Here is a 57671-nt window from a genome sequence, read left to right as displayed (position 1 = left end):
AGCGTGATGGTAAACGAAGTTCCATTCACCGTGTAAGCGACTATTGCTCCCGGCGTTCCCGTAAAATTAACAGTTGCGGAATCTCCCGTACAGATAATCTGGTCGCTTGAAATCGAGGCGACCGGCAATGGCAGGACGGTTATGGTAACTGAATCCGTGAGCGGAACGGTACAATCTGTATTGCTGACTTCGGTCAATGCAACCACAGTGGTTTCGGTAACCAGAAGTGAAATTGTTGTTGTCCCAGATGCTCCAATGTTAATACTAAGTGGAGTTCCACCATTAATGGTATACGTGACAGTTGAGTTAGGCGTAGCCGTAATGGTAAGCGTAACAGATGTATTCGGACATACTGTCTGACTCGCCTCTATATCCGCGACCGGCGGGGTCAATATGCTGATCACGACAGTTCCTGTAAGGTTCTGCGTACAACCGGAAATGGAAGCACTGACCAAGGTATATGTTGTCGTAGCCGTATATGTCTGTGTCAATGATGCATTTCCGGATGCATCAAGCGTAATGGCCTGGGTTCCGCCCGGAGTCGCCGTAAAAGTGACGGTCGCATTTGGCGTTCCGGTGAAATTTATGGTCGCCGATTCGTTCTGGCAGATCGTCTGGCTTGCGGAAAAACTTGCCGTAGGCAAATCGATAACCGTAATCACCACCGATCCCGTAACCGGAATTGTGCAAATATTGCCCGGAGCCGTTACGCTGATCAGATTTATTGTTGTCGTAACCGTATAGGCATTGGTGAAAGATGCCGTTCCCGAGGCATTCAACGTAATGGTCTGGTTCGGACCGCTGCCGATGTTATAAGTCACGATCGCACCAGGCGTTCCTGTAAAAGTAACCGTTGCCTGTTCCCCTGAACAAATGGTTTGACTTGAAGCGATGGTAACTACCGGCGCCGGAGTAACGGTTATCACGATTTGTCCGCTCAATGGCTGGTTACAACTCGGTGGCCCGACAGAAGTGACGCTGACCAGGACATATGTTGTCGTAGCCGTATAAACCTGAGTCAAGGTCGCAGTTCCCGAAGCATCAAGCACAATAGATGCAGACGAACCGTTTGACGTATAATTCACGGTCGCTCCGGGCGTTCCGGTAAATGTCACCGTAGCAGATTCTCCCGAACAAATATTCTGGCTCGAAGCGATTGTAGCTGTTGGTGGCGTTGCAATGGTTATTACCACGGAACCTGTAAGCGGATTGAAACAGGTTGGCGTACCTGCTGTAACGATACTCACCAGCGTTATGGTGGTTGTCGCAGAATATGTTCCGGTGATAGTTCCCACTCCAGATGCATCGAGCGTTACGGTTTGATTGCTTCCGCCATTTACCGTGTATGTAACCGTAGCATTCGGGGTTCCGGTGAGGGTAACTGTCGCAGATTGTCCTACGCAAATCGTTTGATCTGATGCAATTGTCGCGGTCGGAATCGGAAGTACCGTAACCGTTGCCGTTCCGCTGATCGGAGCAATACAGCTAGGCGTGGTTCCAACGGTGACACTGACTAAAGTATAAACAGTGGTAACCGAATAATTCTGTGTAATGGTCGCCGTTCCCGATGCATTGAGCGCAATGGTCTGATTTCCTCCACCATTAATTGTGTATGTTACGATAGCATTCGGTGTCCCGGTAAATGTAATAGTCGCCGATCCGTTTGTACAAACCGTAACATCGGCAGCGATTGTGGCTACAGGTGTAGGAGTTACCGTTATGGTTACAGATCCCGCAAGCGCTCTTGAACAAGCCGGCGTTCCGGAAGTAGTCGCCGAAACAAGTGTATAAGTCGTTGTTGTGTTGAATGTAGCCGTAATGGAAGCATTCCCGCTTGCATCAAGCACAATGGACTGGTTTGCACCGCCAGTATTATAAACCACAGTTGCATTCGGCGTTCCGGTAAAGGTTATGGTTGCTTGTTGTCCCTGGCAGATGGTCTGGCTTGATGCGATGGTTGCCGTAGGAAGCTGTATGACCGTAATCACTACAGATCCCGAAGCAACAGCGGTACAACTATCTACACCTGTCGTACTTACACTGACAAGGTTGAAGGTTGTGGTGGCATTGTATGTATTGGTCACAGATGCCGTTCCGGATGCATTGAGCGTTATGGTTTGATTACTGCCTCCGTTGATGTTATAGGTAACAACAGCATTCGGCGTTCCGGTAAATGTCACTGTCGCCCCTTCACCGGAACAAATGGTCTGGTTCGATGCAATAGTTACCACAGGAAGCGGCAAAACAGTCACTGAAACCGTAGAAGTATCGGGCGGACATAAAGTCGATGTCACGGTATATGTAAACACATACGGACTTCCGGCAATCGTCATTGCAGTCAAATCGACAGAGCCCAGGTTTCCGTTCGATGTTGGAAAAGGCCCGGTCCATGTTCCGGTAGTATCTGGTGAACCACCTAAATAGCTGAAAAGATTCGCCGGCGATTCAGATGCCAATTCATTGATACACACATTTAGAGTACCATCGTTACCTGCATCATTCGGAACAACCAAATCGACGAATACCTCAAGGCGGCCTGTAGATTGACAAGGTCCGTTCACTGAAGCGGCATAATAGGATTCACCATCGATAAGCGGCGTATTCACCGGCAAAGGTACAGATGACGAACTCGTAGCATACCAACGATAACCGCTTCCGCTTGGCTGAAGATCGCCGACAACAGGAATATCGGCCGGATCGTTACAGAATTGCTGTGACGGATTGCCTGTAGGAATCGGAGTGATAAAAATACTGGCAACTACCGTCAAAGGCGAGGTCTGACAACCGGTTATGGGATTCGTCTGGGTGGCATAATAGGTAGCTCCGTTGACCAATAGATCGGTCGGATTGAGCAAATTTCCTCCACTTGGCGCATCGTACCATTGAACATTGTTACCTGTAGCCTGTAAATCTGAAACAGTCGCATCTGCAGGCGTATCGGCACAAACACCCTGCACGACAGGTCCCGTAGGCGGTCCGTAAATGGAAACAGTGACACTCTGGCGCGGACAGGTTCCGGCTGCGTTAGATACCCAATATGTATTTCCGTTAACGAGTCCCGACGATGGATTCAAAGGAGTCGTAGAAACAGCTGTGGCGAACCAGGAAACAGTCGGGCTTCCGTTGGCATTGGCCTGGAGAGAAGAAACCGTAGGACTTTGGCTGTCACAAAAAGACTGGTTCGGCTGTGTTACGGTAGGACATTGAGAAAAAGCAACAAAGGTTCCGGCCATAAAACACAGCCAAAAATAAAGTACGGTTTTTCTCGATAAAGTAATTTTCCTCATACAACAATTCGGCAAAACTGCCAATTCCCTTCAAGCAGACAATGCCTTTAATAAAATATTCAGGCACATCTATATCGACCAAAACCGGCTTTGAGACCGGCTATAATATTCAGGTTAATATTACTCAAAATTGCTATGGGCATTTTTTTGGCCCTTCAATCTTATGAACAAAATCATTAACAGAAGTTTATAGGGAAAAATCTTGTAGATTTCGTAAAATGAACGTTTATAAATAATTATTTTATCTCAATGTCTTTATCCGGATAATTTATGATATTGTAAACCACTGCCGCATTTTTCTGGTTGATATATAACTGTTTCCGGTTGTTCTGCTTTTTACGTGTAATGATTGAAATGGTAAACGGCATGCCGTCATCATCGGTACAACTGAATGGGTAAATCAAATCATCTTCCGTCTCTTCCTCCTTTTCATAATTCAAAATGGCATACACCTGGATTTCCTGAGAATACACTATGATTCGATCTTTTTTTGTATCCAATACAACAGTAATTTTCGCGGGTTGCAAATCAGACCATTTGCCCCAATTCCCTTTTGCATCACGTTCCATGACGCTGAATTCAGTAGCCAGGAACTTATATTGCTGAGCGGTGGTTTTACCTGTAAAAGCGATAACTGCCAAACAAACCAATAGCCATTTAAAACACTTCATCTTATACTTATAAATTGATCAATTCATTTTTTGCCGAACGGAATTCAGACATCATATTTTCAACTATTTGAGCAGCCGGAAGCACCTCGTGTATCAACCCTGCAATTTGTCCGATTTCAAGTTCTCCTTCTTCCATATCTCCCTCAAACATACCACGTTTGGCACGTGCGCGCCCTAATAATTGCCTGATATCTTCCACTTTAGGAGCGGTTGAATACAACGCTACCACATCTTCAAAAAACTTATTCCGGATCAGCCTGACCGGAGCCAGTTCCTTGAGTGTCAAATGCGTATCACCTTCTTTGACTTCGACTATTTTTTGTTTGAACGATTCGTGTGCCGATGATTCCACCGATGCTGCAAAACGACTTCCGACCTGAACGCCATCCGCACCTAAAACCATTGCCGCCAACATGCCGCGACCGGTCGCTATTCCGCCAGCCGCAATCAACGGTATTTGGATTTTTTCGCGCACCATCGGAATCAAAGCAAAAGTAGTGGTTTCTTCCCTGCCATTATGACCGCCGGCCTCAAAACCTTCGGCGACTATGGCATCGACACCCGCCTGCTCCGCCTTGAGCGCAAATTTGGAGCTGCTGACCACGTGAACTACGGTCATTCCTTTATCCTTCAAAAAAGATGTCCATGTAGTTGGGTTTCCGGCAGATGTGAATACGATTTTGACACCTTCTTCCACAATGACGTCCATGATTTTTTCAATCTCGGGATACAGCATCGGAACATTGACGCCGAATGGCTTTGGTGTAGCCGATTTGCACTTCCGGATGTGTTCGCGCAAAACTTCCGGATACATCGAACCCGCACCGATAATACCGAGTCCGCCTGCATTGCTCACGGCCGAAGCCAGTTTCCAGCCGCTGTTCCAGATCATTCCGGCCTGTATGATGGGATATTCGATATTGAAAAGTCGACAGATACGATTCATTTTACTGCTTTATGAGTTTGCCGTTGATTCGTTGATCTGAAGTCTGCAGCTGATAGAAATACATTGCGGATGAAAGCCCTGAAACATCGATTGGATTGTTGCTGACTTCTTTCTCAAACACCAGCTGACCCAAATTATTGTACAGTTTAAGATGTCCGGATGCATTGGCGGGCAAATCAAAATAAAACGAAGTCGAAACAGGATTTGGATACGGATGAATCCGGGAAGCCAAAATCTGATTGACCGAAAGCGCCAAAGCCTGCCCAAAATCCGGAATCCCATAGCCTTTGAGATAATCCGGTGACGCGAACTGGTCGCACGATTGTTTGACAAGGTCGACGATTTCCTGATTCGTTTTATCAGGTGCGGCCTGCCAGAAACAGGTAATCATTCCGGCGAGTATTGGAGCTGCAAAAGAAGTTCCGTTCAATGTAAAGATAGTCCCATCGGTGCCACTTACCGTGGATGCCTGACCCTGAGCGGCCATATCAGGCTTGATTCGTCCGTCTGCGCTTGGTCCGGTGGAACTGAACCCGGCATAATTTTCAGTTGCATCAACAGCCCCGATTGACAGCACATGTTCGGCATCTGAAGGCGCCCAGATATGCGGATCGTCACTGCCTCCGGAATTTCCGGCAGATACTACAACGATCATCCCGCGCGTGAATGCAATTTCGGCAGCCCGTGAAATAAAAGTCGTCTGTCCGTCCATGTCAGCATACGTATAACTGTAAGCAGGATTGTCAAACGGACGATAGCCGAGAGACGTAGTGATGACATCGACACCGAGCGAATCAGCCATTTCCGCAGCCTCAGCCCAATACGATTCCTCGACCGGATTCTCACTGCTGACGTCTTCTGAAACCAACAAATAGTAAGATGCATCAGGAGCCGTTCCTACCAATTGGTTTTCGGCATATCCGCCAAGGGTCGAGAGTACATAAGTCCCGTGATTTCCACCGACATAAAAATCAGTACTGTTATTTACGAAGTTGTAACCGCCCAGAATCAGGTTGTTATCGTGCAACCGCTGGAAAGGAGCCGCAGAATCAACTCCTGGAAAACCCGCATCGATAACCGCAATCTGCATTCCGCTTCCGGTAAAATCCTGTTGATGTAGCAACTGCCCGTTGAGCATCTGGATCTGGTTAGCTGAACCTCCGTAGGGAAAATCGGCCTGAGTTTGCTGTACTTGTTGGGTTCGCTGGCTGTGTGGGATTTGGGGCCTGACACGGTTGCTTGCATCCAACGAATTATCGGCAAAATCCACAGCAGAAACATAGGTTAAAGAAGCCAAAGCGGAAATATCGGCCACTTCACCTCGCACATGGGCCGCATTGAGCCATTTTGAAACGGCCATGACCGTAATTCCGGGTGATTGGGTCAAACCGGTTACATATTCCGGATGAACGGGAACGTCTTTTTCGTCGAGTGGGATATTTTGTACCGAACGTCTGTCAAGTGAGCGCTGGCTCAGCATTTGGAGTGGATTGGCGAAGTAAAAATCTACATCTGGTTTATCTGAAAAATACACCCAGGCATCTTGCTGGGAATAACCGGAAAACTGAAAAAGCAGCAGTAAAAAAAACAGCGGTTTGATTTTCATGGCAGGTCGGATAAAAATCCAGAATCAAAGATAACCAAATAGCTTTTCCGATTCGACCGTGAATGTTACGGAAAACCGCAAATGTTTAATTAATGTTAAATTTAGAATGCTATGCATTTGATTTTCAAAATAATAAAAAATAAAAATAAAAATAAACAATCAACCCATTAGGTTTTTAAAATTCTATCGCCATATATTTGCGGCACGTTCTACGAAAAATTATTCTTATCAAGAAAGACTGAGGGATTTGACCCGATGACGTCTTGGCAACCTGTCGGAAGATAAGGTGCCAAATTCAACCCGAAAGGGACAGATAAGTAAGAAACAGCAAGTACATCACTTCGATATATATGCTCTTCTGACTTGTCGGGAGAGCATTTTTTTTTGCTTCGACCCGATACTGATAAGAAAGTTTTTTAAGGATTTAACCCATTAACAACTTAAAAAAACTTTTGACATGCAAGAATCAACAGCAATCCTGAACTACATTCCCGTAGATGAATTAACCGGATCCGTGTCGGTGCCTATTTACCAGACTTCAACATTTGTGCAGGACGCACCGGGCGTACACAAAGGTTTCGATTATGCCAGGAGCAACAACCCGACACGTAAAGTACTTGAAGATTTAGCCGCAAAACTGGAAAACGGAACCAACGGTTATGCTTTCGCCAGCGGACTCGCAGCTATCGATGCGGTCGTGAAACTCCTCAAGGCCGGGGATGAAATCATTGCCGTGGATGACATTTACGGAGGTGCTTTCCGATTGTTCACCCACGTTTACGAGAAATTCGGGATTACGGTAAAATATACAGATTCGACAGATGCACAGAATGTAGCCGATGCCGTAACAGACAAGACTGCCCTGATCTGGATCGAATCTCCAACCAACCCTACTTTAAAGATTTCTGATATCCGGGCGATTGCCAGAACCGCGAAACAACACAACATACTGCTTTGCGTGGACAACACTTTTGCATCGCCCGTATCACAGAAACCGATTGATTTTGGTGCCGATATAGTAGTCCACAGTGCCACTAAATACATTTCCGGACACAGCGACCTGATTGCCGGTTTGGTCATAACGGCTACGGAAGAACTTGGAGCTAAAATCAAGTTTATCCAGAATGCTTCAGGAGCGATTCTTGGACCATTCGATTCGTGGCTGGTCATCCGCGGAATCGAGACGTTGACACTACGGATTAAGCAACATGCCGAAAACGCACAGAAAATCGCCGAATATCTCGAAAGTGAATCGCTTATCAAAAACGTGTATTACCCAGGACTGAAGTCGCACAAAAATCATGAGATCGCGAAATCACAGCAGAAATATTTCGGAGGCGTGGTAGCTTTTGACCTGGCGATTGACGACAAAGAACTCGCTATAAAAATTGTATCGAACACCAAACTGTTCAAACTCGCGGAATCTCTCGGAGGCGTGAAGTCACTGCTCTGTTTGCCGTGTGAAATGACACATAAATCAATCCCGGCAGAAAAACGCTACCAAAGCGGCGTAACCGATTCACTCATCAGATTGTCCGTCGGATTGGAAGATGCCGATGATTTGATCGCCGATTTGAAACAGGCATTCGCTTTTGCAACGACAGGTGAATTCGTTCCGGCGTGGAAAGAGAATGTGGAAGTGACCTCTGAAGTAATCTAAAAAATTAATTACCACCAACTTTATTTGGAGAAACGGGAGCCGGAGACGAAAACTACGTAATTACCATACGGCTCCCAAATTTCCCCGAATGTGCGGCCTTGATACAAGTGCACCCGAGGCCAAAGGCCGAACTGTACGAAGTAAAAGCTTGCCGAAGTACAGAACCAGATTTTGCCGCAGTTGCAGAGCGACTAAAAGAAGCTCCTGCAACAAGTACAAAAACGGTTTTGGACAAGGCAACTTGAAACGGGCCAGCAGGAACTTGCCGCCATCATAATTATTAATTATTCATTGTTACTTATTAATTAAATTTTGTCACGAAAAACCCTAAATATTGGATTGTTCGGCTTTGGCTGCGTTGGTTTCGGCCTGTATGAAGTATTGCAGAAAACGCCTGGCCTCAAAGCCAACATCAAGAATATCTGCGTCAAGAACCCGGATAAAAAACGCGAAATAGGTTCGGAAAACTTTACGTTCAATGCGGACGATTTGCTAAACAATCCGGAAATAAACGTAATCGTTGAATTGATCGACGATGCCGATGCCGCTTTCGAAATCACGAAACGCGCATTAAAAAGCGGCAAAGCTGTCGTATCTGCCAACAAAAAAATGGTGGCCGAACATTTCGGGGAATTGCTGCAATTGCAACGCGAAAACAATGTGCCTTTGCTTTACGAAGCGGCTTGTTGTGCGAGTATGCCGATTATCCGGAACCTTGAGGAATATTACGACAACGATTTGCTCGATTCGATCCAGGGAATCGTTAATGGTTCGACGAATTACATTTTAACCAAGACTTCACGTGATAATATTTCGTACGATGAAGCTTTGAAACAAGCTCAGGATGCGGGTTATGCCGAAAGCAACCCAATTCTCGACACCGGCGGTTTCGACGCCAAATACAAATTGCTCATCCTTCTTGCCCACTCTTTTGGATATATTGCCAAACCTGATGATTTGCTGAACATCGGCATCAACAACCTGGGCGGCGTCGAACTGAAGTACGCCCGGGAAAAAGGTTTGAAGATCAAATTGGTCGCCCAGGCTTTCAAGCAGAATGACGGAACTGTGGGTGCTTTTGTACTGCCGAAATTCGTTTCGCCTGAAGACCGACTGTATAATGTGGACGATGTGTTCAACGGAGTCGTGACCAAAACGAGTTTTGCCGACGAACAGTTTTTTGTGGGACGTGGCGCCGGAGCTCATCCTACGGCGAGTGCAGTGTTGAGTGATATTTCTGCGTTGACCTATGACTATAGATATGAGTATAAGAAAATCAGCCGCGGAGAATCTGTTTCCTTATCTGACAATCTCGACCTGACTATTTTCCTGCGTCACGAAAAGAAAGATGCGGAATTACTCAAAGCTTATTTTTCTGATGTGACGGAATCGTGGCAGAACCATGAATCTGGTTACATAACAGGGAATATCAGTTTTGGAAATTTGAAGAAATTGAGTTCGGACGATACGACTGTAAAATCTGTTGTATTGTTTGATGTGAATAGGAACTAGTCGTGAGAAGTGAGAAGTGAGCAATATGTTGTATGGTATGTATTTCCAACTGCTAAGGACTCAAGGCTCAAGATTAAAATTTTATTGGTTGAACGAAGTTGCTTCTGCAACGGCAACCCCGTCGGTTATTGGGTAACGGCGGGGTTTTGTTTTTGCTACCAGGCATGAAGAAGGATTCGATATATTTGTGGAAACCTGGAAACTTTGATGAGAAGATTATTTCTTTTTATTGCTTTTGCTTTTGCGGTGACGGCTTCCTGTCAATGCAAAAAACTTCCCGTTCCGGATAAGGCATTTCTCAAAAGCACCGAAAATTCAAATCAGGTCGAAATCGATTATTTTACCAAATATATCGGCTCGGCTTCCAAACTCAAAGTCATCCGGAATTCATATGGTGATACCACAAAACCCTGTGAAATGGAGCAGCGTTTCAAAAACGGGATCGTGTATCATGAAACCTGTTCTGATTCGGGATCCGATGTTAAAATCACTTTTCCGAGTTATTGCAAAGAAGAAATCGTGAAATTCGTAGATTGGTTCTTTTTGAACGAGTTCAGTATCTGGAACAAATCAAAAACAACCTATTCACCAATAGAAGACGGGGACGCTGGATGCTATCTCGAAATCAAACAGGATAAATCGAAGCACTATTTTCTCGAATATTACTGCGGATGCTAATTCACAATCGATATGCTCGAATCTAAATTCACCAACAAAATATATTTCCTTTTTATTCCATTGGTTCTTTTTCCGATCAACACCTTCGTTTTGATTTGGGCTGCCACCCAGAACCCGGATGGCCTGGATTGGCTGTTAATCCTGATGGCCATTGGCATGTGGCTGCCTTTATTTTTAGCCTATCAGGTAATAAAGAATCAAATCGCCCAAATTTCCATAGGCAACGGACACATCAGGCGGAAAACGTTTTTTGCCAATGAAGAAGATTTCCGCATAGCCGAATTCCAATGTTTCAGGACGATAAAGATCAGAACCAAACACGGGCTTTTCGAACACCTGCATATCATCCGGAATGGAAAGCGGATCATCACCATTTCCGAATCCATGCATGCCAATTATTCCCAACTCAAACAGGAAATCGCCAAACATCTGGAATACGGAGGCGAAATCAAATTCAGCTTATTTAAGGAAATCAGGGAATTTTTCAGGAAAGAAGAACCTCAATCTAGTCTCCGGATGAAATAGATCATCAGGAAATAACGCCGGATCCGATCAATTCCTCACCAATATACCAGGCAGCGAATTGTCCTTCGGTAATAGCCGATTGTGCTTCTTCAAACGAAATATACAAACCGCTGTCGAATTGGTGCAATCTTGCTTTCTGCAACGCCTGACGGTATCTGATGCGAACCATGACATCGAGTGTTTCGTTATTCCCGATGGCCAAATCTTTACGCACCCAATGCACTTCATCGTTAGCTATCTGCAAAGCCTTACGATACAATCCCGGATGCGAATGCCCCATTCCGGTATAAATGGCGTTCGATTCCACATCGGTCGAAATGATGAACAGTGGTTCTTTGGTTCCGCCCACGTTCAATCCTTTGCGTTGTCCGATGGTGTAATAATGTGCGCCTTGATGTTTGCCGACGACTTTTCCCATTTGCGGCTGATACGAAACCGGCTTTGCCATGTGGTCTAACAATTCCATTTCGGTAGCGAATTCAGGAACTTCCGATTGATAGAAATCTGCCGATTCGTCGATTTGGTAAATCAGTCCGTCTTTTGGTTTTAGTTGTTGCTGAAGGAATTCAGGCAAACGGACTTTTCCGATAAAACACAATCCCTGCGAATCTTTTTTCTCGGCTGTGACCAAATCCATCTGGGCTGCTATCTCACGTACTTCCGGCTTGGTCAGTTCGCCGATCGGAAACAACGCTTTTGACAATTGCTCCTGTGTTAACTGACATAAAAAGTACGATTGGTCTTTGTTCTTATCGACTCCGGACAATAATCGGTAAACCGGTTTTCCATCGACTTCAATCTCATCGCGCCGGCAGTAATGGCCTGTCGCCACATAATCGGCTCCGAGCGACAACGCAATCTTCATGAACACATCGAACTTGATTTCGCGATTGCACAGCACATCCGGATTCGGCGTGCGCCCTTTTTCATATTCCGAGAACATATAATCTACAATGCGCTCGCGGTATTGTTCCGATAAATCGACGGTCTGGAAAGGGATTCCGAGCTTTTGTGCGACCAAAAGTGCGTCGTTCGAATCTTCAAGCCACGGACATTCCGCAGAAATAGTAACCGATTCATCGTGCCAGTTTTTCATGAACAGGCCAATGACTTCATACCCTTGCTGTTGCAACAAATAGGCTGCAACACTCGAATCTACACCGCCGGAAAGGCCTACTACTACTCTTTTCATATGAACAGTTAACAAGTAACGGTTAACGGTTAGGTTTTGCAAAGGTACGGCAGAAAAACGGTTGTGCCAATAACTAAAAGGTTACTTCCAAACGGTAGGAAATCACTTGGTTGTAGTCACGGCTTTGGTTGGTTTGATACCAGATGCCTTCCTCTGAAACGGTATTTTTCGTCAGTATGAGATAAGGCGTTTCCTTGACGGCCTGTACTTTCTGGAAAGCCGGGGACGAACGGAAGCCGAGGTTTTTATAATAGTCTGTATCAAAGGCAGACAGGACAATGAAGAATCCGCTATCGGTTATGGTCAGCGGTTCATCGAAATGGACGGTCGCAAACGTCTCGTTCCCGGACAAAGCAACGGTTAGCTCTTTTTCCAGCAATGGTTTGTCGGGAATTCCATATTCAGGGTTTGTGCTGTAAATGGTAAGCTTGAACGGAGCATACTTCTGGTTCTTTTGTTTCGCGGTTTCTTTGCCGGATTCGAGATTGACTATCGTATAATCTGTCGGTTCTACCGCTACGGATCGCAGCTGATAATCGTGCCCGGTCTGGTTCGGAATAAAAACGGCGAATAATTCATTCTCGTCTAAAGGCGCACCACCGTCACCAAAATTCCTCGGGTTGAGATTTCCGATCGATTTTTTAGGCCGCAGTATTTGTATGGTTTTCTGACGGACGACAACTTCATCCAGACCGGAAACAGATTTTTCAAGATAAACCGTATCGGGTAAATCCGCAGCATCCATTACCATTGTATAATATCCGACATAAGAAATGGCAACCTGTTCCGAATCTTTGGAACGAAAAGTCACTGTTCCTTTTGCATCGGGCTTGACGAATGTATCGGAACCGACGCAAACATTTGCTACTTCAAGCGACCGCTTCGTTTCGGAATCTACAATTTTGAACGTTCGTTTCTGGCCGATAGCCGAAATACCTAACAGAACGAATACCAATACGGAAAGTATGCGTTTCATCTTTGCCCAATCCGTTTCAAGGCATTTTCCAAAGCGGCATCGTTATCAAAATACATGTCGCGAAGTGCGTTGAAAGCCTTTTGGTTGTTGATGGTCTTTTTGAACGTTTCCAAAAGGAAATCGTAATCGGTGAAACGGGTTTTGGCTTTGAGCAGTTGGTTCAGCCATTTCCACATGAGTTCATGCCCGATTTCAAGTTCGATGGCCGTAAAAACGAGTGGTGCGAAATAGTACACATACAGTTCGCGGTCTTTATAATCGGACCGCGATTTTACTTTTGAAAACGGTATCGGTTTAAAATCCTTGAGCGACTCCATTTTGTCGGCGAGCTTTTTATTGTAGACGTCCGGGCCAATGAGGTTCTGAGTGACCTTTAGCGACAGGAATTCAGAAAAGCCTTCGCTCATCATATCGCCCAATTCAGAATTGAATACTTTGTAGGTGCCAAAATAATAATGTCCCAGTTCATGTGCGATGAATGGCCTGTACCAATTTTGTATCTTCGGATTGAACAGGCTTTGCAACCCGTTTTCTCCCCAACCGATGCTAAAAATCGTCGGATAGGACACAAACAGCCAACCATTCTTCTTTGACGTTGGTGTCGTCTCGACAAAAGTGACCGGCTGATTATAAGGCAACCGGAGTCTATCTGACAAAAATGCTTTATACGAATTGGTCAGCGCGCAGAATTCGGTGATCTGTTCTTCCGAAAGATCCGGGTTAAGAATATATGTATCGTTATTATTCGTGAAGTCGAAATTTCCACAGAATAGTGTCATTTCGCGTGGCACTTCGCTCTGGAAAACAGTTTTCTGCGACTTGACCGGTTTATTGCCGTTGATGTAAAGTGTCTGGCAATCGGCGCATTCTATTTCAATGTCATACCTTACTTCGCTGTAAAGCCTGTCTTCGGCAACATCATAAAGCACCGGATACCAACAGGTCTGAAACCCATCTGTACGGACTGATTTTCCATTGAATGCAATATTTCCTTTCCAGTCCTCACGGGTGTAATTTTCAATCGTGTCCGTTGCGACAGGAAATTTCCCAACGTAACGAAGTTGTATTTCTTCCGGAAGGAATTTGCTTTTACGTGAATTATCCGGAAAATAATAGGCAATGGATTCGCCGGTTGACGTAGAATCAGCTGTCGATTTGTCAAAGCCAAGAACAAAATCATTTGGTTTTTTACTTCGGAAATGAAGGATGTTCATCCCTGAATTGAGACGGATGTAGTAATCCTTGAGAGGCGGGAATTCACTCAATGTCAGGTCACAATCAAACGTCCCTTCTGCAATGGAAATCTTTACTTTTCCTTTGATAAGCGGTGCTTTTTCCTGTGCAAAAACAGCCGTTCCGACAAACAATAACAGCAACAGGCGTAACCAATTTCTCATGTATCAGATTTAAAATTCGTGTTTAAAGACTAGTCTGAATTTCCATCTGTCACACTTCGGCTTCTTTGCAGGATTAGTTTCCCAATACATCACTTTCATTCGCCCTTGGAGTTTTTATAAACTTCTTATTCAGCGGATATTTCTCTTTCTTGAACAGTTTCCCGTCGCGGTAAAATTCCCAGGTTCCCTTTTTTTCCCCGTTTACATATTTGCCTTTTGAGGCGATGGTTCCGTCGGGATTATAATAGACGGCATCGCCTTCTACCTGACCGTTTAAATAAGTAACCTCTTCAAGCGGCGTACTGTCTTTGTCTTCGGCGAACTTACGGTATGGGCCGTTGCGTTTTCCGTCTTTGTATTCGGCTGTTTCGGCTACTTTTCCGCTTTTGTAGTAGACAGTGCGGATGCCGTTGAGCTTTCCACTCTTGTATTTCTCAAGCGTCATGACATCTTTTGACGCTTCATGATAGTATTTCCAGTCGCCTTCGTATAGTTTATTGACGAGCAAACCTTCGCTGACTTTGTTCCCTTTCTGGTCGAAAAAAATATTATAGGCCGAACCATCCGGGCGGAATTCACGTGTTGCTACCACTTTTCCTTCTTTGGTATCGTCAAAATATTTGAATGTACCGGTTTCTTTTCCATGATCGAAAGTGCCTTCGTACCGCGGACGGTTCGATCCTTCATAAATACCTTTCCAAAGCCCGTGTTTCTTACCGTTGGCATCGGTCTGGTTGGTTTGTGCCGATGTCAGCAGCGTACACAACAATAAAGTCAGGTGGAAAAAGATGCTTTTCATAAGTTTCGATTAGGATCCGAGTTCTCTGGCGCGTTGGTTTGCGGCGTTTATGGCTTTTGAAACGATTTCCGTAACCGATGCATTGTCCATCACTGCCAGCGCCCGTTCTGTCGTGCCACCTTTCGATGCGACTTTGGCAATCAGTTCGCGTCCGTTTAAAGAACTTCCGTTTTGTAAATTTATTGCGCCCATGAACGTCTGTCCTACCAAAGTTTCGGCTTCAGATTCCGTAAAACCGAGTTTTTGGGCGGCCTGCATCATGGCTTCCATAAAGTAAAAGACGTAAGCCGGCCCGCTTCCTGAGACCGCGGTGGCTGCATCTATTTTGTCTTCGTCGGAAACATAAAGCGATTTTCCGGTGGTATTTAGCAGATTCTGGACAATCATAAGATTTTCCATGCCGATGTTCCCCGATGCCGAAAAAACCGTCATTCCCATTCCAATCTGCGAAGCGACGTTCGGCATGCTGCGGACGATTTTAGATGCGCCCGTCGATAATGCAATCGAGGCCATCTTCACTCCCGCCATAACAGATAATACAAGCTGATTATCATTGAATTTCCCGCTGATGCTTTTCGCGAGTTCCGGAAAATCCTGTGGTTTGACAGATAAGATAATCACATCTGCATTTGGAATAACTTCCGATGAATTCGTCGAAAAATTCTCGAACGGAATGGTGTTATTGATAATTAGCGGTGGACGTTTGCACAACACAAAAACGTCGGCAGGTTTGACCACCCCGGAGTTGATGAAACTCTGGGCATAGGTTTTTCCCATATTGCCGTAACCGAGGATGGCGATTTTCATAATTTGAAAATTTGGAAATGAAAATGTGAATCAAAATCAATTCTTAATTTGAGAACTCTGCCGCCGAATATAAAAATAGAAAGTACTTTAATCAAGCTTCAAAGACATCTTCAAATCTTCAAATTTTCAAATTATCCAATTTTCAAATTTACTTTTTAAGTTTCTTCTGCGCCTCCGCCTGCTCCATCATCTCCTGCATCTTCTTCTGGAATTTACCCTGAGGTTTTTCCTTTTTCTTGTTCTCCTGAATCTGGGCATGGATTTTCTGTTCATCGACTACATAGCGCTTGATGACGAACATGATTCCAATGGTGACTAAGTTCGAAATGAAGTTGTACAGCGAAAGACCTGAACCGTAATTGTTGAAAAACAACAACATCATAAGCGGCGACAGGTAAATCATGATTTTCATTACCTTACTCATATCCGGCATGCCTTCCTGGGTCGGCTGTGACATAGCCTGGTCGCCTGAAGTCATTTTCATGTAGAAGAAAATCGCGATGGCGGCCAATATCGGGAACAAGCTTACGTGGTCGCCGTAAACCGGAATACGGAACGGCAATTTGGCCACTTCGTCAAAAGACGAAAGGTCGTCTGCCCAAAGGAAACTTTTCTGTCTCAACTCTATAGCCGACGGGAAAAACTGGAACGACGCATATACGAACGGCAACTGAATCAAAGCCGGAATACAACCTGCAAGCGGATTAACTCCTGCTTTATTGTACAAGGCCATAGTCGCCTGCTGACGTTTCACCGCATCTTTTTCCTTGGCGTTGATTTCCTGTATTTCCGGACGAAGCACTTTCATCTTGGCCTGTGACAGGAACGAGCGATAGGTAATTGGCGACATCACCAGTTTGATGATAAGCGTAAACAAAATAATCGCAATTCCGTAGGCTATGAAAGAGCTCAAAAAGCCGAACAACGGCACAAAAATCAGCTTGTTGATCCAGCCGAAAATTCCCCAGCCAAGCGGAATGATATCTTCAATGTTACGGTCGTATTTTTTAAGCAACTTGTAATCGGCCGGACCGTAATACCAGTTCATTTTGTAGTCAATCTCGCCTGCATTGTTGAACGCGAGCGGAATCTTCGACCCGAAAGCCTTGGTAAAAACCGTGTCTTTCTTTTCGTCGTCGACTAAATTTTTAGAGGTAAAATCAACCGTCTTGAACGGTGTTTTCGTCAAAAGTATCGATGCGAAGAAATGTTGCTTATATGCAATGAAAGCGACATCTTCGGCTGTTTCTTTGGCATCTTTGCCTTGTCCGACGTACGTGTGTTTCCCGTCTTCATAATCATAACGGATCTCGGCATAACGGTTTTCGTAAGAGATACTTTTCTCATTGCGGAACGCCTTCAAATCCCAGTTCATGTCAACCGGTTTGGCATTGTTCAAAACACCGGCAAGTCCTTGGGAACGAACGTCGAAATCGAGCATATAATCGTCCGCTTTGAGCACATACCGATATTCGAGGAATTTATCCGGTCCGGCATGAAGACGCATGGTTACGACCTGGCTGTCGCCTATTTTGGTCACGACCGGTTCAAAGAACAAATCGCGTGTCTGCAACACATGGTTGTCACGTGTGTTCAGGCTCAGGTTCAGGCTGGCATTGTTCTTATTGACAAGCTCGACCAATTCACCTGAGTTCTTTTTGAACCTTTCGAATTTTTTGAGGGTAGCTTCCTTGATGTAGCCACCTTTGTTGGAAATGGTAAGCTTGACCAAATCATTTTCAAGAACGGTGACGCCTTCTTTTGCAGTCGGCATTGTTGCAGAATAAGCAAAATCGCCCAATTTTCCACGAAGGGCTTTGAGTTGGGATGTGTCGCCAGGCGCTGCAATTTCAACCGCTTCGGTTTTGGCCGCCTTTAAAACGTTTTGCTGTTTGGCTTTTTCAGCCTGTTCTTTCTTTGCTTTTTCAGCGGCAAGCTCCTCTTTGCTCGGTTGGTTCTGGATCATCATCCAGGCGACGATTCCGAAAATCAGCACAAAACCGATAATCGTACTTAAGTCTAATTTCTTTTGTTCCATTAGTGATGCACTTTTGTGCGGTTTATTTTTGTTTGGCCTTCACGGTCGCTTCCACGAAACTCACGAACAGCGGGTGCGGATTGGCCACAGTACTCTTATATTCCGGATGGTATTGTACGCCGATGAAAAACGGATGATTCTCCAACTCGACAATCTCAACCAAACCTGTATCCGGATTCACGCCAGATGATTTCAGACCCGCTTCCTGCAACGCTTTTGCATATTCACCATTGTATTCATAACGGTGGCGATGACGTTCCATGATGGATTCTGAATTGTATATTTTATGGGCAAGCGTTCCTTTTTTGATGTCGCATTTCCAGGCACCGAGACGCATCGTTCCTCCTTTTTCGGTAATGGTTTTTTGCTCTTCCATCAGGTCGATCACCGGATTGGAAGTACCTTCGTTCATTTCTGTCGAATTCGCATCCTTAAGCCCGAGCACATTTCTCGAATATTCGATTACCGACATCTGCATCCCGAGGCAAATCCCAAAGAATGGCACCTTGTTTTCACGGCAATGACGCACGGCTTCTATTTTTCCTTCTATGCCTCTTTCCCCGAATCCCGGAGCAACAAGAACGCCGTCGAGGTCTTTGAGTTTATCGGCAACATTATTCCGGTCAATATATTCCGAATGGACCGAAACCACGTTTACTTTAGTTTCATTGGCAGCACCGGCATGTATGAATGCCTCGAGAATCGATTTATACGAATCCTGCAATTCCACATATTTCCCAATCAACCCAATGTTCACCACGTGTTTCGGGTTTTTGAGATGTTGCAGGAACAAATTCCAATTTTTAAGGTCCGGCGTATTCTTTTTGGGCAATGCCAGTTTTTTGAGAGCGACCACGTCAAGGCCTTCTTCAAGCATCAGGTTCGGGACTTCGTAAATGGTCGACGCATCGATCGACTGTATTACCGCTTCACGTTTTACGTTACAGAACGAGGCCATTTTCTGGCGCAGTTCGTTCGATAACTCATGTTCGGTACGGCAAACCAGAATATCGGCTTTGATTCCGCTTTCCATCAATGTCTTGACCGAGTGCTGTGTAGGTTTCGTCTTCAATTCACCGGCAGCGGCAAGGTACGGAACCAACGTCAGGTGAACCACGATGCTGTTGTTCTCACCCAAATCCCAAATCAGCTGGCGCACCGATTCGATGTACGGAAGCGACTCGATGTCACCCACCGTTCCGCCAATCTCCGTAATCACGATGTCGTAATTGCCCGAATCGCCAAGTAACTGCATGCGCTCCTTGATCTCGTTGGTGATATGAGGGACGACCTGGACCGTTTTACCAAGGAATTCACCGCGTCTTTCCTTCTCGATAACCGAAAGATACACACGTCCGGTAGTCACATTATTCGCCTGAGACGTAGGAACATTGAGGAAACGCTCATAGTGGCCAAGGTCAAGATCCGTTTCGGCTCCGTCATCGGTCACATAACATTCGCCGTGTTCGTACGGATTCAGTGTTCCGGGATCGACGTTGATATACGGGTCAAATTTCTGGATTGTGGTGCGGTAGCCGCGGGCCTGTAATAGTTTTGCCAATGATGCGGCAATGATTCCTTTCCCTAGGGAAGATGTTACACCGCCGGTAACAAAAATATACTTGGTCTGATTCATCGTATGCTTTGGAAGTTGTGTTGTTGTTTTAAAAACGCGGCAAAAATACGATTATAAATCGAGGTAAATAATAGATTTTTGATTTTTAAGGAGCTATTCCCGCTGCCCGCTTTTAGTTGCCTTTTGAACGTCTGGTTTTACATGCGCCGGCAGGAACTTCCGTTGGTCGTTCTGCCAACACGGCAAAACCTTGGACGTCCAATGCGGCAAGCTAACCGCTCCCATCGGGGCTATTGACAACCGGCCTCTGTTTTACCGGCGGGGGTTCTTCAAGATGCTCCAAATCTTTACAGGAAGCACTCAGGACTGCTTTTTTCAATTCATCACTCCAGTCTTTGGCTAACTTTTGCGGAAAGATCGCGTTGAAAATGTATGTGTTATCATTATCCCCAATCAAAACCATGTGTTGCAGATAGGTAACTCCGCCAGATTCCTGGGATAAATAGAAATACATAGCCTGATCTGAATCTTTCACCTTTTCCTTCTTTATCAAGGTCATTCCGGAAGCTTTTAAAACCTTGGCATCAATGGCGTGGCTAAGTCCATAAAAAGCACCTCGCTGCTTGCTGACTTTTATGGCAACACCAGCTGTAGGATGCTGGAAACCAAAAAATGCCTTTACTTCCTTTAATCCGTCCGGAACATACATTTCGCATTTGCATCCGGGGACAGTCCTGATTTCTCCCTTGGGTGAACACGAAAATAGTGTCAGGATTGAGATGGCAGACAATAACAGAAAACGCATTTGCATCAGGGCTTTTGGGGATATTGCTTTTTTACATTCCGGATCAAATCTTCGAGCCCGTTCAACTTTAATTCGTAAACCAGTTGCAACTGCTCCCCGAGTTTCCCTTTCGGAAAACCCGTCCTGTGATACCAAACAACATAATATTCAGGCAAATCAATAAGAAAACGCCCTTCGTATTTCCCGAAAGGCATTTTGGCATGAGCCAGTTTTATAAGCTCCTGATGATTCTGACCGATGTCTTTCAATTAAGTTAATATTCGCCTTGGCGATTTCAGAATAAACAATAAAAATATCAATAAATAATAATCAGCCCCAGGTAAACGTAACATCCTTCTCCAAATCCGGATGCAAACTGTAATGCACCGGACACGTATGTGCAACGCGCTCCAGAACCAAACGCGTGCGTTCGTCTGCGGCCGGCATTTGTATGCGGACTTCGATTTTTGAAATACGTCTTGGATCGGCGGCCATGGTTTTGGTCACTTCAGCCGATGCGCCTTCCATATTAAATTCCAGTTGGTTCGCCTTAATAGCCATTGTGGTCAGTATGCAACTTCCGAGTGCATTCGCAACTGTATCTGTCGGAGAAAAAGCCTCGCCTTTACCGTGGTTGTCGATTGGCGCATCGGAAAGAATCTCGCTTCCCGAAGCCTGATGGATGGAAGATGTCCTGAGTTCTCCCAGGTAAGTCACTTTTGAAGTCATTATTCAGCGGGTTTGACCGAAAGGTCGTCGTTGTATTGTAGTATATAAATGCCCTGGTTCACAAAACCGTCACCGTTTTTGACATAGTCGAATTTGCTTTCGGCCTGTTGGGTTTTATCTGCCAACGCAGAATCGGCATACGTTTTTCCCGAAGCCAGCCGCATCATGGCGTCAAACGTCACATCGAATCCACGCGTGGCATACATGCTTGGGAAAACCTTGTTCTTTTCTTTGTACGCATTCCTGAAAATCACAGCAGCGGCTTCATCATTATCGCGTGTCATAGAGGGATAGACGAGTTTGAGCACTGTGAGCCTTTTCATCGAAATTTCCTCGAAATCAAGCGTATCGTTCGGTTCGATGATAACGAGTTGTATCGGGAAATTCGCGACTTCTGTCAATACAGCATTGGTCGCAGAAAGTATCATTCCCGTGCGTTCCGTATCCAGTATAATGTAATTGGTGACACCTTTTTTGAGCATGGCTTTGACCTTATCGGCATTCACCGAACCCGAAGCGTCGACTTCCACAAACCGGAAAGCCGGATAATTGGCCGTAATGAATTCACGGTTGCTCGCGCGTTTCGGATCGTTAACCACAATAACGTTCGCATTCTTTGAATTCAGGAAATCAAGCATTACCTTTTTGGTTACTTGCTCCGACGGCATCGCCTGGAACAAATTCGGCAGCATCTTTCCCGATTCTTTTGACAATGGCGAAATCACGGCCGTAGTCGGAAGCGCTTCCGCAAGTTTCTCGGCGTGTTGCTGGTAGAACGGCCCTATTACCGCATCGGCATTCTTCAAATCGTCGGTCTTTGCCAGGTTCAAAACACTCGAGCCGGATTTGCTTTCCTCCGAATCCAGAATCCGCACATCAAGGTTCATCCCAAGCGCCTTAGCCGAATCGATAGCCATCAGGGCACCGGCGTAAAAATCAAGCGTCAGGTTCAGGAAACTGTCTTTCTTTAAACGCGAAGCCGTATTGTTAGTGGTATCTGCCGTAATCCGAGACGCATTGAACGGCAACAGAAGTACCAATTTTTTACGCGTCATATTTTTATAACTCGAAACCGGTGCCGCAAATTCACGTTCCTGGGTTATGTTGATCGAGCCTTTACCGGGAACTTTAAGGATCATTCCAGTCCGTACACCGTCTTTGAGGTTTGGATTCAAAGCAATCAGTTCATCTTGGGTAATTCCGAACATCTGTGAAAGGCTGAACAAGGTTTCCTGAGGTTTTACCTCGTAATTGGCATACCCCTGTTTTTTGATGCTTTTGGAGACTTCGTTGGTTTCAGATACGGGAGTTTCGGCAATAGTTGTAGTGACCGCTTTCGGTTTTTCAGCTACTGTTTCATTCCTGGTTTCAGGTTTGGTTTCTGATACCACATGCAACGTATAGCCTGCAGGCAGGCCTGGCTTGATTGCCGGGTTTTGTTTTTCCAGTTCGGCTACGGAAATGCCGTATCGTTTTGCGATGGAAAACTTGGTCTCCCCGGGCTGGACAATATGTGTCTGGGAATTCGATGATTTTGCAGCAACCGGTTTTTCTGCCTTGACAACAGGTGCCGCTGGCGTAGCAGTAGTCGCTTTAGCCGAAGCAAGTCCTGGAATCTTAAGTGTCTGGCCGGTTTTGAGTCCGTCGTTTACAATAGGGTTTGCTTTTTTGAGGGCATCGACGGAAACACTGTATTTTCGGGCGATACTGAATAAAGTCTCGCCTTGTTTTACTAGATGTGTTCCAGGTTCTTGTGCTGACCCGGATTCCGACACTGCAGTCGCGGCAGGTTTCTCGGTTTGTACCGATGGCGTTTCGGCAATTTGGGAAGAGGATGGAATCAAAAGCACCTGATTTTCTTTCAGGCCATTGTAAGCATCCGGATTGAGCCTGTAGATGGCCGCTGGCGTAACGTGATATTTCTGGGCGACCTGATTGACCGTTTCCGATTTCTGGACCTTGTGCTTGACGTATTGGTCGTTTTGGGCCGATACTACAAAAAAACAAAGGGTCGTCACAAACGATACTAAACACTTCATACGTCAACAGGATTTCTTAACCCAAAGATAAACGATATTATACAGGTAATCCGTCCAAACTTTTTGAATAATCCAAAAAATGTTAACAGGTTTTAGTCAGCCCTGACTTTTATGGTTTCACCCGCGCGAAGTCCCCGTTTGGCAACTTTTGGATTCAGGCCTTTGATAGCATCGGCACTGGTTCCGAACTTTAGTGCAAGCCCGGATAACGTATCGCCAGATTCCACTTTATAGTCGCTTGGAGAATCTGAAATACCCATAGACGCACCTTCATTCGAAGGAATCAATCCTTCTGAAGATGGTATTACAAGTGTTTCGTCTGCGTGGAGCTTTCTGTCTGCTGCCTGCGGATTGGCCGCTTTAAGAGCATCGACTGTGATGCCGTAATTTCGGGCTACGGAAGCCAAAGTCTCACCCGGGCTTACCGTATGATGTACTTCATTCGTACCTGAATCCGCAACCGGACTTTCTGTATTTGTAACGTTTTTACTGCCAGATTTATGCGAATTCGGAACCGGAATCTGAAGTACCATGCCTTCTGAAACCCCGTCTACGGCAGCTTTATTAAGTTTATAAATGGCAAGCGGCGTGACCAGATATTTCTTGGAAATAAGCTTTACTGTTTCCCCCATCTTAACGGTATGGCTTACCACAGTGACATCTTTTTCTATGTCTTTATCCACATCTGCAGGACTCGTGCTCCTGATTTGGGAAGAAAGTAATTGAGCGCTAATTAAAAAAATCAATGTTACCAGTACCTTCTTCATAGACTATGGTGTTTAGGGTTACTCCCATTCTATCGTGGCCGGCGGTTTGGAACTGATGTCATACACCACGCGGTTCACTCCTTTTACTTTATTGATGATCTCATTCGAAATCTTCATTAAGAAATCATATGGCAAATGAACCCAGTCGGCGGTCATTCCATCTGTCGATTCAACGGCTCGCAACGCCACTACTTTTTCGTATGTACGTTCATCGCCCATTACACCAACAGAGTTTACCGGAAGCAGGATTGCTCCCGCTTGCCAAACCTTATCGTATAAGCCCCATGATTTCAAACCGTCGATGAAGATTGCATCGACATCCTGCAATATACGAACTTTTTCTTTTGTTATATCACCTAAAATCCTGATTGACAATCCCGGCCCCGGAAATGGATGTCTTCCTAACAGTTCCGGATCGATCCCAAGCGTCGCTCCAACACGACGTACCTCATCTTTAAAAAGCATGCGAAGCGGCTCTACAACCTGAAGCTTCATGAAGTCTGGAAGCCCGCCCACGTTGTGGTGCGATTTGATGGTAGCCGATGGCCCCTTGACTGAAACGGATTCGATAACATCCGGATATATAGTGCCTTGCGCCAGAAATTTAACATCGGTAAGCAAGTGTGCTTCGTCATCAAAAACCTCGATAAATACCCGTCCGATGGTTTTTCTTTTGGTTTCCGGATCGTCTATTCCGGCGAGTTGAGAGAGGAATCTGTCCGATGCATCGACACCTTTTACATTCAATCCCATGTCTTTATATTGGTGCAGGACGCTCTCGAATTCGTTCTTGCGCAACAGGCCATTATTAACGAAAATACAATATAGGTTCTTGCCAATCGCCTTGTTTAGTAACACCGCAGCAACGGTAGAATCGACTCCGCCGGACAATCCGAGCACTACTTTATCGTCCCCGATCTTCTGCTGAAGCTCTGAAACGATCTCTTCCACAAATGCATTCGGAGTAAAATTTTGGGGAACTTCTGCAATGTTGACCAGGAAATTCTCAAGCATCTGTTTTCCATCTGTCGAATGATAAACCTCCGGATGGAACTGGATCGCGTAAGTCGTTTCACCTTCGATTTTATAGGCCGCATTTTCTACATCATGCGTGCTGGCGAGCCTGATACCGCCTGTAGGAAGCTTTTTGATCGTATCTGAATGCGACATCCAAACCTGTGAATTGGCCGGAACGTTTGCAAAGAAAGGTTCGCCATCTTTTATGAAAGACAAATTGGCCCTGCCGTATTCGCGCGTACTCGAAGCACCTACTTCCCCACCGTCGAAATGTGCCAGGTATTGCGCTCCGTAACAAACGGCAAGCAAAGGCATTTTTCCGCGAATCTGTGATAAATCAGGGTGAGGCGCATCGTCGGCACGTGTGGAAAACGGACTGCCCGAAAGGATCACGGCTTTGAAAGACGAAAGGTCCTGTGGAAAATTGTTGTAAGGGAAGATTTCGCAAAAGATGTTCAACTCGCGAACGCGGCGCGCAATAAGTTGTGTGTATTGCGAACCGAAATCAAGGATAAGGACGTTGTGTTGCATGCGCAAAATTAGTCTTAATTTTCGTTTGGCAAAAATGAGTTTGGGAGAATTGACAATAAAATCATAAAAAATTGATTTACAGAATCTTATAACATTTATCAAAATCTCACAAAGTCACTCAAATCATTTTCATTTAAAGAAATCCAATCAAAAATTTGTCGATAATGTCCCATTTCCAAAATCTGTTGCCGCAAGACGGAGCCGCGTTTTACATTCCGAATGCCATTCCGGAACCAGAGGCCGATACTTTTTTGAAAACCCTCACTAACGAAATCCCATGGCAAAACGACAGCGTCACCATTTTTGGCAAGACACACATTACGCGGCGCGAAACAGCTTGGTTCGGTGATTCTGACTTTGCATACACCTATTCCGGATCGACCAAAGTGGCATTGCCATGGACAGACGATTTATTGAAACTGAAACAGATTGCCGAAGAACGTTCAGGCGAGTCGTTCAATTCCTGCCTGCTCAATTTTTATCACGACGGAAACGACGGCATGGGCTGGCATTCCGATAATGAAAAGACGCTTTCGGCAGATTCGTCGATTGTTTCGTTGAGCCTTGGAGCCGGACGCAATTTTTCATTCCGGCATAAAACCAGCAAAGAGACTGTTTCATTGCATCTTCAAAACGGCAGTCTGTTGCTCATGAAACCGCCGACCCAGCAGTTCTGGCATCATTCGTTACCCAAAACAAAAAAAGTAGTTGAGCCACGAATCAACCTTACGTTCCGGAAGTTCATTTTTTGAAGCCTTGATTTGAGATTTCAGCTATTTTCCGGCTTCCGTTTTGAATCTGAAAAAACTATCTTTGCCGCTCAACTACACAACATGAGTGATTCGTCCAAAAGATATGCGCAACGCGGTGTCTCTGCTGAAAAACAGGAAGTCCACGCGGCCATCAAAAACATCGACAAAGGCCTTTTCCCAAAAGCATTCTGCAAAATCGTCCCAGATTATTTGACTGGCGATGAAAACTTCTGTCTGGTCATGCACGCAGACGGAGCCGGAACCAAGTCATCCCTGGCTTATGCCTATTGGAAAGAAACCGGAGATATTTCGGTCTGGAAAGGCATTGCCCAGGATGCGCTTATTATGAACATAGACGATTTGCTGTGTGTCGGGGCTACCGATAACATTATGCTGTCTTCTACCATCGGACGCAACAAAAACCTGATTCCGGGTGAAGTGCTTTCGGCCATCATCAATGGAACCGAAGAACTCATTGCCGAACTCAAAGAATTCGGGGTTACGATTCATTCCACAGGAGGCGAAACTGCCGATGTGGGTGATTTGGTTCGGACGATCATAGTCGATTCTACCGTAACGGCACGAATGAAACGCAGCAATGTAATCGACAATGCCAGAATCAGACCGGGTGATGTAATCGTCGGGCTTTCTTCCTACGGTCAGGCGCATTATGAAAAAGGATATAACGGTGGCATGGGAAGCAACGGACTGACTTCGGCACGTCACGATGTATTTTCAAAAGAATTGGCCGAAAAATATCCGGAAACTTTTGACGCGGCCGTTCCTTCAGATTTGGTCTATTCGGGACAGATCAAACTGACCGATTCCGTAGAAGGATCAACAATCGATGCCGGAAAACTGGTGCTTTCGCCAACCCGGACATATGCACCTATCATCAAAAAAATACTTTCCAAATTCTACCCGGAAGATATCCACGGCATGGTGCATTGCAGCGGCGGCGGACAAACCAAAGTACTTCATTTTGTAGAAAATGTCCATGTCATAAAAGACAATTTGTTCGATGTACCGCCTTTGTTCAAACTGATCCAGGAACAGTCCAAAACAGATTGGCGCGAAATGTACCAAGTGTTCAACTGCGGACATAGAATGGAGATTTATGTTCCGGAAGCCGTGGCTCAAGACATCATTTCGATTTCTGAATCGTTTGGTGTGGAAGCCAAAATCGTTGGCCGTATCGAAGCGTACGAAGGCAAAAAGCTGACTATAAAAAGCGCTTTCGGGGAATTCAATTATTGATTTCTTTCTGCTATTCCCAGACTATTGGTTTGTATATTTTTTATTTTTAAAACCAGATAACTAAATCGTAAATTATGGAACAGATTGGAGCAATGGAGTGGATCATAATTTTTGCCGTCAGCGCAGGTCCGGTCCTAGCCGGGCTATTTATGGCTGGATACATTCTCGGAAAAAGAAAAGGCTTTAAAGAAGCAGCTGGATTTCCGAACCCAAATAAAGGGCTATAAATCATAATCAGACAAAAAAACAGCCCGGGCCAATTCAATGACCTCGGGCTGTCCTGCATTACAGATAAACTATTTTTGGAAAATACGTATGGCTTTATCCTGAATCATGGTATTTGTATTTTTTTATACGATATATGCCCGAACTTGGTTTGTGGCATAGGGCCAAAAGATAGCTACATAACATCAACTTTTTATTTTTTAATTTCCCTCATAAATTTTCAACCCAACTATTAATGGAATTACTGGTCAAAAAAGGAATAGGCGATTTGCGTTTTGGAATGATACGAACCACGGTAGAATCATTGTTAGGCAATCCCGACAGAAAATACACGGACGAAGACAAAAACCAAATATGGCTGTATAACCGCCAAAAACTGGCGCTTACTTTTTACGAGGACGAAGCTTTCCGATTGGGATATGTAGTGAGCAGTTCTATTGCAACTACAGTATCAGGCATTCCCGTTATAGGAAAATCCGCAGCTGACCTTATACATGAATTACCCCAGAAACAATTCCGGGCCTGGGAATCCGAATGGGAAGAAGGTATACAGAATCACTTTAACGAAGACAACTGGCTGATGCTCGTGGAAGAGTTCGGGGTAATCGTAAAAGTGGAATTGGGAGCCGTGATCGAAAGGGATGAATTTGTCTGGGCGGCGAAGCTGTGATAAATAAATTGTCCGAATATTTAATTTGAAAAAAGAACCCCATCATACATATCCCGAATGAATAAAAAAGATCTCGTCAGATTGACAGACGAAGAAGTATTGCAAGAACTGAAAAAAAGCAAATCCACCGCTATTTTTGATGCCGTGCTAATTGGTCTTTTGATTGGCATTGGCCTATACAGCACTATCAAAAATGGTTTTGGCCTATTGACTTTCCTTCCGTTGATTTATGTACCCATTGCAGGCAGGAATAAAGTCAAAAGCAACGAATTGAAAAGATTGGCTACTGAGAGAAATTTGGAATAAGTCAGTCTCGGCCGACGATTTTGAAAATAAAAAAACTCCCGTTTTAAGCGGGAGTTTTTTATTATTTTGAATGCTATCAAGGCTTCTTCTCAAGCATCTCGATCTCAAAAATGATATTCGCATTCGGCGGAATGACTCCTCCGGCACCGCGTTCCCCATATGCCTGGCTGGCCGGAAGGAAAGCGATGATTTTATCATTGAAACCCATGTGTGACAATGCTTCGGTAAAACCTGCAATCATCTTGCCTTGTGAACCAATCGTGAACGGAATCGGGTCGTAACCATGTCCGTCCAAACGACGCTGGTCAAACTTTCCGTATTCTTTGGAAACATCTATGATATTACTATCGAATAGCGTTCCATTCTCAAGATATCCGGCGTAGTACAAGTTTACTACGGTTCCATCGGCTGGTTTTGCGCCTCCGCCTTTGATGACCGTAAATACAACACCCGAAGGCGTAGCGGTTCCGGCAGCTTTCTGTTTGTCGAGATATGGCTTTTTGACGGCGGCAGCGGCAGCAAGTTTTTCATCTGCTACTTTTTTGGCAGCTGCGTCAGCTTCCATTTTTGCTTTTTCCTCTACCGATTTGTTTGCGAAATAATCGCCGAATACTTTTGCGGCATCGAATTTCTTGGCATCGGCACCTTTGCGGATGATAGTCACTTTAAGGATTTGATCATCCTGCGCAATCGCATTCACGACATCCTGTCCGGTGATGACATACCCAAAAATAGTATGCTTTCCATTAAGCCAGGGTGTGTCTTTATGAGTGATGAAAAACTGGCTTCCGTTTGTTCCCGGACCCGCATTGGCCATGGCGAGGATTCCAGCCTTGTCAAACTTGGCATCGGTGATTTCATCTTTGAATTTATAACCCGGATCGCCTTGTCCGGACCCTAATGGATCGCCTCCCTGGATCATGAAGTCCTTGATGACACGATGGAATTTAAGCCCGTCATAGAACTTCTTTCCTTTATATTGTGCCGATACCTGCGGATTTGTCCCTTCGGCCAAAGACACAAAGTTAGCTACCGTCACAGGTGTTGCTTTGTACTCGAGCTGAAGCAGGATTTTTCCTTTTGAGGTTTCCATTTCGGCAAAAATACCTTCAGATGCAGCGGCCGACGTTGTCGCAGCAGGTTTTTTGGCAGCAGTTGTTTTCTTGGCTTGCCCGTTCATGGTTGCCACTCCGAGCATCAGCAAAAAAAGAGCTTTTAGTTTCATTTGTTGATTTTTGTTTATGTATTTATACGTTGATTTGACTTTGCGTTTATTGATTATTTGGTTTTCGGGCCAGGTACTTTTACGAGTTCCACTTCGAAGATAAGATTCGAATTCGGAGGAATGACACCGCCTCGCCCTTCAGGCCCATAACCCAGACCTGACGGAATGAAGAGCACCGCCTTATCTCCATAACCCATCAGGCTAAGGCCTTCTGTAAAACCCGGTATCATTTGTTGTCCGTAAGGGAAAGACACCGGCGAATAACCGCCTTGTGCCGCAACTTCCGGATTGTACATATCGAATTCTTTGACGGCATCGGCAATATTACTGTCGAACAAACTTCCATTTTCAAGGTATCCGACATAGTTCATGGCGACCGCTTCTTTAGGCTTCGGCTTTTCCCCCGAACCTTTGGAGACAATCAGATATTCAAGCCCTGACGGCAATTTGGTTGCCTTAGCCCGCAATGCCGCATAACTATCCATTTTGTTTTTGCGTTTGGCGATATCGGCCGAAAAATAATCGTCGAAAGTCTTGACCGCATCGAATTTCTTGGCATCGGCACCCACGCGGATTATCTTAACCGACTGTATGGGATCATCCTGTGCAATCTGGTCCACGACTTCCTGTCCTTTTACGACATGGCCAAAAGCGGTGTGCTTTCCGTCGAGCCAAGGCGTAGGCACATGAGTAATGAAAAACTGGCTGCTGTTTGTTCCGGGCCCTGAGTTCGCCATGGAAATGATACCTGGCTTGTCGTGTTTAAGATCGGTAAACTCATCCTTGAATTTGTAGCCTGTATCTCCTGAACCGGTTCCTTCGGGATCGCCTCCCTGTATCATGAAATTGGCCAAAACCCTATGCCATTTGAGGTTGTCGTAAAAAGGCTTGTCACGATATTTCTCAAGGACGTATTTGTTTTTCCCCTCGGCAAGCGTCACAAAATTGGCTACGGTGACAGGCGTTTTCTTATATTCAAGCTGTACCGTAATCGGGCCTTTTGGCGTTTCTATCACGGCGTACAGGCCATCGGTGAGATCGCTTGTCTCTTCTGTTTTCTTACATCCCGTCAGCATCACCCCAATGGCGAGAAGTATCATTACTTTTAGTTTCATCCTTATTCTGTAGTTGTTTTGGTTTGTTCCGGTTTGAAATCGTTGAGCGTCAATACGCAAATCAATGGTTCGTTGTGGCCGATGCGTCTGTGGTCGCCGCGATATCCGTATCCCATATGCGACGGAAACAGAAACTTGACTGTTTCATTCTTACGCATGAGTTTGATTCCATGGCGCAATCCCATCATGGTTTCCTGCTCCTTGTCTACATGGTATTCCTGCGGACGGAGTTCAAGCTGTGTATAGATCACATTGCCGTCAAGGTCGGACAATTCATAATCGAAATACGCGACATCTCCTTTTTTAGGCGTCAAGGTATCCTTCGTATTACGTGTTATGTACGTATACCAATACCCTTTGTTCGAGGCCAGGTATTTTTGGTTCGGATCGCTTTTGATGATGGAATCGATTTTGTCCTCTTCACCCGCAACAAGTTTTTTATTGCGTTCTATCGATTCTTTCATAAAAGTCCCTTCCGAACGTGAAACCGGCCTGCGCGGTTGTGGATTTCCGCAGTTCATAACCAATAAACCGAGCGAAAGGACACAGACGATATGTAGTTTGATTTTCATTTTACAAAGATAATTGTGATACGAGACCGACAAACTTATGCACGGTTTCACTCATGGTTTCGTGAGACTTTCCTCCGGCCGCATTGACGTGTCCGCCTCCGTTGAAATGATTGCGCGCAAAAACATTCACATCAAAATCGCCTTTGGAACGGAACGATGCCTTTATCAATCCTTCGTCGCGGTTCTCGATGAAAATGGCCGCAAATTGGACACCTTTGATACTGAGGCCGTAATTGACTATGCCTTCCGTATCGCCTTTCATGTAGTGATACTGATCAAGTTCGGACTGCGTGAGTGTGATATAAGCTGCTTTTCCTCCGGGTAAAAGCACCAGGTTCACCAATGCCTTTCCAAGAAGCTGACGGCTTTCGAATGAATTGCTGTCGTAAATATCGGAATGTACCTGACCATTCTGCACGCCGAGGTCAATCAGGTGGGCTACTATCCTATGTGTATTGCTTGTGACCGATGGAAAGCGGAACGATCCGGAATCCGTTACGATACCGCAATAAATACAGGTAGCGATAGTCGTATCGAGCACATCGTGTCGGTTAAGTCCGCTAATAAAATGATACACCATTTCACACGTAGAGCCAAAATTCGTGTCGGAATACGTATACTTTGCATAATCATTCGGCCATTGATGATGATCGATCATAATAAAAAGTGCTTTCAGACGGGCCAGCGTATGTTCCATTTCACCGGTACGGTGCAGTGCATTGAAATCAAGCGTAAATACGATATCGGCTTTTTCCAGTTCTGCCGCTACCGATTCCTTGTTCTTTTCAAAAATCAGGACAGATGAACTTCCGGGCAGCCACGCCAGGAAATCAGGAAACTCGTTCGGGGCCACGACAAAAGCATCGTGCCCCAGTTTGTTCAGGAAATGATACATGGCAAGCGTGGAACCCATGGCGTCACCATCTGGCGAGCGGTGTGGGATAATGGCAATTTTTTTAGGAACGGCTAGCAGCGCGTTGATTTCCTGGTATTCCAATTCGGTCATAGGCTGCGAATTTACACTATTTTGGATTATCTGACAGCCCTTTAATATATCATTGTGAAAGCGAAAATCCGGCGACTGAAAGCCCCGCCAATGTCAGCTCAGGCTGCTGCTGTTTTGCAGATAATCCATCAACAAGAGCCTGATAGCGAACTACCGTTTGCCTTGACTAAAAAGTGCCTGATTTCACTGATAAACCAAGACAAAACCATACATCCCACAGCACGTCACGAAGCTATAGTGCGCCTCAGTATTATTTTGCCGTCGCAATTACGAAGTTCAATCGGAGCTTGACACCAATCTGCATCAAATCTACCAAATCCTGCACCTGAAGATCGGCCGGGATCCTAATGACTACGGTTTTATCTGCCGATGCCGCCGTACGGGCCGCGAGTTCGGTTTCGATATTCGCGAAATCCACCGGATCCTGGTTGAGGAAGTACTCTCGTTCCGGCGTAACCGACAAGCTCAAATGGTCTTTTTTGGTCGTTTCGTTCGAATCGGCTTTAGGAAGCGTCAACTTGATCACGTTAGGGTTTGCAAGCGTCGATATGATCAGGAAGAACAAAAACAAAAAGAACATGATGTCGCTCATCGAAGCCGAAAACAACTCCGGATGGAAACGCCTTTTTCTTTTAATTGCCATCTGGAGACTGGATTATGTTAATGAGTTCAAGTGTCTGGGCTTCGGCTTTGACCGTATACGAATCGATCATCATGTTGTACAGATGATAGCCGGAATACGCGATTACCCCTACTACAAGTCCGGCTCCCGATGAAATCATCTTTTCATACAAACCGCCGGAAATAGTCTGGATATTCAAATTACCCGTAGTGGAAATCGAATGGAAGATCTTGATAACCCCGGCAATCGTCCCAATGAACCCAAGGATTGGAGCAACTCCTGAAATAAGCCCTAAATACCCGAGCCCTTTTTCCATTTTGGCAATCTCGATATTCGCCGTTTTTTCCATGACGGATTCTATCTCCGAAATCGGGCGTCCGATAGTCTGGATCCCGGCTTTTAAGATGGCTGCACTCGAGTTGCCTTCACGGGCACATACCAAAGCCGCATTTTCGATACGTCCGGCACGCAATTGACTCCTGACTTCATTGAGCAGGTTTGCATCTTGTTTGCTTAGCTTGCGGATCGTCATGGCGCGTTCGATTATCACGTAGATGCAAAAGAACAGCAATAAGATCAAAGGATAGATCATCGCTCCGCCTTTGAGGACGAATTCCAGGTAGGAAACTTTCTCGGTTACGGCAGCGGTTGTCGTAGCGGCGGCAGTGTTGGCGGCGGCGATAGTGTCCTGGACAGTTTCAGCTTGAAGCAATAAAGTCAGTAACGGCATATAATCTTGTTGGGTTATTTACATTATTTCGGAAAGAACAAAAATCAGCTTTTTTTAACGGGCCATTTTGGGTAGCCTTCGTTTTTTATAAACAGATTGCTGTTGATGATAACGACTGTATGTATTATTTATTTCTACTTTTTATTTTTTATTACTACACGTCAACGCGCAATCCGAATAAATAATAAAAATAGAAATAACCAATAATTATCGGACGGCTTCTACCGAAAACCCCGCTTTCCTTAACAACCTGATCACTCCATTGTCCCCAGCCAAATGAGCCGCTCCTACCGCAAACAGCGTAGGTTTCTCTTTAGCCGCCGCTCCAATTTTCGGGATCCATTTTACATTGCGTTTGTCGAGCAGGTCGTTATCGTATTTCGAGGTCAGTGCGCTATCGGAATTTTTGGTCAGTTTGAGCAACAGTTCAATATCCCCCGTAAGATATACGGCAAGCAGGTTCCGGATCTCTTCTTTTCCGTCTGCCGAATCCTCGCCTTTGGCCGCTTTGACCAATTCATCCATCTGTTCCTGAAGCGGCATTACATCAAGTGCCGCAATCTGGTCTTCCACTTCTTCCAACCCGAAAACAGGTTCGTTCTGCGCCTGGCTTGCCTTCATGAGTTCCTGTTCAATGGATTTCATCGGACAATCGAGCAGTTGCGGCATGGCGAGCATCGATACGAAAACAGGCTTTATGGTATTCATCATCTCCACTCCCATCCCGGCTTTTTCCCTGAGGAAAGCATCGACGATTTTTATGTCTTCGGGCGAGGCGAGATCGGTCATCTTTTTTCCGTCGGGCATCATCATATGCTGCATCATTCCGGCTTGCATGCCTGAATCGTCTAGGTCGAGTTCCAGATACAATTGATTGGTATCGTCGAGGGCTTTTTTGAGTTGGCCGTCTATGTTCGCCTCACAGCTCATGTGTATTGTCCCGAACAAATACGAAGGCTTGGTCAGTCCGTTGCCCGAAATCTTCCACAGCAATGATTTTTCCAATGGCTGCGATTGTACTACGGACGCGACAAAAAGTGACAATAACCACAGTTTCTTCATCATAAATCCATCTTTTCAAGTTCTTTGTAATTGGCCATCAGGCGACGCAGCATGAGTCCGTATATGAGTTTATAAAACAGCCACGCAACGCCCACGATGACAAGGGAACAAACCGCGATACAAACGATGATCACGACGAATACCGATGCATCCTGCTGCATCTTCTCATTGAGGACAACCGCATCCGGATTGATGACAAACGCGCGTTCGAATCCTATAATGACCAATGCCAAAACCATAGCGAGGTTACACCATACATAATAATTGACCGTTTTGCGTGTGCGGATAATATCGGTCATAAGCTGTCTTACCGATGCCGTGGTTGAAATCCTGCGGAAATTCCGGTAGAACAGATAAATGAAGAAAACCGTGACTACATAAGGCAGGATTTCCATGAGGCCAATGCAAAACGCCAGGCCTTCGTGTCCTTTTCCCATCACATAATCTTCGCTGCTCCCGATAAAATTCAAAGCCGTCCAGAACAGGATTTCCAGAATGCTCACAATCAGGATCCACTTCACGATGGACGACGATTTTTTATGCAGCATGCCGTAGATTTCCTGTTCGGAAACCTGCGTGAACCCATCGTCCCGGTTCCATGCTTTTTTTAATTTATCCAGTTCATCCATAACTACGGATTCAGTATTTTTTTAAGTTTTCCTTTGATGCGGTTCATCTTGACGCGGGCATTGACTTCTGATATTCCGAGTGTCAGCGAAATCTCAGCGTAATCTTTATCTTCGAGGTACATATATACGAGCGCCTTTTCAATATCGTTCAACTGATATACGGCCTGATACATGAGTTTGATTTGTTCCTCTTCTTCATAATTGTAATCGTCCTGGTTGATGAAGTGCCTTGAGGCTTCATATTCGGTCGTAGCAACGGAGCGTTTGCTTTTGCGGTAAAGCGTGATGGCTGTGTTCAGCGCCACGCGATAAGCCCAGGTAGAGAATTTGGCTTCGCCCCGAAACTTGGGGAATGCCTTCCAGAGTTGTATGGTGATTTCCTGGAACAAATCCTTGTGCGCGTCCTCGTTGTTCGTGTAGAGGCGGCAGATTTTGTGGATGATGTTCTGGTTTTCGCGCAGCTGCTTTACAAACGACTGCTCTAAAAGATCACTCATGCGGCGTTAGTAGCGGGAGATTGATTTGTGTTACAAGGTAGGGAAAAGTTTGGGGTTTGTGAGGTTGTGGGTTCGGAAGTTCGGGAGATCGGGAGATCGGGAAGTCGGAAAAGTCGGAAAAGACGGGGAAGTTCAAAAGATCGGGAGATTGGAAAGTCGGAAAAGTCCGGAAAGTCGGGGCATGGGTGATACTAAGATACGATTCGGTAAATCCGATTTGCAAATTTGTCCGGATTCCTTTTGCGTGGCATTGCCAAACTGGAATCATTTCATTATTTTAGTTTACGCCAAGACTTAATTCGGCGTATAAAATACCACAATGGAGTTACGCGAAAATAAAGATCTTTTCCAAACTGTTTTTGATGCTGCCTCGAACGGCATCGCTTTACTCCAGCCTGTTTATGATGATGCCGGAAAAGTCACCGATTTCTCGATACTGCTACTCAACAAATATACGCTCGACCGTATTGGCGACCCCGACTATAAAGGCAAACGTTACACCGATATATTCGATAAAGTAAATACCGGCGTCCTGAACGAATTGATAACGGTTTTCGAGACGGACAACAGTGCTGCCATAGAAAGGCATTACAGTACTGACGGACAGGAAAACTGGTTTCGGTATACGGCCGTAAAGAATAGTGATTTACTGATTGTCACCATAGAAGACATCTCACAATACAAAAAAGCCGAAATCGCGCTTCATAGCGCTTTGGAAACCACCGAGAAGCAAAAGCGCCTCTATGATTCCATCACGAACAACACCCCGGACCTGGTGTATGTATTCGACCTGGCCTACAACTTTACCTATGCGAATAAGGCCCTGCTTGCCATGTGGGGCAAATCTGCCGAAGATGCCATTGGAAAAGGGCTAAGAGAGAATGGGTACGAAGAATGGCATGCGCTGATGCACGAACGCGAAATAGATGCCATCGTCGCCCATAAGAAATCCATACGCGGTACCGTATCGTTCCCTCATGCCGAATTGGGAAGCCGTGTCTACGACTATATCCTCGTGCCGGTGCTCAATGAAGCTGGCGAAGTCGAAGCGATTGCAGGAACCACACGTGATATCACCGACATCAAACAGGTAGAAGAAAAATTATTGCAAGGTGAAACCAGGCTCAAAACCATGATCGACCAGACGCCAGCGGCAACGCTTGTCCTGATGGGAGACGATTTGGTTATCGAACAGATCAACAAGCCTATGCTCCAATTGATAGGACATGGGGAAGAAGTTGTAGGCATGCCGCTTATCGACGTCCTTCCGGAACTCAAAGGGCAATATATATGGGAGCAAGTCCTTGGGGTTTACCAGAAAGGTATATCGTTCGGCCATTCTGAGGTTCTTGTGCCCCACACCCGTGGAGGCGATGTGGAAGACCATTACTACAACCTCGCCTACCGTCCGCTTACCGAGAACGGAAAGATAATCGGGATGATCCAGGTTGCCGTAGACGTGACTGCCCAGGTGGTGGCGCGCAAAAAACTCGAAGAAAGCGAAAACCGGTACCGCAAATTATCGGAAACCCTTGAGCAACTGGTCAACGACCGTACCAAAGAATTACAACGATCCAACGAAGACCTGCAGCAATTCGCCCACGTCGCTTCCCACGATCTCAAGGAACCCATCCGCAAAATAAAAATGTTCACCAGCCGGTTGGAAGAACAGTTGCAGGACACGCTCGATACGCCGTCAAAAGGATTCATCGAAAAAATCAATGTGGCCACCGACCGTATGTTCACAATGATAGACGGTGTCCTGGCCTACTCCACGACCAATGCGGCCGTACAATCCCCGGAACCTGTTGACCTTAACGAAGTGCTGCGGCATATAGAAACCGACCTCGAAGTATCTTTACAAAAGGCCGGCGGGAAAATCCAGTTCAATGATTTACCTACTGTCGACGGCGCACAGGTATTGCTGTATCAGCTTTTCTACAACCTCATCAACAATTCGGTCAAATTTGCCCGGACTGATGTGCCACCACGAATAGTATTATCATCTGAAACACATAGCATACAAGACAAGGGCTACGCACAAATCATCCTCAAAGACAACGGCATCGGCTTTGAACCGGAACAGGCATCGCGGATTTTCGAAACCTTTACCCGCCTGAACCCCAAAGACAAATACGAAGGGACCGGCCTGGGCTTATCACTTTGCAAAAAAATAGTCGAACGGCACGGTGGCAGCATCGTGGCAAAGGCAAATCCCGGAGAGGGCGCCACTTTCATCGTGACGCTTCCGCTGCAACAACAAGACACGTTTATCTAAACAAAAAGCCGTCTCAATCAGGACGGCTTTTTAATGTTCGAAAACAGGTATTTAATTCTTCACGATTCGTTTGGTCACCGAGTTTTTATCAGACGAAACCGTAAGCAGGTAAACCCCTGAAGCCAACTCGCTTACATTGACCTCAGCATCCGCAACATCGTGGAATGCAGTCGTTTTTATGACACGTCCGTTGACGTCGACAATCTTTACAGCCTGTATCAGGTTGGCATCAACAGTTGTTATTTTCAGCACATCGTTAACCGGGTTCGGATAGACACTGAACAATAACCCAGACGGTTCAGCGAGGCCAAGCGCACAATTCTCATTGAAACTCGCTACCGCATCAAATGCAAAGTTGTCACCCGTCCAGTTTTCGGTGGAGTAATCGGCATCGTCAACCTGAATGCAGGTCAATCCCGGATTATTGGTTGTAACCGCAGCAAACGAAATGGCATTGTGGCCATTCGCCAGGTTCAAAGATGTCAATTGGTTGCCGCTGCAGTTGAGCATAAACCAAAACGTACTGCTTAAATCAAGAGTCGTAAGCTGATTGCTGTTGCAGTCAAGCTGATATAGATTCGGCTGGGTTGAAAAATCGAGCCCGGTAATTTCGTTAAGGCTGCAGTCCAAGACCAATAAAGCAGGACAGGAACTCAAATCCAATTGCGTCAGGTCATTGGACGAACAGTTGAAGAATTTAAGGTTTGCATTAGAGCTTACATCTACCGCAGACAGGTTGTTGCTGTTGCAGTAAAAAGTGGTCAGTACGGTATTGGCACTCACATTCTGGGAACTTATGTTATTGTACCCGCAGTTAAAGGAAAGCAAAGCGGTATTGGAATTCACATTCATCGAACCCAGGTTATTGGAACTGCAATCGAACATCGTCAAAGCTACGTTGGAACTTACGTTAAGCGCATTTAAGTTATTATGGCTGCAGTTTAAATTCGACAAATCCGGGTTGTTATTGACGTCGAGATACGAAATGTTGTTGGTATTGCAATCCAGCTGTGCCAGATGCGTATTGTTGCTGACCAGCAGGTAAGGCAACTGGTTCGACGCACAATTCAACACCGTCAGGTCGGCATTATCCAATACATTCAGCGTCGGCAACAGATTGAAGCTGCAGTCCAGGCTTGTCAGTGCAGTTGCATCGCTGGCTGACAATGAGGCAATGGTGTTATGGCTGCAGTTGACCGTCGTAAGTGCATCGCATCCGTTAAAACCCAACTGCGTAAGATAGTTGTTGTTACAACTCAAATTGGTGAGGTTGCTGCAATTGGTTATGTCGAGGAAGTTTACATGTTTATACGACACATCAAGGGTTGTCAGGGCCGTGCAGCCGGTCAGGTCAAGTGAGGTATTCGTCCATGAAAAGGCGTTAAAGCCCGTCAGTGCTGTGCAGCCATTTGCGTGTACTCTTAAAGGCTCACCCATCATCCCAACAAAGTTATCTACGCTGAACGTAGTCAATGCCGTACATCCACTGACATTGAATTCCGCTATGCTGCTGTTGTCCATACAGCTGACACTGACAAGCGAAGTCATGTTACTGACATCCAGCGAACTGAAATCAGAAGGATTGTTAAGGTTGCACGAAAGAGACGTGAGGTGGGTGAACGCCTTTATGCCTGTCATATCTGCAATCCCGGAATTATCAACGTTGATGCTGCCGGTGTATGCCTCAGCTTCTTCACATTCAATCTCGTCGTTTCCGTTGGTGTTGATGGCTTCGTTATCGAGCAATCTTGCTTTGAAATTGGCATCCGGAATGCTTACGACACATGGCCCCGGAGGCGTACAATCTGTACTGAAAGTCGCCCAGTCGTCGAATTCATAATAGCCGCCCGTCTGGTTCCACAAAAAGTCGGAAACGGCCACGTTATCAACCTTGATACACGTCAGGCTTGGAATTCCCGAAGCGATAATCTGGACGAAACTCTGCGGATTGCCGTTAGCCAGATTCAAAGAAGTGAGCGGGTTTCCGGTAACGAACAGGTATTGCAGCGAATGACAGGAGCTTAAATCCAGGGCGGTCAATCCGCTTTGCGAACACTGGAAAAGCGTCATGTAATAATGATTCCCCATGTTTATGGAAGTCAGTAACGGATCTTGGTAAAACCGCAACTCCTGTACATTAACGCATCCGTTTACATTGAAATTGGTAAGAAGCGGGCTGTTCGAACAGTTGATGTCCCTGAGTGCCGGGCATCCGCTTAAATCTATGGCCGTTATCGTAGGACACGCAATATCTATTTTTTCAAGTGATGGATTGACGAGCGTGAGCGTCGTGAACAGGTTATTGTAATTGGCGGTTAACTTTTTGAGCGAAGTACAGCCAGTGATATTGAGCGAAGTCAATGGATTATCCGGAATATTGAGCCACTCGATTCCCTGGAACGCTTCGATTCCGGTGAGGTCGGAAATATTCAATCCCTGAAGGAAAAAAGCATGGTTGTAAATATCTGACGTGTAGACTGCCGCTTCGCTGTACTGGATTTCACCATCGTGGTTGCTGTCGAGGTAAACATCGGTTCCGCCCACCATAGGATTGGTGTTGTAATGATGGTTGACAAGGAAATTCTTGAAATTGGGATCAGGGATGTTCACGATCTGGGCGTTCAGCGAAAAAACAGCCAGAAAGCACAAGGTTATTGAAAGTAAAATTGTTTTCATAAAATCGGTTTTAAAGGTTATTTGGGGTTGTGTATTATTTTCCAATACTGATTTCGGGTAAAAGTATCAGGTTCTTTTGTTCCCTTCAGTAGCTGATTATTATTCAGCGGGTTTGGGTTATTAATCCATCTGGTACCGATTTATTTCGCAAACGACACCAATTCAGGTTCAGCAGACCGCATCCTCAAAAAACTTCTTTAGCTGACCGACTTTATCAAAGGCGTTGTTTTTTTGTTACCTTTAAACAAAGAGGTTTGCCCATTGGTTATCGCCTCAAAATTTTTCACGCTTCACCAAATGAACATCCCCGAATCATCACTGCCACGAATCGTAATCATAGGCGCCGGTTTTGCCGGAATCGCATTGGCCAAAAAACTGAGGAACAAATGTGCACAGGTCGTGCTCATCGACAAACACAACTACCACAATTTCCAGCCGCTCATGTACCAGGTGGCTACAGGCGGGCTTGAAGCCGGCTCCATAGCCTATCCGGTACGCAAGATCATACACGATTATAAAGACTATTATTTCCGGCTGGCACGCGTGTCCAACATCGACACAAAATCAAAAACCGTAAGTGCCGATATTGGTGAACTGACCTACGACTACCTCGTCATCGCCACAGGGTCCAAGACCAATTTCTTCGGGAATACAGAAATCGCGCGCAACAGCATGCAGATGAAGACCATTTCACAATCGCTGAACATCCGCAGCCTCATTCTCGAGAATTTCGAACAGGCCGTATTGACGAAAGACACACAGGAACGCAATTTCCTCATGAATTTTTCGCTCGTTGGCGGCGGGCCCACAGGCGTGGAACTAGCAGGTGCGCTGGCCGAAATGAAAAAAGCCATCCTGCAGAAAGATTATCCCGACCTCGATATTTCCCAAATGCAGATAAACCTTATCCAGAGTGGCGACCGCATCCTGAATACCATGAGTGAAAAGTCGTCGGTAAATGCTGAAAAGTTCCTGCAGCAATTAGGTGTCAACATCCTCAAGAATGTACGTGTAACAGGCTATGACGGACGCACCATCACGACCAATTCCACGCTTTGCATAGAATCGGCGACGGTGATCTGGACGGCAGGCGTCATGGGAGCCTTGCCCGACGGTTTTGAGGAACACGCCATAGATGTTCGCTCAAAGCGCTTACGCGTCAACGAATTCGGGCAGGTAAACGGCCATACCCATGTATTTGCCATGGGCGACATTGCCCAGATGGAAAGCGCGGAATATCCGTCAGGCCACCCGCAAATGGCCCAGCCTGCCATCCAGATGGGAAATCATTTAGCCGAAAACCTCGAACGCCTCATGGCCGGAACCCAAATGAAACCTTTCGGGTATTTCGACAAAGGATCAATGGCCACGATTGGGCGCAACAAAGCCGTGGTCGATTTGCCCAAACTGCACTTCCACGGCTTCTTTGCCTGGTTCGTCTGGATGTTCGTACACCTGTTTTCGCTTATCGGTTTCCGAAATAAGATCATGGTTTTTTTGAACTGGATGTACAACTACATTTGGTTCGACCGTGAAGGAAGATTGATCGTACGGCCTTTTAAGAAGAAAGTCTTTGTGTCTTTTACGAGTGATGAAGTGTAGGTTTATTAATCTTCATTTACGCTTTCACTTCTGAGCAAATATTCCGAATATTCGGTTTTGTCCAATTTTACACCATCGATTTCTATTTCATTTTCGGTTATTTTTCCATAGCGTTTTTGGGGTTGGATCTTTTCATCTTTCGCCAAAACCTCAACAGGGCAATACTCACATCCTGTTTCTGTCAGTTCAATTTTAACCTGGTTTTCCTGCCTGACAAGAGTTCCCTTGTAATAATAAAATCCCCCATCTGATTCGGAATGCAACGTATCTTTTCCAATCACAGATACCGGAATCTTATCGACGAAAACACTGTCCTTTTTTATTTTGAGCATATACTTGTGGAACCACTTCTGTTTTGGATGACCGGAATCTTTGTCCGGATTCAATGATATGGGTTCATACCCTACATGGATTTTCTCTTTTGAAAGCTGGGAAAAACCAGATATGGATACAACCAGAAAAATAAAACAATAGCTTTTCATATCACTTCCAACCCTAAATTTGAAGTAGTTTTTTCACCTGATCATAATTGGTGATGCTGTCTTTATATGTAGTCATACGGAAGGTACATGTCCCGTTTTTTTGCTGTTTTTCCGCCTTTATGAATTCCGGATAAGGGCAATATACAAACTTGCCTTCTTTGACTGTCCAGATCGTATTCCGTGAATCCGGCACTATCGAAATCCCTCCGTCGTAAAAGGTGAAGACCGTATTGTATTGTTTGTTGACGAGATAGTATAGGGACAGTTTTATCGGGTTGCCGTTTTCATCTGCAAATAGTGCCTGTAACTTTTCGGTTTGTTCACGAAATAACCGGTCGCAGTTCCAGAAGCCGAAATTGTCGATCTCAAAAAAGCATTGCACCCGTCTTTGGACTTCTATTTTTGCCAACGCCTTCTGTCTTACCTTTTCATATTTTGCATATTCCGAATTGAAGGCTTTGATGGCCTCATCATATCTTTTACCTGTATAAACGGGCCGGACGCGATAAGAAACGATCCGTTGCCTGGTCTTGAATGTAATTTGATAAATACCCCTGGTTTCGGTCTTGGCCAATTGCACTTTATCCCATTCCGTTTCCGAATCCTTCGGGTTGTAGTTCTTTTCGCTTTCATCCACTTCGAACTCGGTGTCTTTGTAGATTTTGAATTCCGGAAACATGGCATAAGATTCGGCATCGACAGAAAAAACCGGCCTGTTCCCGGATGCTTGACTTGGCTTTTGAGGCGAAACAGGTAAATCAGGCTGGCCACCATCTATGATAAATTCATCATCGCTATATACCGTATCTACTGCTTTTGCCTGCTTTGCCGAATCAGAAAAAACGGCATCGCCTTTAAGTTTCCATTTCTTTTGGATGGTATCTAAATAATACGTGTTGTAGTCAGGGCTTTTACTTCTCGAATCCAGGCTTAGCTGAGGTTTTCTTTGCGGATTCACCCCCAATGCCGAACCATTTTGTAAAGCCTTTATCTCGAACATAGCCGCCGATTCGAATACATGGGTCGGCGCAAGCGAATCATAGGCCATGGGTATTCCGGCCATAAAAATAGCGGCAGGATCTTTGAATTCCCTGTATAAAACCGTGACATCTCCTTTGACTATTTTTCCATCGGAATCCACAAACGCATCGGGCGGAAATACAATCTTCGAGCCCGACGCAAGTGTTATCTTTTTACCTTTTTGCGCCGATACGATAAACTCTCTGTAGGGCACATCAATGTGTTTTAGTGGTGGATTTATAAAGGCAGTTTCGGTTTTTACGATTTCCGATATTGCGACTTGTTTTTGTTCTTTCGCTTCCGGTTTATTTGCGCATCGGCATAAAACCAGCGACACAACAATCAGTAAATACAGTACTTTTTTCATAGGGCTGAGGTTGGCTGAATGGTTATCTGAAACAGTTGTGCAATACAAACAGCTGTTTCAGAAATAGATAAACGCATTCCGGATGTCATTCATTGCATGATGCAACGTATCGATTTTAATCAGGCATTCGATATGTGTTTTGCCACCGAACCTGAAGTGTTCCATTTACTCAGTTCCGATTCCGGCGTGACACTACCGAGATATTGGCTGACCGAACAATTCCCGGTGCGCCGGTTCGTCAACATGACATATAGGTGACAGGTATCGTTAAACCAGTCTTGTGGCAGGCAATGCACTAGTTCCTCATCCTCACGTTTGCCGCCTCCTTCACGTATGTCGAGCCTATTCCGTGTCTGGTTGAAAACGACCAGTATGGGTTTATCCTGCTGTCTGGTCGGCAAAAATCCGGGTTCTGGCTTCCACTCCAATTTCAAATCAATTTGGGTAACCTGCCGAAGCCTTACCGCTTCAAGTCCGGGCAAACTTCCCATACTTACAACTACTTTTGAATAATCGACCTCCAGTTTTCCGTCAATCCTCACGACGGCATTTTTCATCAGATAAGAGGTGGCTTTGTTGAATTTAGCCTTCTCTCCCGATTCCTTCCCAAAATACCTTCCGACCACCGGACGCAATGGTTTCAATAACCGCGAAATGAGCCTGAACCTTTCGCGTGTTTCCTGTTGGGCTGCAGTAGCCGGAACATTGCTTTTCTTCGGAAAACTGCGGACCACGATCATGCCTCTCCAGTTCACGACATAGACCCTGCCCACGAGCGCCTCGATTGCGTGAAATGGATTTCCGTTGATTTTAGCCATGGCAACTTGTCTGAGATTCGGATTGGCCTTCAAAAGAGGACCAGCTTATTTTGAGAGATGTCATTTTTGGTAAAAAGGTTGGAAAGGGCAGTTTTTATTTTTTGTCTGGCATTGACCTGTATCCAGAAGCCGTTTTGTCCGGGCTTTGCTTTACTCTTGGTTTACTCTTGTTCGGGAAAAAGGCGTTTTTTAGGGAGGCTGGTCGAACGAGAGTAAAGCAAGAGTAGAATGAAACCTAAAGATGATATGGGATTGTATGTACTGAAAATATAAAATTTCCATATCATTGCAATCCTAACCTATTCCATATGAAACAATTCTTTTCGGTCTTTATTGCGTTACTTTTTATCGTATCCTGTTCTTCGGATGAAGCTTCCCCGGTTTTGAGTACCGAGGGAACAAAGTTGTTGTCAATCCATAACACATTAGCTTATGGCGCTTACAATGTAGATTATACGTATGACGGTAATTTTTTGAAAACGAACACAGTCACCAACTACCCCAGCATTACGTATTCCTATAATGGCAACCTGATTGTCAGTGCGAATACATCACAAATTACTCAACTGTTTACCTACGACAGTCAGGAAAGATTGATAAAAACAGAAAATACGGCCCCCGATGGTTATCAGTATGAAGAATATACTTATCCCGATGCCCAAACCATTTTAGTCAAGCAGTATTGGGAAGGGAATCTGGTCCGCAAACAGACCATCCACATGGAAAACAATGAGATTGCCTCCTTCGAAAATGAAATTTTGACGGATACCGAATGGGTGTATTCATCGTATAGCTTTACCTACGACAACAAAAATAATCCAAGGGCGCAATGGCCCGGATTTGACAAAATTTTTATGTCTTATGGACTACGCAGCAGTGTTTGGGGCCGTTACCACAACCCGACTTCCGCAGTTGAAACCACGCCTGGCGAATCAACACCTGGCTCAGCCTGGTACAATATAACCTACAATTCCCAGGACTTTCCTATACACGTAGAATATGTAGATGAAGATGGGATTCCATTTGGAACGGTACAGGATTATTTCTATCAAGGGAATTAAACAGGAGCTATAAACCGCTGACCTTCCTGAGTTTGTTTAAGATGACCGGAAAAAAGATCTGCCAGATTAAAATTGCCAAAGAGACCGGCATAAATGACCAGATACTGAAATCATAAAATCTTTTCGTCCTTAAAAATTCATACAGTACTGTAAAAATGGATAGTGTGATTGCAAATAAGGAGATGTAGATCAATCCTTTTGAAAGTTTAAATTTAAATCCGAGTTTCCAATACAGAAAAACCATCAGCTCACTGCCGGCGATAACAGGAAGACTCATCCTTAAAATATCATTCTTTAAGGAAATTCCTAAAACCAGAAGCAACGGAAAAATTAGCGAACAGATTAGTATCCAGACATATTTTACGATAGTATTTCTACGTAAATCACCCATAGACGATAGCCCAAATACAGTTCCCGGAAATACTGCCAGAATGTAGACAAAGATAGAACTTGTCAAAAATGGTCCACAATAGATTATCAGGTTTATCAGCAAAAAAACACAAACAGGTAAATATAGTTGATGCGGTTTCATCATTCTGTTTCGTTATGTTCAGGAAAATGGTTTAGATAGCTTTAAAAATTGTTTTGAAACGGTTTAGTAAGGCGATGGAATGGCCTGATTACCTTTCCTATGCCATTTACGCAAATAACCTGACGAATAAATTTCTGAGGAATCCGATATTTCATCTGTCAAATATATTTGAGCCATTTCCGGATCTTCTTTTGAATATTTTACCTTATAGAATTTCCCCAAAGGCGAACTAATCTGGGAATCATTGACCACACAACCCATATATTTTATACTGGCGACGAAGTATTTGAAGGAAATGCAATCTTTGTGACCGTCGGCAAAACTATATTCAAGGGTTTTGCCTATCGTAAAATTATAGCCTGAGTTTAATTGATCTGGCTTTTTAAGGCAATTTACCATCATAAACGCAATTAATGTGAGGCACAAAATGACAAGTATCTTTTGCTTTGATTTATAGTACATAATCTATTGTAAAGACATTTTTGTGGTTTGGCAGCTTAATTTCCCGTTGCAGCAATCAGGGAAATTAGCCTCGGCCTAACGTAAATTTACTTAAAAATCATTGGTCGGACAATAAGAAAACAGCAATGGTAATCAGGTGTGATTGGCCAAAGTTTTATCTGATGACCTGAATCCGGTGAATGACTTTTTGCTTTTTGTTTTTTGCAAAAAATGCAATCACAGCGATTGCCAGCAACGGGACAAAAATGAGACAGACTTTTAAAGTGCCTAATGATGCGATAGCCAAAATGATCGTCGCTATCGACTTTTTGCTTCCCACGACTTCGTATTGGGATCCGATTTCAATTTCGCGTGCTATATAGAATGTCCACACGAATAGCGCTAAAACTATTGCAATGGCAAAAAGTTGTTTTTTTTCCTGCCTTTATCCTTGATTGTGTTTCAACGGAATTCCGGCTATTTGGAATATGCTCCTTTAGATAATCAAAGATTTCCTTTCGTTTATCATCATCCTGGATTTTGAGCTCTTCGGAAGAATCATTCCCAAAAAGGATTCGGATACTCTTTTCATTCTCGGTAAGGTTGATTTCCTTTAGCAAAGATTGGGGAACCGAGAACAGATTCCTGGACGGCCTTCCCTGATTGAGCCCGTGCAATTCATTTTCAAACACGCTTTCTTTAGGATTGCCTTTATAGATCGTGTTATCCACGTATGCGATAATTTTATCATCCCTTTTATTTCTGCTTGTCCAGATTTTCATAGACTTTCGATTAGTTCACAAATATATATTTTCCTCTTTCATACAATATCCGTATCACCAAGGATTTTATTCCGCATCCGGATAGCCAAGCCTCAGCCCTAAAAACTTCATTGTTTTTTCAGCAACTGCCTCACACTGGCCAGCATCGAAAACAACACGACAGGAACCAAAAACGACGGTAACAAAATAAAAGGAAAAAATCCCAAAGCCGTGTTCGGTCTTTCATAACCGAACAGCCCATATCTTCCGGGCAACGACAATAACGCATTCGATACCACATTGACCAACAGTGCCAGGCAGATAACATTCCAGATGAGGATTACCTTTGGATCCAACGTCTTTTTGACAAACCCGAAGTAATAGATAAGCGGCGCCGTAACCCCTGAGAAGATGTCAAAATTACTGCCATGGAAAGTCATGGCTTCAGGGATGGTTTTGTGCACCAGCAGCCAGTATAGGACCAATTCTACAGGTATGCGGACAACGCTTATCAATGTCAGCGTTGGCAGGTCAAGCCCATCTATGAAAGTCCTTCCGCTTTTGGTGGAAAACCGATAGACAAGAAATAGCAAAGCGGGCAGGAACAATAACGGAAATCTGGATGTCATGGTGGCGGAATTGTTATAAAAACCGCCGATGGCAAGCATCGACTGAAATAAAATCCAGGAAAGCAAGAGTATCAGAAAGGACCTAGAATAATTAGCGGCTTTAAAAAATAACCAGATGGCAGCAACGACTGTCGCCGCGAATACGAGGTATACGTAAAAGGGTAAGGTTTGCATAGTAAACTGATTTTTGATTACCATGCAAAGGAGTGAAAATAACTACCGGAAGCGACTGCCATTTGGCAAGATACGACTTGTCAAATGGCAAGAAACGGCTGCTATTTCCGGGCGAATTCCTTTCGTATGCGGCTTAACGACGTATCGGTGATCCCCAGATAGGAAGCGATGTGTTTGAGCTGTGCATATTGGAAGATCTCTTTGTTGGCGGCCATAAGATTGGCGTATCTCTCCTCGGCGCTTTTGTTTATCATAGCCAGTGTGCGCTGTTTGTAGGCGACGAATTCCCTAACGAGCATAGCCCGCGCAAATTCCCTGAATTCCGGGACATCATGGAAAAGCGTATTGAGTTTCTCAAAAGTTATGGTAAATACCTTGCACGGCGTTATGGCCTGGATGTATTCGGCGGACGGCACATGCAGGAAAAAAGAAGCGGCTTCAAAAATAACGTGGTCCTTTGCGTAGAAATACGTGGTTATCTCATTGCCATCGGTATCAAAAGTATAGGCCCTGACGAAGCCTGACGCAAGGTAATAATAATCGCTGACCTTGCCTTGTTTTAAAAGGAATTCGTTTTTATCGAAGTCCGTTTCCTCAAACAATCCGGCAATAGATTCCAACGCGCTTTTGGAAACCGTGATGTTCGGGATATTTTTTTCTATGAAGTCGATGAGAAGTTGGCTGGCCATTCGATAAAGTTAGCCATTAGTGCTTTAATTATCCTAATGTATAACTTCTATATGATGTTGCCGGCTAAGCACCCGCCACAGACAACCCGAATACTTTTGCCGGATTCTTCTGCCCGAACGAAAAAACCACGCTGTTCAGGTAGCCGTTGCTGTGATAAGGCGTGACGGCTTCTTTTACTTCCGACAAATCTGAGATGCCGGTTTCGGCTGCTATATAGCCCATACCGTAAAACGCCCCGTTTTCTACATACACACAACTCTTTTCATCGGGTGAACGTCCGTTGTCTATGATGGCGAAGCTCGGCCGGCTTTTGGATAAGGATGCAATAGCATTATCGACCTGGCTGTTGTGTTGTTCAATATCTGGCAGGTTCGACATATCTGTTGGAAGTACCAGTTCCCCTTCTGCGGGCCTTCCGTATTTACAGAACCTATGATCTATACGGAACTTCTGGGCAAGCGACAACAACGCATTTACCCCTTCATATTCCGAATTGAACGGCTGTATGCATTTCTGGAATTTTGTGATTTTGCCTATGGCCAGATACCTGTACCCGCTTCGCGCCTCATACTCGAACAGGCCGTATTTGGTATCGAACCGTTTGAGAGCCGTGTTGTAGGTGGGCCACAGTTTCTTGATTTCGGCACATTCGAGCAACAACGCCATGAGTTCGGTGGCACAGACCTCGTATGAAATGTGGTGGATGTCCCTTAGGAAATGCTGGCGCTGGGATGTGGTTTTGTGTCCGCTGAAATGGGAAGCCACCCGCTTTTTGAGGTTGATGGCCTTACCCACATACACCACTTTGTTCGTGCGGTTATAGAAATAATACACTCCGGGCTTTTCCGGCAAACTTTCGAAATCACGAGGTGCGAGGTTTGGCGGCAGGCGTTGGTCCGGCGCGGTCTTTTTGAGCATTTTTTCGATTTCCGCGTTGGTGTCCCATTCAAGCAGACGCGAAAATAAGATGGCCGTCGCATCGGCATCACCTCCGGCACGGTGTCGGTTTTCGATGGAGATATCGAGCGACCGGCACAGGTTCCCGAGGCTGTAGGAACGCAATCCGGGTTTGATCTTTCGCGTGGCACGTACGGTACATAATTTCGTGGCCGTCCATGTGTATCCGGCTTGTTCAAGCTGGTGGCGCACAAAGGAATAATCGAAGTTGACGTTATGGGCCACGAAAACACGATTGGAAAGCATTTCAAATACTTTTGCGGCAATGTCACCAAACATGGGAGCATGGCGCACCATGTCGTTATCAATGCCTGTCAATGCGAAAATAGAAGGCGGGATCTGCAGTTGCGGGTTGACCAGGGTTTCCCATCGGTCCGTTATGTGTGTGCCGTCATGGATGATGATGGCAATTTCCGTAATACGGCTGCTGCCGGCATTACCGCCCGTGGTCTCAATATCTACTATGGCAAATTCGCGTTCTTTCATCTTATGCGTAACGGGGCGAATGTAGTAAATGAAAGTGACACTTGGAATTTATCCGTGTTAAAAATGGAAAAATTCCTACATCAAATAACCTGACGGCGGATTTATTTTTGTGCCGAAGCAGGTTTCATCCCGATATTCCTTTGAATGATGTCCCCATTCCTGATGATGGCCTTCTCATCAAAATAACTATATTTTGTCTGGTTGCCTGCATTTCCTGATTTCAGGCCTTGCCCCTTCTCTCTTACAAAAAAGATTTTCTTGTCGGCTGAATTATAGAAGTCGATAAAATCGAGTTTGATTGGTGTTTTGGTGTTGATACGAACTAGTTGTTGGGTCACTTTTTCGATAGTGGCAGTATGGGTTTCGTCCGTACTGACGAATCGCACCTCGCTGATCTTGCCATTTTCCGTCGAAATATTGAGGTTGGAAACCACGCCTATTTCATCAGACAGTTTATAACGGGCAATATTGTATTCGTCTTCCATGATCTGGGTAAAATCTTTCGCATTAGGCAGCGATTTGAAGTCGGCACCAATGTCAAGACCACCAAAGCCATGGAATGACTTCGTTTTTTGTTCACAAGCTGAAACCACCAATAAGAGAACTAGAAGTGACAACAGACGTTTCATATAATATATTTTTTCAAATTACCACAAAAGTGTTGAAGTGGGACAACCTTTAACTATATGAAAGTACAAAAAAGACCGGCTGTAAAACCGGTCCATTTCCAAAAATAAATTAATGATTATTAAGATAAGCCCCTTGTCAACCAACCTCTTTTACTGGCGGTCGCAATGGCATAAGGTGTGATCCAAAAGAGTCCAAACGTGTACAAAACGCTATAAGAGTAGGCCCAGAAAGATTGTTCCAGATTGTATCTCCTGGCATAAAAAAGAACCGGAAAGCTGGACAGGATCAGTATACTGAAAAGCGTTGAACTGAAAAACAACAACGGATGCGTGGCTATGAAAAAAATCATGAACAGCGTAAACGGATACGTCATGATCAGTTTGAACGACTGATTCAGGAACAGCAATCTGGAACCTATCTTTGAATCCTTACGGAATTCCTTGAATACATATTTTGCCATCATAATGTTTTCGCGTACGTTGCTTCTGTCCCACCGGATGAACATTTTGTAAAGACCGCTGTATTTTTCAGGAACGTTCGTATAAGCATAGGCATTTCTCTGGAACAGCACATGATGGCCCTGTTTCAGGATCATGTTGGTCATGGCTCTGTCCTCGCCGATATCCGACGGTTTTCCCATAAAAGTCTGGTTGATCCATTCCGGAAGACATTCCATTACGGCAGTCCTTCTGTAAGCGGCCAAAGCTCCCGGTGTGCATAGCACCGATCCCAACGCGCTTTCGGCAGAACGCTGAAACTCAAAACTCATCACAAAGCTTACATTAAGCATTTTGGGTAACAGCGCCTTTTTATTATTCAGAACCTGGATATTTCCCGCCACGGCACCGCAGTTTTTATTGGTAACGAACGGACTTACCAGATTTCGTAAGGTATCTGTCTTGACCACCGAATCACTGTCGACCGTAACAAAAATATCTCCGGTACCTACATTGAAACCTCTGTATAAAGCGTGGCGTTTTCCTTTGTTTTGAGGTTGCTGATAAATAAAAAGCCTGTCCCCGAGTTTTTGTTTGGCCTGTTGCATCCAGTACCAGGTGTCGTCCTGGCTACCGTCATCAATGGAAAGCAGTTGTAGTTTGTGCATCGGATAATCGCTTTCCGCCAGGCTCATCAGCGTATCCCAAACCTGTTTCCCTTCATTATATGCCGGAACGATTACGGTAACTGTAGGTAGCAGTTCATCGCTGACAGACTTGACGGGCTTGTATCTGAAATACAACACAATGTTATAAATGAAAAAACCCAGTTTGAAAAGTAATAAGGCAGAGGCGATTATGATAAAAATCAAGCCCCAGGTAGAATTGATGCGGTCACGGTTAAATTCGGTGAATTCATCCTGAAGTTCGTAAACGAGATACCCGCTGCCAATCATGAGGAAAAAGGTGCACATAAGCACAATGACATTCAACGGCCTGAAACCGGAAAATTCCGGATTGACTGAAAAGGGAGATTGAAGCGTATCTGGTAAGCGAATGGATTCGGAAGAAGTTTGAGGGGTCGAAATAGTATTTGATTTCATGTTGTCTGGATTAATTTCATATCGTGATATAGATATGAAAGCAATCCCGGTGCCAGTGGCACATTACCAGCGTTTACTAGCTTATTAGAACAAATCTGCACAAAAAAGTGTGGCATTTATCCACAGTCGGGTATCCCGATTCCACACAAAACAAAGAACGGCTCAATTGGGTAAAGCCTTAAAATAGTTCCTGAATAAAGGACTTACCGCTTGCTTTGAGATTTATTCTGAAAGAAGCTGCTTCAGTTTTGCAAATTCCCCGCCAGCTCCAAACCCACCGCTCGGATAGCGTGCCCCAACAATATAACTCTTATCACAGTCGAAAGAAAGTTTCGCCACACCGATCACTTTTTGTTTCTGACGAAAAATAAGCACGTCCTTAAAAATGGGCTCACAGGCTGTTTTGGTCCCGGGCGCCGGTTTGTTGACTGAAAAAAGCTTTGCGAGTTCCACATGATGTTTCGGATCGATAAGCGTCTGATGGAAATCCAGCATCCCCATGTTCGGGATGAACAACGTATCTATGGTACTCACAGGGATATTCTGCTGGAGAATTTGCAAAAGCGCCTGTTCTTTCCTCGATTTATTTTCGTTTCGGACAATGCTGTCAAAGCCGTTGCGGTCTATGTCCAAATGATAGTAATCGACGCGGTCGAATGTAAAGAAAGGCTGTTCTCCGGCAGTCACATTGGTTTCATTCGATTTTTGCCCGCATTTGGACAGGGCGACGCAAAGCAACAGTAAAAGCACTTTTTTCATGATGGATGATTTTGAGATGAAGGTAGCGAATACCCGAGAATCAGGAAACATCTGGCAGCATCAAAATTCACAAAACCCAAAAAATGCCGCGTTTACTCAAAAAACGGATACGCTCTATCAATCGGCGAAAAAGCATCGGGATTATGAAGCAACTTTACTCCTGAAGTTAGTATCGGTAACCTTAAAAATGCATAAGATGAAAAAAATGCTACTCCTTGCCTGTATGGGCATAGCACATTTTGTGAATGGCCAGATAACTGGTCCAAGTTCGTTATATGGCGGCACCGACTGGGATTATTCCCGAGGCATAGCCCCGGCACCCGGCGGTGGATTCGTATCGGTCGGGGAAACTTTTTCAAATAACGGCGATATTCCGGCAAACCTGGGTGCTTTTGACGGCTGGGCTTTCCGGACGGATGCATCGGGAACGCTATCGTGGTCGTTCAATTTTGGCGGAACAGATTACGATTACCTTCAAAAAGTACAACCTACTCCGGACGGGGCATTCATCGCGGCAGGTTATTCCTGGTCGAATGACGGTGATTGCGTCGGGAACCACGGGAACCAGGATGCATGGGTGATGAAATTCAGTGCGACGGGCGATGTGATCTGGAGTAAATTGTTCGGTGGTTTTGCTTCTGATTTTGCTTACGATATCATTACGACTTCGGATGGTGGCTACGCTTTTTGCGGTGAAACCTGGTCGCAAAGTGGCGACGTCGTTGGAAATCCCGATAACGGCGCGGCCCAGATATGGATCGTAAAACTCGATGCGGACGGAAACATTACGTGGTCTATGACGTATGGCGGTTCCGATGGCGATTACGGATACCGGTTAAACCAGACGCCGGACAACGGATTCATCTGCATAGGCGAAACCTCATCCAACAATGTACAGGTTTCGAACAACCACGGGAACGAAGATATCTGGGTGGTTAAAACCTCATCTGGCGGAACACTCGAATGGGCAAAGACCTACGGCGGTTCCGGTTCCGATCAGGGACGTGACATACAACCAACCGCTGACGGCGGGTATATCCTGGTGGCCGCGGCGAATTCCAACAATCCGGAAGGCGACATAACCGGAAGCCACGGTTTCTTTGATGCGTGGGTGGCTAAGCTGACCAGTACGGGCGACATCGAATGGAGCCGTATGTACGGCGGATCCGGCGAAGACGAGGGCATGGAAATATACCCTACACAGAACGGCTATATCGTCATGGGGCATACGCGTTCGTTCGACGGGGATTTTGGCGGCATAACCGGAGATGTGGATACGTTCCTGATGAAGATCGAAGCCGATGGAGATATTGTCTGGGCCGATACGTTCGGCACTTCGGCAGACGACAGATGTTACAACCTGTTCAAACAGGGCAATCAATATACGATGGCAGGCTATTCAAGCTCATTGGAGGGCAGCCTCGGAACTCCTCACGGCGGGCGGGATGCATGGCTTATGCAAGTTACCGATAACGACCCGCTTGCCGTTTTTTCCACAGAGGCCCAACTTATAAAAGCCTACCCGAATCCGGTTCGGCATACGTTGTCTTTCAGCGGAGAGCAAGCTTTGGAATCGGTAGCGATTTACAATGCGATTGGCATACTGGTCAAAAGTAAAGATTTCGATACTCTTGGACGAAGCATTGATGTAAGCGATCTGCAGACAGGAACCTATCTGGCAACCGTCAAAACAAAAGACGCCACGAAGACCTTTACGATCATCAAAAAATAACGGTTACTTTTTGAGGTTGAAGCGCTCCATCTTTTTGATGAAATCTGTTTTACGGCGCGTGGAAACCTCAATGTGTTTGCCGTCTTTCATAACCGCCTGCAACTCGATCCCTTTGTTGATCTTGTGCAGGTGGTTTATGTTTATGAGGAATGATTTATGGATTCGGAAAAAATCCTGTTCCGGAAGTGTCGATTCATATTCCTTCAACGTCTTTGACACCACTATTTTCTGCTGGTCGGCCAAATGGAAGGTGCTGTAATTGTTCTCGCCGTGAATGTACAGGATGTCTTCTATTGGAACATAATAAATATCCTTGGCCGATGTGAGCGTTATTTTACGCTGTTGGTTCACGTTTTCTACCGATGCGACATGATTTGACGATTCGGGCCGGCTGCGACGTTCCGATACTTTATCGACAGCCTCTTTAAGTTCAGTGATATCTACAGGTTTGAGCAGATAATCGACCGCATTGGCCTTGATGGCTTTGATGGCGTATTGTGAAAAAGCCGTCACCATGATTACATCGAAATCTTTATGTTTGAGCAGGTTCAGCAATTGGAAACCATCCATTCCGGGCATTTCGACATCGGTGAACAATAAATCCACTTCGAGGGAATTGAGCAATCCGGGTACTTCTTCGGCATTGGTCGTACTACCGACAATAGTGATGTTTTTACAATAGCGTTCGAGTTTGATACGCAGCGCATTGATGCTTTCCTGTTCGTCGTCTACGATAAAAATAGTGAGGCCGGACATAGCGTTTTGTTTTGGTTCTGGTATCACATCAATTTACGCGCTTCAGTCGGGTTGTGCATCGCTATCCAAAAGATACTCATGGGTTCATTTCTTTCAGGACTTCCATTTTTGTTCGCGTCGAATCTGGCATACACATACATGATATCGCTTTTGTCATCATATGTCGATCTGACAACGGAATGTGTAGATGGAACAAGCAATATCTTCCTGGTATTTTTGGCATCGATGAAATAGAGTCTGCGCAAATCCTTTTTATTGATAATAGAATCTTTGTTCGTGTCTTCGTCATAAACCGAAACCAAAAAGAAATCTCTTTTAACAGGCTTCTTGTACAACGAATCTGGCCTAACGCCAGGATAGTAAACGTTCCTGATCAAAGCCGGCTTGGTAAAGAAATAACTCAGTTTTTGCGTCGGTAAATCGTAATGTGCCACATTGATCAGGTTGTAGCCCGGCAACAAATCCATCCCAGGCATAAAGTACCGGAAAGCTACATCTTCATCATCAGATGTCGGATACAGATAACTTGTCGTGGTGCCGTAATCAATGTTCCTGTCTGCTGTCTTCTTCAGTTTGTAGACCGGAATCAGTTTGATACTGTCCATTCCCGTCTGCACCACCGAATTGGGCGAATTGGCAATCTGTGAAAACGTGGAATCGCGGCTTAGTCCTGTGGAATCTGTCTTTGCATTGGAATCGAATTCGTCATACGTAAGCTGTTCGGCTTTCTTATCCAGATTGTCTTTACAGGAAATCAGCGTAAGTACGCAAAGGGCAAAAAGTAATCGTTTCATCATTTTATGGATTCTGTTGCTGTGGATTTGGGAATGACGACTTCTACGATGGTACCCGAACCGTTTGGCTTATCGGTAAATGTAATTAAATTTTCGGCTGCTGTTTTTCCATTACGGCCGCTTAATCGCTGGCGCACAATGGCGATGGCTTTTGAAACGTGTTCTTTGTGCTGTTGCAACGCCTTGGCCTTATCCCGCCCGACTCCGTTATCTTCAATGACCGCATGCAGCTTGTCTTCTTTAAAGAAAAATGAAACCTTGATGATTCCTTTTTCATCGCG

54 protein-coding genes and 1 riboswitch (2 of these 55 cut by a window edge) are annotated in these 57671 nt (G+C 45.1%); of the genes, 13 read left to right on the top strand and 41 right to left on the bottom strand.

The genetic code is table 11. The annotated features are described in order from the left end of the window. From G6047_RS07595 to G6047_RS07580, 4 genes are all read right to left on the bottom strand, one after another. On the bottom strand, window positions 1-3287 hold the 5' portion of the coding sequence (locus G6047_RS07595; RefSeq protein ID WP_169526969.1) for a gliding motility-associated C-terminal domain-containing protein. Its footprint begins 3859 nt before the window's first position; 3287 of the gene's 7146 nt are visible here — the first part of the coding sequence; it begins with the start codon at window positions 3285-3287; its stop codon lies beyond the left edge, outside the window. A 236-nt stretch (window positions 3288-3523) separates the two neighbouring features. After that, window positions 3524-3958 carry a hypothetical protein gene (locus G6047_RS07590; RefSeq protein ID WP_169526967.1) on the bottom strand — a complete coding sequence of 145 codons (435 nt, stop codon included), beginning with the start codon at window positions 3956-3958 and terminating at the stop codon, window positions 3524-3526. A 7-nt stretch (window positions 3959-3965) separates the two neighbouring features. Then, on the bottom strand, window positions 3966-4904 hold the full coding sequence (locus tag G6047_RS07585) for an NAD(P)H-dependent flavin oxidoreductase (RefSeq protein ID WP_169526966.1): 939 nt from the start codon (window positions 4902-4904) through the stop codon (window positions 3966-3968). 1 nt (window position 4905) lies between these two features. Then, a complete protein-coding gene (locus G6047_RS07580; protein ID WP_169526964.1) occupies window positions 4906-6510 on the bottom strand; it encodes a S8 family serine peptidase in 1605 nt (534 codons plus the stop codon). Between the two features lie 222 nt (window positions 6511-6732). After that, window positions 6733-6830: riboswitch (SAM riboswitch) on the top strand. A 137-nt stretch (window positions 6831-6967) separates the two neighbouring features. Between G6047_RS07580 and G6047_RS07575 the strand changes: the two genes are divergently transcribed. From G6047_RS07575 to G6047_RS07560, 4 genes are all read left to right on the top strand, one after another. Further along, window positions 6968-8170, top strand: a complete 1203-nt coding sequence (locus tag G6047_RS07575; protein WP_169526962.1) for a trans-sulfuration enzyme family protein — start codon at window positions 6968-6970, stop codon at window positions 8168-8170. Between the two features lie 312 nt (window positions 8171-8482). Then, window positions 8483-9682 carry a homoserine dehydrogenase gene (locus G6047_RS07570; RefSeq protein WP_169526960.1) on the top strand — a complete coding sequence of 400 codons (1200 nt, stop codon included), beginning with the start codon at window positions 8483-8485 and terminating at the stop codon, window positions 9680-9682. A gap of 207 nt (window positions 9683-9889) precedes the next feature. Then, window positions 9890-10360 (top strand): hypothetical protein, encoded by a 471-nt coding sequence (locus G6047_RS07565; RefSeq protein ID WP_169526959.1) that lies wholly within the window; start codon window positions 9890-9892, stop codon window positions 10358-10360. A 12-nt stretch (window positions 10361-10372) separates the two neighbouring features. Further along, entirely contained in the window at window positions 10373-10885 is a 513-nt protein-coding gene (locus G6047_RS07560) for a hypothetical protein (protein WP_169526957.1), read from the top strand. 4 nt (window positions 10886-10889) lie between these two features. Here G6047_RS07560 and mnmA read toward each other — a convergent pair whose 3' ends face one another. The 13 genes from mnmA to guaA all read right to left on the bottom strand — a co-directional run bounded on the left by mnmA (window position 10890) and on the right by guaA (window position 25537). After that, the gene (mnmA, locus tag G6047_RS07555) at window positions 10890-12077 is read right to left on the bottom strand and encodes a tRNA 2-thiouridine(34) synthase MnmA (RefSeq protein ID WP_169526955.1); all 1188 of its coding nucleotides are present in this window, start codon (window positions 12075-12077) and stop codon (window positions 10890-10892) included. Between the two features lie 73 nt (window positions 12078-12150). Further along, window positions 12151-13053, bottom strand: coding sequence for a peptidase associated/transthyretin-like domain-containing protein (locus G6047_RS07550; protein ID WP_169526953.1), 903 nt, complete (start codon window positions 13051-13053; stop codon window positions 12151-12153). Further along, complete coding sequence (locus G6047_RS07545; RefSeq protein WP_169526952.1) at window positions 13050-14450, bottom strand: hypothetical protein; 1401 nt, start codon at window positions 14448-14450, stop codon at window positions 13050-13052. Before G6047_RS07545 ends, G6047_RS07550 begins: the two co-directional genes overlap by 4 nt. A gap of 73 nt (window positions 14451-14523) precedes the next feature. Continuing rightward, window positions 14524-15249 carry a toxin-antitoxin system YwqK family antitoxin gene (locus G6047_RS07540; protein ID WP_169526951.1) on the bottom strand — a complete coding sequence of 242 codons (726 nt, stop codon included), beginning with the start codon at window positions 15247-15249 and terminating at the stop codon, window positions 14524-14526. A gap of 9 nt (window positions 15250-15258) precedes the next feature. Next, the gene (gene proC / locus G6047_RS07535; protein WP_169526949.1) at window positions 15259-16056 is read right to left on the bottom strand and encodes a pyrroline-5-carboxylate reductase; all 798 of its coding nucleotides are present in this window, start codon (window positions 16054-16056) and stop codon (window positions 15259-15261) included. 148 nt (window positions 16057-16204) lie between these two features. Then, on the bottom strand, window positions 16205-18094 hold the full coding sequence (gene yidC, locus G6047_RS07530; protein ID WP_169526947.1) for a membrane protein insertase YidC: 1890 nt from the start codon (window positions 18092-18094) through the stop codon (window positions 16205-16207). 22 nt (window positions 18095-18116) lie between these two features. Then, on the bottom strand, window positions 18117-19730 hold the full coding sequence (locus G6047_RS07525) for a CTP synthase (protein WP_169526945.1): 1614 nt from the start codon (window positions 19728-19730) through the stop codon (window positions 18117-18119). Window positions 19731-19941: 211 nt separating this feature from the next. Further along, entirely contained in the window at window positions 19942-20475 is a 534-nt protein-coding gene (locus tag G6047_RS07520) for a hypothetical protein (RefSeq protein WP_169526943.1), read from the bottom strand. A 5-nt stretch (window positions 20476-20480) separates the two neighbouring features. Next, window positions 20481-20714 (bottom strand): DUF3820 family protein, encoded by a 234-nt coding sequence (locus tag G6047_RS07515; protein WP_169527106.1) that lies wholly within the window; start codon window positions 20712-20714, stop codon window positions 20481-20483. 70 nt (window positions 20715-20784) lie between these two features. Continuing rightward, window positions 20785-21183 carry an OsmC family protein gene (locus tag G6047_RS07510; RefSeq protein WP_169526941.1) on the bottom strand — a complete coding sequence of 133 codons (399 nt, stop codon included), beginning with the start codon at window positions 21181-21183 and terminating at the stop codon, window positions 20785-20787. Continuing rightward, window positions 21183-23222: a PBP1 and LysM peptidoglycan-binding domain-containing protein gene (locus G6047_RS07505; RefSeq protein ID WP_169526939.1), complete on the bottom strand. Its 2040-nt coding sequence runs from the start codon at window positions 23220-23222 to the stop codon at window positions 21183-21185. Before G6047_RS07505 ends, G6047_RS07510 begins: the two co-directional genes overlap by 1 nt. A gap of 92 nt (window positions 23223-23314) precedes the next feature. Continuing rightward, on the bottom strand, window positions 23315-23989 hold the full coding sequence (locus G6047_RS07500) for a muramidase family protein (RefSeq protein ID WP_169526937.1): 675 nt from the start codon (window positions 23987-23989) through the stop codon (window positions 23315-23317). Window positions 23990-24007: 18 nt separating this feature from the next. Beyond that, complete coding sequence (gene guaA, locus G6047_RS07495; protein ID WP_169526936.1) at window positions 24008-25537, bottom strand: glutamine-hydrolyzing GMP synthase; 1530 nt, start codon at window positions 25535-25537, stop codon at window positions 24008-24010. Window positions 25538-25701: 164 nt separating this feature from the next. Here guaA and G6047_RS07490 point away from each other — a divergent pair, with 164 nt between their 5' ends. The 5 genes from G6047_RS07490 (at window position 25702) to G6047_RS07470 (ending at window position 28747) form a co-directional block, all read left to right on the top strand. Continuing rightward, complete coding sequence (locus G6047_RS07490; RefSeq protein WP_169526934.1) at window positions 25702-26289, top strand: alpha-ketoglutarate-dependent dioxygenase AlkB family protein; 588 nt, start codon at window positions 25702-25704, stop codon at window positions 26287-26289. A gap of 81 nt (window positions 26290-26370) precedes the next feature. Then, on the top strand, window positions 26371-27546 hold the full coding sequence (locus G6047_RS07485; protein WP_169526932.1) for an AIR synthase related protein: 1176 nt from the start codon (window positions 26371-26373) through the stop codon (window positions 27544-27546). Window positions 27547-27620: 74 nt separating this feature from the next. Then, the gene (locus G6047_RS07480; RefSeq protein ID WP_169526930.1) at window positions 27621-27773 is read left to right on the top strand and encodes a hypothetical protein; all 153 of its coding nucleotides are present in this window, start codon (window positions 27621-27623) and stop codon (window positions 27771-27773) included. A gap of 233 nt (window positions 27774-28006) precedes the next feature. After that, window positions 28007-28441 carry a hypothetical protein gene (locus tag G6047_RS07475; protein ID WP_169526928.1) on the top strand — a complete coding sequence of 145 codons (435 nt, stop codon included), beginning with the start codon at window positions 28007-28009 and terminating at the stop codon, window positions 28439-28441. A 57-nt stretch (window positions 28442-28498) separates the two neighbouring features. Beyond that, window positions 28499-28747 (top strand): FUSC family protein, encoded by a 249-nt coding sequence (locus G6047_RS07470; protein WP_169526926.1) that lies wholly within the window; start codon window positions 28499-28501, stop codon window positions 28745-28747. A 76-nt stretch (window positions 28748-28823) separates the two neighbouring features. Here G6047_RS07470 and G6047_RS07465 read toward each other — a convergent pair whose 3' ends face one another. The 9 genes from G6047_RS07465 to G6047_RS07425 all read right to left on the bottom strand — a co-directional run bounded on the left by G6047_RS07465 (window position 28824) and on the right by G6047_RS07425 (window position 36205). Continuing rightward, window positions 28824-29972: a peptidylprolyl isomerase gene (locus tag G6047_RS07465; RefSeq protein ID WP_169526924.1), complete on the bottom strand. Its 1149-nt coding sequence runs from the start codon at window positions 29970-29972 to the stop codon at window positions 28824-28826. A gap of 53 nt (window positions 29973-30025) precedes the next feature. After that, window positions 30026-31087, bottom strand: coding sequence for a peptidylprolyl isomerase (locus tag G6047_RS07460; protein WP_169526922.1), 1062 nt, complete (start codon window positions 31085-31087; stop codon window positions 30026-30028). Between the two features lie 2 nt (window positions 31088-31089). Then, window positions 31090-31659: a gliding motility-associated peptidyl-prolyl isomerase GldI gene (gene gldI, locus G6047_RS07455; RefSeq protein WP_169526921.1), complete on the bottom strand. Its 570-nt coding sequence runs from the start codon at window positions 31657-31659 to the stop codon at window positions 31090-31092. 1 nt (window position 31660) lies between these two features. Beyond that, entirely contained in the window at window positions 31661-32665 is a 1005-nt protein-coding gene (locus tag G6047_RS07450) for a DHH family phosphoesterase (protein ID WP_169526919.1), read from the bottom strand. A 250-nt stretch (window positions 32666-32915) separates the two neighbouring features. After that, complete coding sequence (locus G6047_RS07445; RefSeq protein ID WP_169526917.1) at window positions 32916-33308, bottom strand: ExbD/TolR family protein; 393 nt, start codon at window positions 33306-33308, stop codon at window positions 32916-32918. Further along, window positions 33298-34017: a MotA/TolQ/ExbB proton channel family protein gene (locus G6047_RS07440; RefSeq protein WP_169526915.1), complete on the bottom strand. Its 720-nt coding sequence runs from the start codon at window positions 34015-34017 to the stop codon at window positions 33298-33300. Before G6047_RS07440 ends, G6047_RS07445 begins: the two co-directional genes overlap by 11 nt. Window positions 34018-34224: 207 nt before the next feature. Further along, window positions 34225-35082 (bottom strand): TraB/GumN family protein, encoded by an 858-nt coding sequence (locus G6047_RS07435; RefSeq protein ID WP_235946512.1) that lies wholly within the window; start codon window positions 35080-35082, stop codon window positions 34225-34227. After that, window positions 35079-35708: a hypothetical protein gene (locus tag G6047_RS07430; protein ID WP_169526913.1), complete on the bottom strand. Its 630-nt coding sequence runs from the start codon at window positions 35706-35708 to the stop codon at window positions 35079-35081. The genes G6047_RS07435 and G6047_RS07430 overlap by 4 nt, the downstream gene beginning before the upstream one ends. Window positions 35709-35710: 2 nt before the next feature. Then, entirely contained in the window at window positions 35711-36205 is a 495-nt protein-coding gene (locus G6047_RS07425; RefSeq protein WP_169526912.1) for an RNA polymerase sigma factor, read from the bottom strand. A 319-nt stretch (window positions 36206-36524) separates the two neighbouring features. Here G6047_RS07425 and G6047_RS07420 point away from each other — a divergent pair, with 319 nt between their 5' ends. Further along, on the top strand, window positions 36525-38483 hold the full coding sequence (locus G6047_RS07420) for a PAS domain-containing sensor histidine kinase (protein WP_169526911.1): 1959 nt from the start codon (window positions 36525-36527) through the stop codon (window positions 38481-38483). Between the two features lie 51 nt (window positions 38484-38534). Here G6047_RS07420 and G6047_RS07415 read toward each other — a convergent pair whose 3' ends face one another. Next, window positions 38535-41159, bottom strand: a complete 2625-nt coding sequence (locus tag G6047_RS07415) for a T9SS type A sorting domain-containing protein (protein ID WP_169526909.1) — start codon at window positions 41157-41159, stop codon at window positions 38535-38537. Window positions 41160-41456: 297 nt separating this feature from the next. On the opposite strand from G6047_RS07415, the gene G6047_RS07410 reads away from it, so the two are divergent. Continuing rightward, entirely contained in the window at window positions 41457-42761 is a 1305-nt protein-coding gene (locus tag G6047_RS07410; protein ID WP_169526907.1) for an NAD(P)/FAD-dependent oxidoreductase, read from the top strand. Window positions 42762-42766: 5 nt separating this feature from the next. Here G6047_RS07410 and G6047_RS07405 read toward each other — a convergent pair whose 3' ends face one another. The 3 genes from G6047_RS07405 to G6047_RS07395 form a co-directional block, all read right to left on the bottom strand. Beyond that, complete coding sequence (locus G6047_RS07405; RefSeq protein WP_169526905.1) at window positions 42767-43243, bottom strand: hypothetical protein; 477 nt, start codon at window positions 43241-43243, stop codon at window positions 42767-42769. 13 nt (window positions 43244-43256) lie between these two features. After that, on the bottom strand, window positions 43257-44630 hold the full coding sequence (locus tag G6047_RS07400) for a hypothetical protein (RefSeq protein ID WP_169526903.1): 1374 nt from the start codon (window positions 44628-44630) through the stop codon (window positions 43257-43259). Window positions 44631-44749: 119 nt separating this feature from the next. Next, complete coding sequence (locus G6047_RS07395) at window positions 44750-45448, bottom strand: DUF6266 family protein (RefSeq protein WP_169526901.1); 699 nt, start codon at window positions 45446-45448, stop codon at window positions 44750-44752. Window positions 45449-45756: 308 nt separating this feature from the next. Between G6047_RS07395 and G6047_RS07390 the strand changes: the two genes are divergently transcribed. Further along, on the top strand, window positions 45757-46509 hold the full coding sequence (locus tag G6047_RS07390; protein ID WP_169526899.1) for a hypothetical protein: 753 nt from the start codon (window positions 45757-45759) through the stop codon (window positions 46507-46509). A 595-nt stretch (window positions 46510-47104) separates the two neighbouring features. Here the strand turns inward: G6047_RS07390 and G6047_RS07385 are convergent. From G6047_RS07385 to G6047_RS07350, 8 genes are all read right to left on the bottom strand, one after another. Further along, window positions 47105-47443 (bottom strand): hypothetical protein, encoded by a 339-nt coding sequence (locus G6047_RS07385; RefSeq protein WP_169526897.1) that lies wholly within the window; start codon window positions 47441-47443, stop codon window positions 47105-47107. Window positions 47444-47844: 401 nt separating this feature from the next. Beyond that, a complete protein-coding gene (locus G6047_RS07380; protein WP_169526895.1) occupies window positions 47845-48264 on the bottom strand; it encodes a hypothetical protein in 420 nt (139 codons plus the stop codon). A 107-nt stretch (window positions 48265-48371) separates the two neighbouring features. Next, window positions 48372-48872 carry a hypothetical protein gene (locus G6047_RS07375; RefSeq protein ID WP_211165401.1) on the bottom strand — a complete coding sequence of 167 codons (501 nt, stop codon included), beginning with the start codon at window positions 48870-48872 and terminating at the stop codon, window positions 48372-48374. A 275-nt stretch (window positions 48873-49147) separates the two neighbouring features. Further along, window positions 49148-49735, bottom strand: coding sequence for a Crp/Fnr family transcriptional regulator (locus G6047_RS07370; protein ID WP_169526891.1), 588 nt, complete (start codon window positions 49733-49735; stop codon window positions 49148-49150). A gap of 64 nt (window positions 49736-49799) precedes the next feature. Then, window positions 49800-51179, bottom strand: coding sequence for an exonuclease domain-containing protein (locus G6047_RS07365; protein WP_169526890.1), 1380 nt, complete (start codon window positions 51177-51179; stop codon window positions 49800-49802). A 101-nt stretch (window positions 51180-51280) separates the two neighbouring features. After that, window positions 51281-51808: a hypothetical protein gene (locus G6047_RS07360; RefSeq protein ID WP_169526888.1), complete on the bottom strand. Its 528-nt coding sequence runs from the start codon at window positions 51806-51808 to the stop codon at window positions 51281-51283. 119 nt (window positions 51809-51927) lie between these two features. Continuing rightward, on the bottom strand, window positions 51928-53349 hold the full coding sequence (locus G6047_RS07355) for a glycosyltransferase (protein WP_169526886.1): 1422 nt from the start codon (window positions 53347-53349) through the stop codon (window positions 51928-51930). 222 nt (window positions 53350-53571) lie between these two features. Continuing rightward, window positions 53572-54108: a hypothetical protein gene (locus G6047_RS07350; protein ID WP_169526884.1), complete on the bottom strand. Its 537-nt coding sequence runs from the start codon at window positions 54106-54108 to the stop codon at window positions 53572-53574. A 196-nt stretch (window positions 54109-54304) separates the two neighbouring features. Between G6047_RS07350 and G6047_RS07345 the strand changes: the two genes are divergently transcribed. Continuing rightward, entirely contained in the window at window positions 54305-55840 is a 1536-nt protein-coding gene (locus G6047_RS07345) for a T9SS type A sorting domain-containing protein (RefSeq protein ID WP_169526882.1), read from the top strand. A gap of 3 nt (window positions 55841-55843) precedes the next feature. Here G6047_RS07345 and G6047_RS07340 read toward each other — a convergent pair whose 3' ends face one another. The 3 genes in view from G6047_RS07340 to G6047_RS07330 are tightly spaced (at most 23 nt apart) and all read right to left on the bottom strand, a layout consistent with a single transcriptional unit that may run on beyond the window. Further along, a complete protein-coding gene (locus G6047_RS07340; protein WP_169526880.1) occupies window positions 55844-56596 on the bottom strand; it encodes a LytR/AlgR family response regulator transcription factor in 753 nt (250 codons plus the stop codon). A gap of 23 nt (window positions 56597-56619) precedes the next feature. After that, window positions 56620-57393, bottom strand: a complete 774-nt coding sequence (locus G6047_RS07335) for a hypothetical protein (protein ID WP_169526878.1) — start codon at window positions 57391-57393, stop codon at window positions 56620-56622. Further along, window positions 57390-57671 carry the end of a tetratricopeptide repeat-containing sensor histidine kinase gene (locus G6047_RS07330; RefSeq protein WP_169526877.1) on the bottom strand. Its footprint extends 1647 nt past the window's final position, so the window shows 282 of its 1929 coding nt (coding positions 1648-1929); its start codon lies off the right edge, out of view — the gene reads right to left on this strand; it ends in the stop codon at window positions 57390-57392. Before G6047_RS07330 ends, G6047_RS07335 begins: the two co-directional genes overlap by 4 nt.

It is taken from the genome of Flavobacterium silvaticum, assembly GCF_012911565.1.
GTDB classification, from domain to species: domain Bacteria; phylum Bacteroidota; class Bacteroidia; order Flavobacteriales; family Flavobacteriaceae; genus Flavobacterium; species Flavobacterium silvaticum.
This window is presented reverse-complemented; position numbering and strand designations above follow the sequence as displayed.

Coding starts and splice junctions, on each gene's coding strand:
- G6047_RS07590 (WP_169526967.1), bottom strand. CDS start 3,958: ATGAAGTGTTTTAAATGGCTATTGGTTTGTTTGGCAGTTATCGCTTTT.
- G6047_RS07585 (WP_169526966.1), bottom strand. CDS start 4,904: ATGAATCGTATCTGTCGACTTTTCAATATCGAATATCCCATCATACAG.
- G6047_RS07580 (WP_169526964.1), bottom strand. CDS start 6,510: ATGAAAATCAAACCGCTGTTTTTTTTACTGCTGCTTTTTCAGTTTTCC.
- G6047_RS07575 (WP_169526962.1), top strand. CDS start 6,968: ATGCAAGAATCAACAGCAATCCTGAACTACATTCCCGTAGATGAATTA.
- G6047_RS07565 (WP_169526959.1), top strand. CDS start 9,890: ATGAGAAGATTATTTCTTTTTATTGCTTTTGCTTTTGCGGTGACGGCT.
- G6047_RS07560 (WP_169526957.1), top strand. CDS start 10,373: ATGCTCGAATCTAAATTCACCAACAAAATATATTTCCTTTTTATTCCA.
- mnmA (WP_169526955.1), bottom strand. CDS start 12,077: ATGAAAAGAGTAGTAGTAGGCCTTTCCGGCGGTGTAGATTCGAGTGTT.
- G6047_RS07550 (WP_169526953.1), bottom strand. CDS start 13,053: ATGAAACGCATACTTTCCGTATTGGTATTCGTTCTGTTAGGTATTTCG.
- G6047_RS07545 (WP_169526952.1), bottom strand. CDS start 14,450: ATGAGAAATTGGTTACGCCTGTTGCTGTTATTGTTTGTCGGAACGGCT.
- G6047_RS07540 (WP_169526951.1), bottom strand. CDS start 15,249: ATGAAAAGCATCTTTTTCCACCTGACTTTATTGTTGTGTACGCTGCTG.
- proC (WP_169526949.1), bottom strand. CDS start 16,056: ATGAAAATCGCCATCCTCGGTTACGGCAATATGGGAAAAACCTATGCC.
- yidC (WP_169526947.1), bottom strand. CDS start 18,094: ATGGAACAAAAGAAATTAGACTTAAGTACGATTATCGGTTTTGTGCTG.
- G6047_RS07525 (WP_169526945.1), bottom strand. CDS start 19,730: ATGAATCAGACCAAGTATATTTTTGTTACCGGCGGTGTAACATCTTCC.
- G6047_RS07520 (WP_169526943.1), bottom strand. CDS start 20,475: ATGCGTTTTCTGTTATTGTCTGCCATCTCAATCCTGACACTATTTTCG.
- G6047_RS07510 (WP_169526941.1), bottom strand. CDS start 21,183: ATGACTTCAAAAGTGACTTACCTGGGAGAACTCAGGACATCTTCCATC.
- G6047_RS07505 (WP_169526939.1), bottom strand. CDS start 23,222: ATGAAGTGTTTAGTATCGTTTGTGACGACCCTTTGTTTTTTTGTAGTA.
- G6047_RS07500 (WP_169526937.1), bottom strand. CDS start 23,989: ATGAAGAAGGTACTGGTAACATTGATTTTTTTAATTAGCGCTCAATTA.
- guaA (WP_169526936.1), bottom strand. CDS start 25,537: ATGCAACACAACGTCCTTATCCTTGATTTCGGTTCGCAATACACACAA.
- G6047_RS07490 (WP_169526934.1), top strand. CDS start 25,702: ATGTCCCATTTCCAAAATCTGTTGCCGCAAGACGGAGCCGCGTTTTAC.
- G6047_RS07485 (WP_169526932.1), top strand. CDS start 26,371: ATGAGTGATTCGTCCAAAAGATATGCGCAACGCGGTGTCTCTGCTGAA.
- G6047_RS07480 (WP_169526930.1), top strand. CDS start 27,621: ATGGAACAGATTGGAGCAATGGAGTGGATCATAATTTTTGCCGTCAGC.
- G6047_RS07475 (WP_169526928.1), top strand. CDS start 28,007: ATGGAATTACTGGTCAAAAAAGGAATAGGCGATTTGCGTTTTGGAATG.
- G6047_RS07470 (WP_169526926.1), top strand. CDS start 28,499: ATGAATAAAAAAGATCTCGTCAGATTGACAGACGAAGAAGTATTGCAA.
- G6047_RS07465 (WP_169526924.1), bottom strand. CDS start 29,972: ATGAAACTAAAAGCTCTTTTTTTGCTGATGCTCGGAGTGGCAACCATG.
- G6047_RS07460 (WP_169526922.1), bottom strand. CDS start 31,087: ATGAAACTAAAAGTAATGATACTTCTCGCCATTGGGGTGATGCTGACG.
- gldI (WP_169526921.1), bottom strand. CDS start 31,659: ATGAAAATCAAACTACATATCGTCTGTGTCCTTTCGCTCGGTTTATTG.
- G6047_RS07450 (WP_169526919.1), bottom strand. CDS start 32,665: ATGACCGAATTGGAATACCAGGAAATCAACGCGCTGCTAGCCGTTCCT.
- G6047_RS07445 (WP_169526917.1), bottom strand. CDS start 33,308: ATGGCAATTAAAAGAAAAAGGCGTTTCCATCCGGAGTTGTTTTCGGCT.
- G6047_RS07440 (WP_169526915.1), bottom strand. CDS start 34,017: ATGCCGTTACTGACTTTATTGCTTCAAGCTGAAACTGTCCAGGACACT.
- G6047_RS07435 (WP_235946512.1), bottom strand. CDS start 35,082: ATGATGAAGAAACTGTGGTTATTGTCACTTTTTGTCGCGTCCGTAGTA.
- G6047_RS07430 (WP_169526913.1), bottom strand. CDS start 35,708: ATGGATGAACTGGATAAATTAAAAAAAGCATGGAACCGGGACGATGGG.
- G6047_RS07425 (WP_169526912.1), bottom strand. CDS start 36,205: ATGAGTGATCTTTTAGAGCAGTCGTTTGTAAAGCAGCTGCGCGAAAAC.
- G6047_RS07420 (WP_169526911.1), top strand. CDS start 36,525: ATGGAGTTACGCGAAAATAAAGATCTTTTCCAAACTGTTTTTGATGCT.
- G6047_RS07415 (WP_169526909.1), bottom strand. CDS start 41,159: ATGAAAACAATTTTACTTTCAATAACCTTGTGCTTTCTGGCTGTTTTT.
- G6047_RS07410 (WP_169526907.1), top strand. CDS start 41,457: ATGAACATCCCCGAATCATCACTGCCACGAATCGTAATCATAGGCGCC.
- G6047_RS07405 (WP_169526905.1), bottom strand. CDS start 43,243: ATGAAAAGCTATTGTTTTATTTTTCTGGTTGTATCCATATCTGGTTTT.
- G6047_RS07400 (WP_169526903.1), bottom strand. CDS start 44,630: ATGAAAAAAGTACTGTATTTACTGATTGTTGTGTCGCTGGTTTTATGC.
- G6047_RS07395 (WP_169526901.1), bottom strand. CDS start 45,448: ATGGCTAAAATCAACGGAAATCCATTTCACGCAATCGAGGCGCTCGTG.
- G6047_RS07390 (WP_169526899.1), top strand. CDS start 45,757: ATGAAACAATTCTTTTCGGTCTTTATTGCGTTACTTTTTATCGTATCC.
- G6047_RS07385 (WP_169526897.1), bottom strand. CDS start 47,443: ATGATGGTAAATTGCCTTAAAAAGCCAGATCAATTAAACTCAGGCTAT.
- G6047_RS07380 (WP_169526895.1), bottom strand. CDS start 48,264: ATGAAAATCTGGACAAGCAGAAATAAAAGGGATGATAAAATTATCGCA.
- G6047_RS07375 (WP_211165401.1), bottom strand. CDS start 48,872: ATGACATCCAGATTTCCGTTATTGTTCCTGCCCGCTTTGCTATTTCTT.
- G6047_RS07370 (WP_169526891.1), bottom strand. CDS start 49,735: ATGGCCAGCCAACTTCTCATCGACTTCATAGAAAAAAATATCCCGAAC.
- G6047_RS07365 (WP_169526890.1), bottom strand. CDS start 51,179: ATGAAAGAACGCGAATTTGCCATAGTAGATATTGAGACCACGGGCGGT.
- G6047_RS07360 (WP_169526888.1), bottom strand. CDS start 51,808: ATGAAACGTCTGTTGTCACTTCTAGTTCTCTTATTGGTGGTTTCAGCT.
- G6047_RS07355 (WP_169526886.1), bottom strand. CDS start 53,349: ATGAAATCAAATACTATTTCGACCCCTCAAACTTCTTCCGAATCCATT.
- G6047_RS07350 (WP_169526884.1), bottom strand. CDS start 54,108: ATGAAAAAAGTGCTTTTACTGTTGCTTTGCGTCGCCCTGTCCAAATGC.
- G6047_RS07345 (WP_169526882.1), top strand. CDS start 54,305: ATGAAAAAAATGCTACTCCTTGCCTGTATGGGCATAGCACATTTTGTG.
- G6047_RS07340 (WP_169526880.1), bottom strand. CDS start 56,596: ATGTCCGGCCTCACTATTTTTATCGTAGACGACGAACAGGAAAGCATC.
- G6047_RS07335 (WP_169526878.1), bottom strand. CDS start 57,393: ATGATGAAACGATTACTTTTTGCCCTTTGCGTACTTACGCTGATTTCC.